This window comes from Salipaludibacillus agaradhaerens, from assembly GCF_002019735.1.
Lineage (GTDB): Bacteria > Bacillota > Bacilli > Bacillales > Salisediminibacteriaceae > Salipaludibacillus > Salipaludibacillus agaradhaerens.
Genome location: NZ_KV917378.1, coordinates 3582383 through 3640053 on the forward strand (window position 1 = coordinate 3582383; position 57671 = coordinate 3640053).

Genomic DNA, 57671 nt, shown 5'->3' on the forward strand with positions numbered 1-57671 from the left:
GAACACTTGGAGATCCAAACGGAAGATCCGTGGGCAATTTTACCAAGTATCCGGCATGCAGGCGCTATCTTTCTCGGGGAGCATAGCTCGGAGCCAGTGGGAGATTACTTTGCTGGACCTAACCACGTTCTTCCCACAAATGGCACTGCACGATTTTCAAGTCCATTAACAGTTGAAGATTTTACGAAAAAATCAAGCATCATTTCCTATAGTAAACAGGCGATTCAGTCACAGGCAGCTAAAATTGCAACCTTTGCTCGACTTGAACATCTGGAAGCTCACGCTCGAGCTGTGGAGAAGAGATTGGAGGATTAAGGAAATATGGAAAAGCGACAAGTAAGTAAAAGGCGAAAAACAAACGAAACAACGATTGAGCTAACATATTCAATTGATGGGAACGGAACAGCTGATTTAATGACAGATATCCCTTTTATGACTCATATGCTCGATTTATTTACAAAGCATGGGTTATTTGATCTCAGCTTAACAGCAAACGGGGATGTGGACATTGATGACCATCATACAACAGAAGATATAGGAATCGTGCTAGGAGAAGCATTGAAAGAAGCATTAGCTGATAAAAAAGGGATTCGTCGCTATGGCAATGCTTTTGTTCCAATGGATGATGCTTTAGCCCAAGTAGTGATTGACTTGAGCAATCGTCCCCACTTTGAATTGCGTGGTGAATTGCCTAAAGCAAAAGTGGGTACGTTCGACACTGAGTTAGTCGAAGAGTTTTTATGGAAACTAGCTTTAGAAGCCCGTATGAATCTCCACGTAATCATTCACTACGGGACGAATACTCATCACATTATTGAAGCCATTTTTAAAGCACTCGGTCGTGCTTTAGATGAAGCAACACAATTAGACCCTCGAGTAAAAGGGATTCCTTCAACAAAAGGAAGTTTATCATGATCGGCATTATTGACTATGGTATGGGGAACTTACACAGTGTCACAAAAGCGCTTGAAAGACTGGGGCATAGGTGCTTTCTTTCTGAAAAGCCTCACGATCTGGAAAAGGCTACACAGCTCATATTACCAGGAGTAGGCTCCTTTAAAGATGGCATGATTGAACTTGAAAAGAGGCAGCTTGATGTGTTTATTAAAGACTGGGCAGGGAAAGGCAATCCCTTGCTCGGTATTTGTTTAGGCATGCAGTTATTATTTGAAAAAAGTGAGGAAAATGGTCTTTCAAATGGCTTGAACTTACTTCCTGGACACGTGACACGTTTTAAAGAAGGTGCTTATAAAATCCCTCATATGGGGTGGAATCGATTAACATTTAATGATCCTACCCATCCAATCCTTCATGATGTCCCAGAAGGACACGTCTATTTCGTCCATTCTTATTTCGTTAATGCAAAAGAACGTGATGTTCTCGTGGCTACAGCTAATTATGGTGGGGAGCAAGTACCAGCAGTCGTGGCGAAGAAATCGGTTTGGGGGACGCAATTTCATCCGGAAAAAAGCAGTGAGGTCGGGATGCGCATGCTGAGAAACTATGTGAATCAAAAAGGGGTGGCAACCTATGAGTAAGTTTACAATTTATCCAGCTATCGATATACGTGGGGGCAAATGTGTCCGCCTTATACAAGGGGATTATGATAAAGAAACGATCTATGGTGACTCTCCTTATGACATGGCAGCACGTTTTGAAAATAAAGGTGCTGACTGGATCCATATGGTTGATCTAGATGGAGCAAAAGAAGGTCACCCAGTTAATCATGCAGAAGTGATAAAAACAGCACGTGAGCTTTCTGCAAATATTCAAATTGGCGGAGGGATTCGACGCCAAGAAGATATAGAGACCTATCTAGAAGCAGGTGTCTCTCGTGTCATTCTGGGAAGTTCGGCTATTTCTGACCCCGAATTTGTTAAAAACATGCTTCATGTATATGGCGGGAAGCGTATTGCAATCGGGATTGATGCAAGGGATGGCTATGTTGCGACGCATGGTTGGCTACAAACATCTCAAGTAAAAGCAGAAGAGCTTGGGAAAGTATTGGCTGGGGAAGGTGCAGAAACGTTTATTATGACGGATATATCTAGAGACGGCATGCTATCAGGGCCAAATGTTGCGGCGATTGCTAGCTTAGGGCAAGCAACAAACAAGCAGGTCATTGCTTCAGGCGGAGTCAGTGATTTAACCGATTTAAAAGAACTTTTAGCTAACAAGGATAGTGGTATAGCAGGTGCCATTATTGGAAAAGCACTCTACACTAACCGTATTCATCTTGAAGTGGCTTTAAATGAGGTGAATCGTTAATGCTTACGAAACGAATCATCCCATGTCTTGATGTGAAAGAGGGAAGGGTCGTAAAAGGCGTCAAGTTTGTCAACTTACGTGACGCTGGAGACCCTGTTGAATTAGCTGCCTTTTATGATGAGCAAGGGGCGGATGAATTAGTATTTCTTGACATTTCAGCATCACATGAAGGCCGGGAAACAATGGTGGATGTAGTTGAAGAGGTGGCAGGAACACTTGCTATTCCATTTACCGTCGGTGGCGGCATTAATACGCTGGAAGATATGAAACGTATTTTAAGAGCAGGAGCGGATAAAGTATCGTTAAACACAGCAGCGGTGACAAGGCCGGAGCTTATTCGTGAAGGCGCAGATTTTTTCGGTTCACAATGCATTGTTGTGGCGATCGATGCGAAATGGGATGATAGACTATCGTCTTGGATTGTCTATACGCACGGTGGACGAAGAAAGACTGAGCGCGACGTTATCACTTGGGCACAAGAAGCTGTCTCTAAAGGTGCAGGAGAACTTTTAGTCACCAGTATGGATGAAGATGGGGAAAAGCAAGGGTTTGATGAGACACTAACGGAAAAAGTAAGTGAGGCAGTATCTGTTCCGGTTATCGCCTCTGGTGGTGCCGGTAACCAACAACATTTTTACGATGTATTTACGAACGGCAAAGCAGATGCAGCTTTAGCAGCCTCTATTTTTCATTACCGAGAGACGTCAGTAGCTGAAGTGAAAAAGTTCTTAAGAGAAAAGGGGCTGGAAATTCGATGAACATTGATCACCTTACGTTTGACGAGAGTGGATTAATTCCTGCTATTGTCCAAGATAATCAAACAAAGCAAGTACTCACTTTGGCTTATATGTCAAAAACATCACTAATGAAAACAGTTGAAACAGGTGAAACGTGGTTTTACAGCCGATCACGTCAAGAATTATGGCATAAAGGTGCCACGTCTGGTAATACACAAACTGTGAATAAAATTTACTATGATTGTGATCAAGACGCTCTTGTTGTTTTAGTAACACCTAAAGGGCCAGCCTGCCATAAAGGAGATGTGAGCTGCTTCTCTGAGCAGCTTTGGTCATTGGACGATGGACATGGGGGCGAGTCCTCTAAAAGGTTCGCCATTATTGAGGAGCTTGAACGGGTTATTGCTGAGAGAGAAGTAACTCGGCCAGAAGGTGCATACACAACATATCTATTCGATGAAGGTGTGGATAAAATTTTAAAAAAAGTTGGAGAAGAAGCGGCTGAAGTCATTATAGCGGCCAAAAATCGTGATAAAGAAGAGCTCACTTGGGAGAGTGCTGATTTCCTTTACCATTGGCTTGTTCTTCTTCAAGAACAAAAGCTTTCCCTTGATGATGTTTTACAGAGGTTAGAAGACCGTCATGGGGGGAACAAAAAGTGATTATTAACCACTCGGGAAACCGTTTCCGAGTGGTTAATCTTGCTCCTGTAAATGCCCATTATCTAAATCGTTATGACATACGACCTTGATTTCGTCGTTAATATTGTTTAAAAGTCAATGAATCTTCATTGTTCGGCTTTCTTTTGAGTAGGATTCGTTGTTACACTACTATAAGCGTGTTATACTGCAAATAGAATAGGCGAAATATGGGGAAATAAGTCAATTTAACGCTCTTTTATGAGTGAAGCGAAAGAATGGGGGCACACATATATGCCAGAAATTGAAACAAGGGCAAAAAAAGGGCGCGTGATCCCTTTTATACAAGATGGCGGTTATTTTTATAAAAAAGGAATTGAAGCTTACCAAAATAAGCAAATCGAAAAAGCTATTATGTACTTTGAACGGGCTATCCGCTTAGATCCGGAAGAGCCTGTTTTTATGTGTCAGCTTGCTATTGTGTTATCAGAACAAGGAAATTACGACCGTTCAAATGAATGGCTTCATAAAATTAAGTTTGACGTCGCTCCTGATATGAGTGAATGCTATTTCTTTATCGCTAACAATCTTGCACATTTAGGGGAATTTGAAGAGGCGAAAGAAAACTTAGAAGAATATTTAAAAATGGATGAGGATGGAGAGTTTGCGGACGATGCTGAATCGCTTCTCGACATGATTGAAAGACAAAAAGATCCGGCACGTGAATTTTCACCTGAGCAGCAAAAGATGCATGGCGGGTTCCACCTGATTGCATTATTAAATCGTGGAGATTTCTCAGAAGCTGAGCAGGAGGCACGGAAGCTAATTGGAGAAGAACCTGATAATTGGAATATGTATGTTTATCTTGCTGAATCCTTAATTTACCAGAATCAATGGGAAGATGCAGAGAATATCTTGCAGAATTTATTGTTAAAAGAAGAACCTAATTTTCTTGCTCAGTGTTTGATGGCGGTGCTACTCCATTTGAAGAGAGAACCAGAGGCAGCAACGTGGGTGAAAAACCTTGTGAACTTGCGGCCTATCGATACGTGGGATTGTCATTATTTAGCGAGGGCATTAAGTATGACAGGGGAGTATAAAATTGCTTTTGCATGGTATGATAAATTACTTGGCGACTATTCTCTACCAAAATTACCTCATATCACGCATCAAATGGCGATCCTTTCCTGGCATTGTGGTGATTTACAGACTGCAAAGCACATTTGGGAAGATATCCGTCAAGAAGACGTTAAGAAGCAAGGATTAATAACGTATTTATTGAGCGAGATTGAGAAAGGCAAAAAACCTTCTCATGATAGAAGACAATTCCTTTACCGCTCATAGAAGTGGTGAGCTAAAAAGTAGCATGAACTGGTTCACAACCGTTTAAACTAGAAAACAAATGACGGACTACTATGTGAGCAACTTCTTGGACTTCTTTTATTAAATTGAATAGTATAAACATGACAAGAAAACAACGAATGATTTACGCTAGGGAGTGAGATTATGAGCGAGGAAAAAATTTATGATGTTATCATCATTGGGGCAGGTCCCGCAGGAATGACAGCAGCAGTCTACACGTCCCGGGCTAATCTGAGCACTGCTATGTTAGAGCGGGGCATGCCGGGCGGCCAAATGGCTAATACTGAAGATGTTGAAAATTATCCAGGATATGATCATATATTAGGACCTGATTTATCTACAAAAATGTTTGAACATGCTAAAAAATTCGGCGCTGAGTATGTATATGGCGATGTGAAAGAAATTATCGACGGGAAAGAATATAAACGAATCGTCACAGGAAACGGAGAATATAAAGCTCGTGCAGTTATTATTACCACAGGTGCTAAATATAAAAAGTTAGGTGTGCCTGGAGAAGAGGAATTAAGCGGTAGAGGGGTGTCTTACTGTGCGGTATGTGACGGTGCCTTCTTTAAGGAGAAAGAACTTGTTGTAATTGGCGGGGGAGACTCAGCAGTTGAAGAGGCCGTTTATTTAACACGATTTGCGAGCAAAGTAACTGTCATTCACCGAAGAGATGAATTAAGAGCTCAGAAAATTCTACAGGAACGGGCATTTGAAAATGAAAAAATTGACTTTATTTGGAGTCATGTTGTAAAAGAAATCAATGGAGAGAACGGCAAGGTTAGCAGTGTGACACTCATTGATAAAACTGATGGATCTGAAAAAGAATTTAAAACGGATGGCGCGTTCATTTACATTGGAATGCTACCTATTAACGAGCCGTTTATTAATTTAGGAATTACAAATGAAGAAGGATATGTAGAAACAAACGAAGATATGGAGACGAAAATACCAGGGGTTTTTGCTGCAGGAGATATTCGTGAGAAGATGCTTAGACAAATTGTAACGGCAACAGGCGACGGCAGTATTGCAGCGCAATCTGCTCAGCATTATGTGGAGAGCCTTCTAGAAGAATTAAAAAAGACTGAACAAGTTTAAGTTGAATGTGGGACGGTCTTCTAAGACGTTAAAATAGGCTGAACGAGACAAGATAGTGACTCTTCGTCTCGTTTTTTGTGTGGTCTAAATAATTGACAAAGTGAATGCTCATGAAAGAAGATTAATAAAACGAACCATCAATCAGTGGGGGTTTTTGTTCTGGTTCCATTTATTGTTAGTTGAGTCAATAAGGATCTGTGATAAATGTTACAACAAAGTAAAAAAAGAACGAATAATTTTTTGGTGAAATTGACACATTTATTGGCGATTAAACCCGACTGAAATGAAAATATATTGGAAAAAAGAACAAAAGACCTGGTACCTGTACCATATGCCTAGGTCCATCTGTTATAGTTGAGGTTACTTTTTTTGGAATGCTACAACCCCAATGAATACAAGCAACTCACGAAATTTCATAAAAAGTAATTGTCACTTAACTCTTCTGTAACAATGCTGAAATAAAGAAAGGTTATTATATAGTTAGTAATTGACCCCCTTTTTATATATTACTTTTTGGCACAGGCAAAAGCCTGTGTCCTTTTTTTGTTTTTAGGAAGGCTATGGATAATGAGAAAACTGAAGTACTGGTTCATTCTTACTTACGCGATCTATCACAGATAAAACGAAGTTAATCGAAGGGCGAAAGTTAATAGATTACCGGCTCTCTCAATGAACGATTTACTTTATAGGTTCGATATTGGTCGTATTATAAGAGTTGTAGTATACTGATAGCGACCTCTGTTTCGTGATGATGATAGAAAATGTGATTAGATTTTCATGCAAAGTTAGAACGTTTTCTTTTTATTAATGATAAAATAAAAGAGAATAAAGAGGTTCTAATGTTATTCATCTGTTCGCATGTTTTTATACAAATAAATATGGCAGTATGACAATAAGCTTAAACACACAATGATAAACGAAACTTCCCTTGCGAGGTGATGGAAGATGCAACGTGTCACAAATAGTATATTGGTAAAAGATGGTGAAGTTTTGTTGTTAAAAAAACCGAGCCGAGGCTGGTGGGTGGCCCCAGGAGGGAAAATGGAGTTAAGAGAATCCATTTTAGAAAGTGCCACAAGAGAATACAAAGAAGAAACAGGAATATTATTACAAGATCCACAGTTAAGAGGGATTTTTACCTTTGTGATCGAAGAAAATGGTGAAGTGGTAAACGAATGGATGATGTTTACTTTTCGATCCAGCGATTTTTCCGGTCATTTACTCCCTGTATCACCAGAAGGTGAGCTAGCTTGGGTCCCTATAGAGGAAATTACTGACTTGCCTATGGCAATGGGCGATTACCTTATTTTTGAACATATACTGACAAAGCAAGGGATGTTGTACGGGACGTTTACGTACAATACAGATATGGAGCTGCTCTCCTACCGTTTGGAGGCAGAAGGAGAAATTGCAAAAACATTCAAGTCATAAGAAGGACAAGGGGGGAAGCCATATGACAGAACAACGGTCAATGAACGAGATAGAATTAGTCATTATAACTGGTATGTCAGGGGCTGGAAAAACGGTTGCAGTACAGAGTTTTGAAGATATGGGTTACTTTTGTGTCGATAATCTGCCACCAGCTTTAATTCCAAAGTTTATTGATTTAGTGGAAGGATCAGGAGGGAAAATGCAAAAGGTCGCTCTCGTCATTGACTTGAGAGGTCGAGAATTTTTTGATGATTTATTTGAGTCAATTAATACTTTATCATCTGATTCAGCCGTCACACCGCAAATTGTTTTCTTAGACTCAAAAGATGCAACTTTAGTGAGGCGTTATAAAGAAACAAGACGATCTCACCCTCTCGCTGAAAGTGGTGGGCCTTTGGAAGGGATAACAGCCGAAAGACGTATTTTAAATGATTTAAAAGGCCAAGCGCAAATCATCATTGATACGAGTGATCTTAAACCTCTTGAATTACGTGAACGCATTATACAACGTTTTTCTTCTGGGACTAAGGAAACTTTCAGTGTTCATCTCCTGTCATTCGGTTATAAACATGGCATCCCAATTGATGCAGATTTGGTTATTGATGTACGTTTTCTCCCAAACCCGCATTATATCGATCACATGCGTCCGAAAACTGGACTTGATAAAGAAGTGTCAGATTATGTATTGAAATGGAATGAAACCCAGCAATTTATTCAAAAATTAGATGACCTACTACAATATATGCTCCCTCACTACAAACGGGAGGGTAAAAGCCAACTCATATTAGCCATTGGGTGTACGGGTGGTAAACACCGCTCTGTGACACTTGCTGAACATTTTAAGAAACGACTCTCTGATTTAGATTTTTATACGTATGTGACACACCGAGATGCTGAAAAAGGTAAACGAGAGACGTGAAGAAAGCGAAAGTAACAGTTCTTGGAGGAGGAACTGGATTATCAGTTCTTCTTCGTGGTTTAAAAACATTTCCAGTTGAAATCTCTGCAATCGTCACAGTTGCGGATGATGGTGGAAGTTCAGGTAGACTACGTAAGGAATTAAATATTCCGCCTCCTGGAGATATACGTAATGTTTTAGTCTCTTTATCAGAAGTAGAACCCCTTGTAGAGGAACTTTTTCAACATCGCTTTGAAGATGGAAATGGTTTATCTGGTCATTCACTAGGCAACTTACTGTTAGCAGGAATGACCTCAATCACCGGTGATTTTGCTCAAGGAGTACAGGAAATCAGTCGTGTATTAAATGTTAAAGGAAATGTCTTACCGGCTTCAAATGAGCATCTCACTTTATTTGCAGAGTATACGGATGGCAGTTTAACTGAAGGAGAATCAAATATTCCTACGATTGGGAAGAAAATTAAACGTGTATTTTTAGAGCCGAAAAATCCCCAGCCTATGCCAGAAGCACTTCAAGCGATCGAGCAATCCGATTTAATTGTTCTTGGGCCGGGCAGCTTATATACAAGTGTGATCCCTAACCTCCTTGTCCCGGGGATGAAAGAAGCTCTTCTTCGCACAAATGCTATGAAAGTTTATATCTGCAATGTCATGACTCAGCCGGGGGAAACAGATGGTTATACGGTGTCAGATCATGTTCAGGCGATTGATGAGCATATTGGAGAACCAATCGTTGATGCGGTATTATTTAATAAACAACCTATACCGTATTCTTATGCAGAACGTTATAAAGAAGAAGGGGCAGCAGAAGTTCCGTTAGATGAGCAGGCATTAAAGGAATTAGATGTGCTTATGATCGGTGATGACCTTTTATATTTTGATAATGACTTATTGAGACATGATGCATTAAAGGTATCACAAAGGTTAGTATCCTTACTGTAAGTGTTCATCATACTATTCATGAGACGAGAAAAAATGTCACAGTTTATTTGGAGGTGAAACTAGTGTCGTTTGCTTCCATGACAAAAAAAGAACTAACGCAAATGGATGTGAAGGATTGCTGTTCAAAAGCGGAATTAGCAGCATTAATTCGAATGAACGGGGCTATATCTATTCGTAATATGCAAATTACATTAGATATTCAAACTGAAAATGCGGCCATTGCAAGACGCATATACACATTACTGAAAAAACATTTTCCTGTTCATGTAGAGTTGCTAGTAAGGAAAAAAATGCGATTGAAAAAAAACAATGTCTATGTCGTTAGAATATCGAAAGAGGCGAGACAAATTCTCGAATCTCTTCACATCGTCGATAATACGTTTACTTTCACACGTGAAATATCAGAGGACCTAGTGAAAAAAGACTGTTGTAAACGATCTTATTTGCGAGGAGCTTTTTTAGCGGGAGGATCAGTGAATCATCCGGAAACATCCTCATATCATTTAGAAATTTTTTCACTATATGAGGAACATAACCGTTCATTATGTGAGCTTATGGATCAGTTCCATATTAGTGCGAAAATGATTGAAAGAAAGAAAGGGTTTATACTGTACTTAAAAGAAGGAGAGAAGATTAGCGAATTTCTTAATGTTATTGGGGCTCATCAAGCATTACTTCGCTTTGAAGACGTGAGAATCATGAAAGATATGCGTAACTCAGTCAACAGATTGGTGAACTGTGAGACCGCTAATTTAAACAAAACAGTTGGTGCAGCATTAAGGCAAGTTGAGAATATACGTTATATTAAGGAAGAAGTAGGACTAGAGGCACTTCCTGAGAAGCTACAAGAAATAGCAAGACTGAGGGTGGAGCATCAGGAAGTAACATTAAAAGAGCTTGGAGAAATGGTTTCTGGAGGGAAAGTTAGTAAATCAGGTGTCAATCACCGCCTTCGGAAAATAGAAGAGTTCGCTAATAAACTTCGCGCAGGGGAAAAAGTGTAGCATCCCCTGTTTTCTTACACATCTATGAAAGCGCTTGAATAGAAAGATATAAAGAAGGAGGAGAAAGGGATGGTTGAACAAACAGTTACAATTAAAAGGAAAGCTGGTCTACAAGCTAGACCGGCAGCATTATTTGTACAGGAAGCAAATAAATTTGCCTCCGATATATTTATTGAGAAGGATGGAAAAAATGTTAACGCTAAAAGCATAATGGGAATTATGAGTCTTGGGGCCGCTGTTAACAAAAAAGTCCATTTAAGAGCAGAAGGCCCGGATGAGCAAATTGCCCTTAACACATTAGTTTCATTTATGGAAAAAGAGGATTAGCTAGTTAAAGATATTTAAAAGGTAAAATTCAGTTTTGTAAAAGAGTGATTTAAGAGGGCAAAAAGCAGTAGTAGGCATGATTATTTTATTTTTCACAGCTAAGTGTCCGTAAAACTCTCCTCTCAAAATAGAGAAGAAAGTTAACTCTATTTAGGTGGGAGCTAACGGACGCTAATTCCTGGTCACTGATTGAAAGCTCGTTTTATCCAAAGAAAAAGAGCGGTAACTACTCTTCCGCTCTTTTTTATCGCATATATTATTTTGTGATATCCGCTTTCTTTTCCATAACATCATCAATTAAACCATATTTTTTAGCAGCAAAGGCATCCATAAAGTTATCGCGATCCGTATCTTTTCGGATCGTTTCAATTGGTTGACCAGTGCGTTCAGATAAGATTTGGTTAAGCTTCTCTTTCATTTCGATGATACGCTTAGCGTGAATTTCAATATCTGAAGCTTGCCCTTGAGCACCGCCTAATGGTTGGTGAATCATCACTTCACTGTTAGGTAGGGCAAATCGCTTACCAGGTTCACCAGCAGCAAGTAAAAAAGCCCCCATAGATGCCGCCATACCGATACAAATCGTTTGAACTTTAGGACCTATGAATTGCATGGTGTCATAAATCGCCATTCCGGCTGTAATTGAGCCACCAGGACTATTAATATAGAGCGAAATATCTTTCTCAGGATCATCGGCAGCAAGAAACAGTAATTGCGCCACGATAGAGTTTGACACAGTGTCATCAATCGGTGTTCCTAACATAATAATTCGGTCTTTCAAGAGACGGGAATAAATATCGTATGCGCGCTCTCCACGATTTGTTTGTTCAATAACCGTTGGGACTAGATTCATAATTAGTTCCTCCTTTTTTTGTTCGTAAAATAAACGTGATTGCAGACAAACTCCATGATAAGAATGTCAATTAAGTAATGTTAAATAAAGCTGAGTGAAAAAGTATCATGCTCCTTAGAAACTTCAGGTAACCATATTATTTTTTCACTTATGTCTTTAGAATCGCGCTAAAATGGCTTGGGGTATGCTGACTAAAGCGAATGGGCCAAACGCAACTTCTAATTATGCTACCATCATAACCTTAATGGTCAATGAAGGTCAAATATTTTACATTACAAATAAATCTCTTTTTACTCCCAGTTTCATCATAACCGTTCTTGTTTAGTTTCAAACAACTATTGTTCTTTTTACAGTTTACTCAACACGGCGACTTACAGATAGCTTTCAGCCATACAATTATATGATAGCGGTTTTATCATGAGACCATATAGTTATTCATATCCGATAGTTGTAGACCTACACATATTTAATGTTTTTCTTAAAAACGATTGACTGATTGTTCCACAATCGAGGGTATATGCTCAACTCGGATGAAATTCTCTGTACATGGCGCATGTCTAGAGGAGTTTGTCTCATTAACATTGGAGGGGCGGCCAAACCAAAAACAAGGAATAAGGCACAGAGGAACATTGTTAAATTATTTAACATAGAAATAGTATAATCCTATTAAAACCTTGTCGCTCAGCCACAAACAAGAGATCGGATCATGTATAATAAGGTGAAGGGGGCTTGATCGGATGAGTATGGATTTTGGATTATATCAACAACAATCAATGAAACTAATTATGACGAATGAACTTCGACAAGCTATAACCATTCTCCAATATTCCGTTTCAGAGCTAAACGCTTACTTACATGAACAACAGCTTGAAAATCCTTTAATGGACTTTACAAACGAACAAGTCGTCGTAGAAACGGGGACACAAGATAGGCTATCAATGTATGATTATCCCTCTTTTCATGAAGGTGAAAATGATTATTCCTTGTTAGATCATATCAGTGATGAGACAGAGGGGTTGCAAGATTATGTGTTAAATCAAATTGGCATGATAAACTTAACTGACCATATGAGGCGTATTGTCACATACCTTTCTTTAAGTTTGGATGAGAACGGTTATTTAGCTCATTCAGCATTGGAACTGGCAGAAGACATGACAGAATGTATCAGTGATGTTCAGCAAGGGATTGCGATCATTCAATCGCTTGAACCATATGGAATAGGGGCTTGTAACTTAAAAGAATGTCTATTAATTCAACTTACTCATATGGAAGTTAAAGATCCGCTTACTGAGGCGGTTATTAAGAACCACTTGGATCTTTTGGCCAAAAATAAATATAAAGATATTGCTAAAAAAGAAAATGTGTCATTGGAAGAAGTACAGTATGTAGCTGATTTTATTCAAACCTTAAATCCGAAGCCAGGGGCACTTTTTCACAAGGAACTAGCCCGTTATGTCGTACCAGATGTCACAGTATCCCTAATAAATGATAGGTTCGTGGTGAAGTTAAATGAAGAAAGCAGGCCCAAGGTACGAATTAATCGTGACTATAAACGCCTGTTAACAAACCAGGAACAGCATGTTCAAACTTATATCAAACAAAAATATGACCAGGTACAGTGGCTCTCTCGCAGTATTGAACAACGTCATCAGACAATATTGAAAGTGATGAAGTGTATCGTTCAGAAACAATACAGTTTTTTTAAGCATGGTCCTGCGTACTTAGAGCCAATGACATTAAAAGACATATCATTAGAAGTTGGGATTCATGAATCTACAGTGTCGAGAGCTACTGTAAAAAAATATGTTCAAACTTCTTGGGGCCTTTATGAATTGAAATATTTCTTTAATGCTGCAGTAGGGAAAAAAACGTTCTCAGCAGCTTCTTCCGAACGTGTGAAAATTTATTTAAAGCGCTTAATTAATGAAGAGAACAAACAAAAGCCATTATCGGATCAAAAAATAGCTGATATTTTAAAAGAAGAGTATTTTATGAATGTATCAAGAAGGACCGTTGCTAAATATAGAGAAGAATTGCATATTCCTTCGTCATCTCAACGCAAACGATTTTCATAAAGGAGCGATTTAGTTGACCATCTATTTTTATACAAAGAGCGACTGCTCATTATGTGATGAAGGGTTTGAGACACTTCGAATATTACAAAACAAACATCACTTTTCAATTGAAAAAAGGGATATTTATACACAGGATGAATGGCTTGAAAAATATCAGATCCGTATTCCTGTTATTGAGACGGAGGATGGAATCGTTTTAGATGAAGGGATCATCTCTATTAATCACTTAGAAGAAAAATTCAATCATCTGTTTTCAATTTGAACCTATTTCATAAATTAAAATACACTTAAAAACGCCTAATATAGTGATCTCCCACTACAGACAAACGCTCACTAGAGGACTTCAGGTAAATGATGCGAGGAAACTGTTCACATCATTTACTTGAAGGTGTCGCTGTACTCTGGGAGTCACAGTGTTTCACTGTAGTCCTTTTTATAACGATCATGTGACAGCAACTATTTAATTTCTTGTTCGTCAATTGGAATATTCATTTTAGTTACAAAATGTTCACAAACAAACTTGTTGCTAACATTCCTTTTCCTTGCTACAATAAACATGTACGTAGTAAAAGTATGGCGTAAATGTATTGTTAGGAAACTTTACGCTTATCTAATCTACACATACTATCGTGGTTGTTTTTAAATGAAAGGGTCTTTTTTTCGCCTGGGTGGGACATAATATGTCTATAAGGGACCTGATGAGTCCCGAAAATTTGAGCGATGAAAAGGAGAATACCGATGAACATGCTGTTAGACTTGCAAAAAAAATTATTGCCTGACTTAGTAGATGTTCTCGGGCAACGATACCGTATATTACGGTTTATCCGCTTAATGCAACCCATTGGGCGGCGCACGCTAGCCAGTAATTTAGAAATGTCAGAAAGAGTTTTGCGGAGCGAAGTCACTTTCCTTAAAGATCAAGGTCTCGTTGAATTTGCTTCAACTGGAATGACATTATCCCATGAAGGGAATAATTTACTTGGTCAGCTGGAAGTGGTTATGAAAGACGTCTTTCACACAAGGACAATGGAAGAAGAGTTAAAAAGTAAATTAAACGTTCAAGAGGTTCATATCGTACCCGGGGATAGCGATGAATATCCATGGGTTCAAAAAGAAATGGGGCGTGCTTGTGTTAACCTCATTAAACAGAACCTTTCGCCGCATAACAATATTATTGCGGTCACAGGTGGCACATCTGTAGCAGCCGTGGCCGAAATGCTTATACCAGACTCAGATCTAAAAGAGACGCTTTTTGTTCCTGCTAGAGGTGGCCTTGGTGAACAGGTTGAAAACCAGGCTAACACGATATGTGCTACAATGGCGAGAAAAGCGATGGGAACGTATAAGTTACTTCACGTTCCTGACCAGCTGAGTAAGGAAGCATATGAATCTCTTGTGAGTGAGCCTTCGGTTCAAGAAATACTTGAGCTCATCCATTCAGCCACATTGGTTATTCATGGCATTGGTGAAGCTGAAACGATGGCAGTCAGACGCAACTCGTCTACTGATGTGTTAAAAAAATTACATGAAAAAAATGCAGTTGCAGAGGCATTTGGTTATTATTTTAATCACACAGGAGACATTATACATAAGGTCCGAACCATTGGCTTGCAGCTTGAGGATTTGGAAAATATTCCAACCATTATTTCAATAGCTGGTGGCGCATCAAAGGCACGAGCGATTGATGCTTATATGAAGCAGCGACCGAGTCAAACACTCGTCACTGATGAAGGGGCAGCAAGAGCCCTGTTAAAAAAATAAGTTTAGATCAGACTATATAAGATAATAGGAAATATGGGTGATTTTATTCAAGGGATTTATCTTTCCCTTTGATATAAATATAAAGCTTTAGTAAAACTAAGGAGGAATTTAATCATGGCAACAAAAGTAGGTATTAACGGTTTTGGACGTATTGGACGTGTCGTATTTAGACAAGCACTTCAAAATCCAGAGGTTGAGGTTGTAGCAGTAAACGACTTGACTGATGCCAACATGCTTGCACATTTACTTCAATATGACTCTGTTCACGGAAAGCTTGATGTGAAAGTAGAAGCTAAAGGGAATAACCTTGTTGTAAATGGTAAAGAGATCAACGTTTCTGCAGAGAGAGATCCTGCAAACCTTAAATGGGCAGAGCGTGGCGTAGACGTAGTTGTTGAATCTACTGGTATCTTCACAAAACGTGAAGCTGCAGCTAAACACCTTGAAGCTGGTGCGAAAAAAGTTATTATTTCTGCTCCTGCATCTGACGAAGATATTACTGTCGTTATGGGTGTTAACGAAGACAAATATGATCCAGCTAACCATCACGTGATTTCTAACGCATCTTGTACTACTAACTGCTTGGCGCCATTTGCTAAAGTCCTTAATGATAAGTTTGAATTAAAGCGTGGTATGATGACAACAGTTCACTCTTACACTAACGACCAACAAATCCTTGATTTACCACATAAGGACTACCGTCGTGCACGTGCAGCAGCTGAGTCTATCATTCCAACAACAACTGGTGCTGCTAAAGCAGTAGCGCTTGTACTTCCTGAATTAAAAGGAAAATTAAATGGTGGGGCAATGCGTGTTCCAACACCTAACGTGTCACTTGTTGACTTAACAGCTGAGCTTGGTAAAGACGTAACTGCTGAAGAAGTTAATGCAGCATTTAAAGAAGCGGCAGAAGGTGACCTTAAAGGAATCCTTGGTTACAGCGAAGAGCCTCTTGTTTCTAGAGACTATAATGGTAACGCGTATGCGTCTACAATTGATGCGCTTTCTACAATGGTTATGGAAGGAAACATGGTTAAAGTTATCTCTTGGTACGACAACGAAACAGGTTACTCTAACCAAGTTGTTAACCTTGTTGAGTATATCGCTAAAAAAGGTCTTTAATTTAACACGATTTATCGATCCTGGCGTTTGCCACTTTAAAGGAGACGGGCACGTGTCCTGTCTCCTTTAACTTATTACCTTGGGATCTTTCTTTTACCTAATGCTTAATAAAAAGGTTTGACAGACACTTGACCCACCCTAAAGGAGGCAACTTCCGATGAATAAAAAGTCAATTAGAGATATAGATGTAAAAGGAAAGCGCGTATTTTGCCGTGTGGACTTTAACGTACCAATGAGTAACGGAGAAGTAACGGATGATACGCGTATTCGTGCTGCACTCCCTACAATTCAGCTCCTTATTGAAAAAGGGGCAAAAGTGATTCTTGCTAGTCACTTAGGTCGTCCTAAAGGCGAAGCAGTTGATGAACTAAGGTTAGACCCTGTAGCAAAGCGCCTAAGTGATTTACTCGGACAAACTGTTATTAAAACAGATACGGTTGTGGGAGAAGAACCACAAAAAGCCGTTTCACAATTAAACGACGGCGATGTTGTATTAATTGAGAATGTCCGTTTTGAAGCAGGCGAAGAGAAAAATGATGGAGATCTTGCGAAACAAATGGCAGAGCTTGCTGATGTTTATGTAAATGATGCATTCGGTGCTGCACACCGTGCCCACGCTTCTACAGAAGGGATTGCAAAGCACCTTCCAGCTGTAGCAGGCCTTTTGATGGAAAAGGAACTAGAGGTACTAGGGAAAGCAATGGCAAATCCAGAGCGTCCATTTACAGCGATCATCGGTGGGGCAAAAGTTAAGGATAAAATCGGTGTGATCGATAACCTTTTAGACAAGGTTGATAACCTAATCATCGGTGGTGGACTTGCCTACACATTCATCAAAGCTCAAGGACACGAAATTGGCGAATCCTTACTAGAAGAAGATAAAATTGATTTAGCGAAGCAGTTCATGGAGAAAGCTGAAAAGAAAGGTGTTAAATTCTATATGCCTATCGATGGTGTTATCGCTGATAAGTTTGGCGAGGATGCCAATACACAAGTCGTTGCAATCGATGCGATACCTTCAGATTGGCAAGCATTAGATATTGGTCCTAAAACACTCGAAACATACCGTGATGTTGTAAAAAGTTCCAAACTCGTCATTTGGAACGGACCTATGGGCGTCTTTGAAATGGAGAAATTCGCTCAAGGTACAAAAGGTGTGGCAGAAGCTTTAGCAGATGCGGATAATACGTATACTGTAATCGGTGGTGGTGACTCTGCAGCAGCTGTTGAAAAATTTGACTACGCAGATAAAATGGACCACATCTCAACAGGTGGCGGTGCTTCCCTAGAGTTCATCGAAGGTAAAGAACTCCCTGGTGTTGTGGCATTAAACGATAAATAACTTTTAGGAGGCATTTTCATGCGTAAACCTATTATTGCAGGAAACTGGAAAATGAACAAAACGAAAGCAGAGGCACTTGAGTTTCTGAATGAAGTGAAAGGACGGGTTCCTTCTAATGATAAAGTTGACTCTGTTATTTGCTCTCCTTTCCTCTTTCTTGATGCACTCGTTCAAGAAGCAAAAGGCACTGATGTAAAAGTTGGCGCTCAAAACATGTATTTTGAAGAAAATGGTGCATTCACTGGTGAAGTGAGCCCTGTAGCATTAAGTGATTTAGGTGTTCAATATGTTGTTATCGGTCACTCTGAGCGTCGTGAGTTGTTCGGCGAAACTGATGAAACTGTTAACCAAAAAGTACATGCAGCTTTTAAACATGGCTTAACACCAATCGTGTGTGTAGGAGAGACACTAGAAGAGCGCGAGTCTAACAAAACAAACGATGTGGTTACTAAACAAGTGAATGCAGGCTTGAAAGGATTGTCTGAAGATCAAGTTAAACAAACTGTCATTGCCTATGAGCCTATTTGGGCAATTGGTACAGGTAAAACAGCTTCATCAGAAGATGCTAACGACACGTGTGGTGTGATTCGTAAAGTTGTAGAAAGCACATTCTCACAAGAAGTAGCCGAAGCTGTTCGCATTCAATATGGAGGCAGCGTAAAACCTGCAAACATTAAAGAGCTTCTTGGCCAATCAGATATTGACGGCGCCCTTGTAGGAGGAGCGAGCCTCGAAGCCGAATCATTTTTACAACTTGTGGAGGCAGGAAATGAGTAAGCAACCTAAAGCATTAATCATTCTCGATGGATTTGCCCTTCGTGAAGAAACAGAAGGAAACGCTGTAGCCTTGGCTAATACGCCAAATTTCGATCGTTTCTGGAACAACTACCCTCATGCGACACTACAAGCAAGTGGTTTAGCAGTGGGGCTTCCAGAAGGTCAGATGGGGAACTCTGAAGTGGGGCACCTTAATATCGGAGCCGGAAGAGTTGTTTATCAAAGTTTAACGAGAGTGAATCTTGCAATTAAAGAAAAAGAATTTTTCCAAAATAAAACATTCCTTGGTGCCATGAAGCATGTTAAAGAAAAAGGGAAAGCCCTTCATTTATATGGTCTGTTGTCTGACGGCGGGATTCATAGTCATATCAACCATTTAATGGCATTGCTAGAAATGGCCAAAGACAAAGGTGTCGAAGAAGTTTACGTCCATGGCTTCCTTGACGGCCGTGATGTAGGACCGCAATCAGCTGATAAGTATATTCAGATTCTTGAAGAGAAAATGAAGGAACTACAGTTAGGGCAGCTAGCTTCTATCCAAGGTCGTTATTATGCCATGGATCGAGACAAGCGTTGGGACCGTGTAGAAAAAAGTTATCGCGCAATGGTATACGGTGATGGCTTGAAATACCGCTCTGCAACCGAAGCATTAAAAGACTCTTACACAAATGACATCCATGATGAATTCGTATTGCCGGCAGTTATGACAGAAGAAGACGGTGAAACACCTGTGGGAACGATTAACGATGAAGATGCGATTATTTTCTTCAACTTCCGTCCAGATCGTGCCATCCAGATGTCACAAGTATTTACGAACCCTGAATTCTCTGACTTTGATAGAGGAGACAGATTTCCTAAAAACTTGCACTATGTGTGCTTGACTCATTTTAGTGAATCAGTTCAAGGTCTCGTCGCTTTTGAGCCGACAAACTTAGATAAAGTCCTTGGTGAAGTGGTTTCTGATGCGGGATTAAAGCAATTACGCATCGCTGAAACTGAAAAATACCCACACGTTACATTTTTCTTTAGTGGCGGGCGGGAAGAAGAATTCCCAGGAGAAGAACGGATTTTGATTAATTCACCTAAAGTGGCTACTTATGACTTAAAGCCTGAAATGAGTGCTTATGAAGTAACTGACGCTCTTCTAAACGAGATACGAGCTGATAAGCATGACATGATTATCTTAAACTTTGCTAACCCGGACATGGTTGGTCATTCAGGGAAAGTGGAGCCAACGATTAAGGCGATTGAAGCAGTGGATGAGTGCTTAGGGAAAATCGTTGATTTAATCGAGGAAAAAGGTGGAAAAACGATTATTACGGCTGATCATGGGAATGCTGATGTGCTGATTACTGAAGAAGGCACACCGATGACTGCACATACAACGAATCCAGTTCCCGTTATCGTAACTGATAAAGGCGTAAAATTACGTGAAGATGGTATTTTAGGAGATCTTGCTCCTACAATGCTTGAATTATTAAATGTGGATCAGCCGGAAGAAATGACTGGTAAATCATTGATTAAAAAATAATAATAGAACTATGATTTAGACAAAATTATTAACTTTGGATAAGTTCCTGTACAATGGTAACCGTAAGGTAAAACAGTATAAGGCTCTCTGAGCAACTTATGGTTTGCGATGATGGGACCATACTGTTCTACACTACATTGCCAATCCGAATCTTATTCTATAGTCCAAACTAAAGGAGTGTATCAATTATGACATTAATTACAGACGTTTATGCAAGACAAGTACTTGATTCTCGTGGGAATCCAACAGTAGAAGTAGAAGTTCACGTTGAAAGTGGCGCTTTCGGTCGTGCTATCGTTCCTAGTGGTGCATCTACTGGTGAATACGAAGCAGTAGAACTACGAGACGGTGGCGACGCTTGGATGGGGAAAGGTGTTTCTAAAGCAGTCGAAAACGTAAACGAAGTAATTGCCCCTGAATTAGTTGGCTTCGATGCTCTTGATCAACTTGGTATTGACCAATTAATGATTGAACTTGATGGTACACCTAACAAAGCCAAATTAGGCGCTAACGCTATTTTAGGTGTTTCTATGGCGACGGCACGTGCAGCAGCTGAAGCTCTTGGATTACCTTTATACGTATACTTAGGTGGCTTTAACGCCAAAACTCTTCCAACACCAATGATGAACATCTTAAATGGTGGAGAGCATGCAGATAACAACGTAGATATTCAAGAATTTATGATTATGCCTGTAGGAGCGGAAAGCTTTACTCAAGCCCTTCAAATGGGTGCGGAAATCTTCCACAACCTTAAAAAAGTCCTTAGCTCAAAAGGCTATAACACAGCAGTAGGTGACGAAGGTGGCTTTGCGCCTGACTTATCTTCTAACGAAGAAGCTTTGTCAACCATCATCGAAGCAATTGAAAAAGCTGGCTACAAGCCTGGTGAACAAATCCAGTTAGCTATGGACGTTGCAGCTTCTGAAATTTACGAAGATGGAAAATACAACTTAAAAGGTGAAGGTGTTGTTAAAACATCTGAAGAAATGGTTGAATTTTATGCTGAGCTTTGTGAAAAATATCCGATTGTTTCCATCGAAGACGGCCTTGATGAAAACGACTGGGAAGGCTTTAAATTACTAACTGAGCGTCTTGGTGATAAAGTTCAGCTTGTAGGTGACGATCTATTCGTAACAAACACTGAAAAGCTTTCTCGAGGAATTAAAGAAGGCATTGGTAACTCCATCTTAATCAAAGTGAACCAAATCGGAACACTTTCTGAAACATTTGAAGCGATTGAAATGGCTAAACGTGCTGGCTACACAAATGTTATCTCTCACCGTTCAGGTGAAACAGAAGACAGCACAATTGCTGATATCGCAGTAGCTACAAACGCCGGTCAAATTAAAACAGGTGCACCATCACGTACGGACCGCGTTGCGAAGTACAACCAACTTCTTCGCATTGAAGATGAACTTCAATATATCGGTCAATATGCTGGAAACTCAGCATTCTATAACTTAAACAAATAATTAAGATGAAACATTGATGAAACCCTCGGCTAAGCCGGGGGTTTCAACGTTTGGTTTGATTTTTGATTAGATTGAGATTAATGAATACCCTGTAAACCTTCATATGACAGCAGCGACAGGCGAATATTTCGAAAGCAGGGGCAAAGTCATCCTACAATGTATTCAAAAAAACTTGCACGTCATAATTGTTGAAAGGTTTTAACTAAAGATTCTGCTGGAATAGCGGAGACGCCTGCGGAAAACGAAGTAAGGCGGAGCTTTGGGAGGATGGGCCAGCTTCTCCACGGACTAGAAAGCCAAAGTGATAACCTTGGGTGAAAGCGACGTCTGAAAATCCATTCTGACTGAGCTTTGCAAAGGAAGAATGAGTTGAAGACGATCCATACGGAACATCAATTGTAGTGGGGATGAGTCATAACATAACGTTTGGAAATAACGATACAACCTGATTTATGAAATTGATTCATATAAGAACTAATATTAAAAAATTGGATTAACTAAGAAGTGCAGTGATAGTTGTCTAAAGTGAAGCTTTGTACTGACTTAGTCTTGCAGAGATACCTATTTCATGGTATATTTTTAGAAGGTTTAGATGTCCATTTGGAGGTGTAAAGTTTGGGAGCTGTTGCATCCGTTTTACTTGTCATCGTATCACTTTTGTTAATTGCTGTTGTATTATTACAATCAGGTAAAAGTGCTGGATTGTCTGGCGCCATCTCTGGTGGTGCAGAACAATTAGTCGGAAAACAAAAAGCACGAGGATTGGAAGCTGTTTTAAACAAAGCAACCGTTGTTCTTGGTGTTCTTTTCTTTTTACTGACGTTAGCCGTTGCATTCTTTGTATAATGACGATAATTTCAGGCAGCAGACATGAGTCTGCTGCTTTTTGCATGTGTAAGTCGTGATGAGAGAGGCCATTTAAAACTATGGGAAAGACATGGTTTCTTTCGATATGGATTGGGGCGGTAAGTTACCTCCAAACACTAAATTGTTTGCCTATTCCTGTTTTTGTATCTCTTCTTAGAATATATGTCACCACAACTCATACAGTGCTTCTTTGAAGGTTAAAGCTTATACCATAAGGGAATAAAAGAAAAAAGAAGGATATTCAAAACGGACTGCGTGACAAAGATACCTGTCATTTCATAAAATTAAAAAAGGGAAGCAACAGGAGTGATAGTCATGATAGGATGTCTTATTGTACACGGGTTTGTAGGAACTCCAGATGAAACAGCAGAAATAGAGCATCACCTAAAGGATAAGAACTGGCTCGTATACTGTCCTGAATTACCAGGTCATGATGGCACAAAGGAAGGATTAAAATCGGTCACGTATAAGCATTGGCTGTATAAAGCAGAGGTTGCTATGAAGGAATTGCTGAACCGCTGTGATAAAGTGTATGTCATCGGCTTTTCCATGGGCGGTGTCATTGCAAGCTACCTCGCTTCTAAATATCCAGTGGAGAGATTAGTCCTTATAAGTTCAGCTATTTACTATTTGAACATTAAGCAACTTATGCAAGATATGAGAGGCTGGTTGATTGAAAGTATCCGCGGGGATTTAGATGATGATGATATCTATCAATTTTATAAAGCGAAAATTCAGCGTTTGCCGATGACAGCTACATTTGAATTTGCCAAAATGGTTAAACGGTTACGACCTCATGTAGATGAAATCACGGCTCCGACACTCGTTATCCAAGGTAAAAATGATGGTCTTGTACCTGAGAAGAGTGCAGAATATATTTATGAACATATTCAATCAAAAGAGAAAGAACTTTTTTATTTTCCAGAGGCAAAGCATTACATTTGGTTTGGTGACGAGAAAGATGAACTTTTAAAGATGATAGATGATTTTTTTCATAAATAAGTTGATATTCTATAATACACTTATACGTTAACTGGATAGCTAATAGACGTTTTTATCAGTGTACGAATGACGATGATTTAACTGATATTCAACCTAATTAGTTATTAGAGTTGGCAATTCGTGAGTTCTCCTTATTCCCAATTCCAAAATATATTGAGATAACGATCATGAAAGGACGTTTGCATAATGATGAAAGTCGCACAACCAAAACCATTTACATTTGAAGCAGGAGAACGTGCGGTGCTTTTATTACATGGCTTTACTGGCAATTCTGCCGATGTAAGAATGCTCGGGCGCTTTTTAGAAAAAAAGGGGTACACATCGCATGCCCCCCATATGAAAGGCCATGGTGTACCACCAGAGGAATTAGTTCAAACTGGGCCTGATGATTGGTGGAAAGATGTTCAAGATGGATACAATCATTTAAAAGAAATGGGGCACAAAGACATCGCTGTTGCCGGTTTGTCATTAGGGGGTGTATTTTCCTTAAAGCTCGGGTACACACTACCTGTGAAGGGCATAATTCCCATGTGTGCCCCAATGCATATTAAAAGTGAAGAAACAATGTATCAAGGTGTGCTCGCATATGCGAGAAAGTATAAAAAATGGGAAGGGAAAGATGATAAACAAATCGAAAAGGAAATGGAAAAATTTAAAGAAACACCGATGACGACATTAAAGGCTTTGCAAAAGCTAAACAAAGAAGTGAGAGATCATATTGATATGATCTATGCTCCAACATTTGTCGTACAAGCTCGTCATGATGACATGATTAATACAGACAGTGCTAACATTATCCACAATGAGATTGAAAGTCATCATAAGCAATTAAAATGGTACGAAGAATCGGGCCATGTTATTACATTAGACAAAGAGCGGGATCAGCTACATGAGGATATTTATGCATTTTTAGAGGAACTGGACTGGAACGACTAATTAGCATCCACCCCTCTCCCGCCAAGAAAGGAGAAAGCCATTATGACAGATACAACAAAAGAAGGAATCCTCCATTATATGAAACATGACGCTGACAAGCCATTATCCATAAAAGAAATGGAAGAAGCGTTTGGATTAGAAGATTCCAGCCATTTTAAAGAATTCGTCAAAACATTAAATGAACTAGAAGAACAAGGTGATATCGTCCGTACACGTACGAATCGTTATGGCCTGCCAGAAAAAATGGATCTTATTCGTGGAGAGGTCATTATGCATCCCAAAGGGTTTGCCTTCGTGAAAACGGATGAGGGGATGGATGATATTTTTATTGCGGGTACTGAAATGAACAACGCCATGAATAAAGACAAAGTCCTCGTGAGATTGCAGAGAAAATCTAATGGGGCACGACCAGAAGGGACCATTATCCGTATTTTACAACGAGGGGTTACACAAACGGTCGGCACGTATGTGGATGATAAACATTACGGGGTTGTCGTTTCTGATGATAAGCGAATCCCGGCTGATATTTTAATCCCGAAAGGCCAGGAACTGGGCGCTGTTGATGGCCATAAGGTTCTTGTGGAAATAACGAAGCACCCTGAAAGCCGTATGAGCGCTGAAGGTCATGTTATTAAAGTTCTGGGCCATAAAAATGATCCAGGTGTCGATATTCTATCAGTCATTCATAAGCACGGACTACCAGGAGAATTCCCACAGGATGCTCTTGACCAGGCGAACGATGTGCCAGATGAGATAGCTGAAGAAGACTTGGCTGGTCGAAGAGATTTGCGAGAAGAAACAATCGTGACGATTGACGGAGCTGATGCTAAAGATTTAGATGATGCTGTTCAGGTAAAAAAATTAGAGAACGGCAACTATTTACTTGGTGTTCATATTGCTGACGTTAGTCATTATGTCAAAGAAGGATCACCGATTGATGTGGAAGCCTACGACCGTGCAACAAGCTGTTATTTGGTTGATAGAGTGATCCCGATGATTCCTCACCGTTTATCCAATGGAATCTGCTCACTTAATCCGCAAGTGGACCGTCTTACTCTATCGTGTGATATGGAAATCTCGGCGAATGGGGAAGTTGTCAACCATGACATCTATCAAAGTGTCATCCGCACAAATGAACGGATGACCTATACAGATGTTAGGAAAATTTTATTAGACGAAGATGATGAGGTAAAACAACGTTATGAATCGCTTATTCCATTTTTTAAAGACATGGAGGAGCTAGCGGAAATTCTTCGAAAGAAACGATTCTCCCGCGGTGCAATCGACTTTGATTTTAAGGAAGCGAAAGTGCTTGTTAATGACGAAGGAACACCAACGGATGTCGTACTCCGCGACCGATCAGTTGCTGAGCGGCTAATTGAAGAATTTATGTTAGCGGCGAACGAAACAGTGGCAGAGCATTTTCATTGGATGAAAACACCGTTTGTCTACCGGATTCATGAAGATCCAGATGAAGATAAATTGAATCAATTCCTCGAATTCATTACCAACTTCGGATATGTGGTGAAAGGAAAAGGGAATGAGATTCATCCGCGCGCCCTTCAGGAACTTCTCCAAGAAGTAAAAGGAGAGCCAGAGGAAGCGGTAATCAGCCAAGTGATGTTGCGCTCCATGAAGCAAGCACGCTATGACCCACAAAATGCAGGACATTTCGGTTTATCGGCAGATTTCTATACCCATTTTACATCACCTATTCGTCGATACCCTGACTTAATTGTTCACCGGCTTATTAGAACCTATCTCATTGAAGGGAAAACAGACGAAGACACGCTGGAAAAATGGAGTGAAAAGCTTCCTGAATTAACGCGTCATTCATCTGAAATGGAACGTCGGGCAGAGGACGCTTCACGAGAAACGGACGAGCTGAAAAAGGTTCAATTCATGGAAGATAAAGTTGGGCAAGAATATGACGGCATTATTAGCGGCGTGACAAACTTTGGTCTATTTGTAGAACTTCCGAATACAATTGAAGGTCTTGTTCATGTCAGCTATCTCACTGACGATTACTACCATTACGATGAAAAACGTTACGCTATGATTGGAGAACGAACCGGCAATGTTTTCCGGATCGGGGATGAAATCGAAGTCCGTGTCACTAACGTCAACGTCGACGAACGCGCAATTGACTTTGAAGTTGTGGGAATGAAACCGCGAAAAGCCCGCAAAAAAGAGGCGCCACGCGTCATTGAAGGCGGTAGTCGCCGTCAAAAGAAAGACGACAAAGACAAGGAATACTCCGGGCGAAAGAAAAAACGTAAGAAAAAAGCTTTTTACGAAAACGCTCCTAAAAACAAACGATTAAAAGGTAAGAAAAAGAAGAAATAACCGAATAAGTGAGAGCCCACCTATTGAGGTGAGCTCTTTTTTTGGGCCGAGCTGTGGAAGTGAGATTGAGAATGTTGCTGAAAAACTGGAGGAAGATGTGTGGAAAAGGGGTGGAGCTGCTGAAAAAATGCAGGTTGATGCGTGAAAAAAGGGGAGAGATGCGTGAAAAGTGAATGCTAATGCTGAAAACTCGGCTATTGTTGCTGAAAAATAAAGATTTCCCTTAAACAAATTGAAGCTATCACCGAAATTTGGTATTATGAATGTCACGAGGGTGTCGGAAAGGATGCAATAACTATGGCAACAGAAGGAAAACTCATCGCACAAAATAAAAAAGCACGCCATGATTTTCATATTGAAGAAACGTATGAAGCAGGTATGGTTCTTACTGGGACAGAAATTAAATCGATTCGTAACAGACGCGTCAACATGAAAGATTCATTTGCACGTGTGGCACAGGGAGAAGCATGGCTTCATAATCTACACATTAGTCCATATGAGCAAGGAAACCGTTATAACCATGATCCAGTACGCACACGTAAACTTTTACTTCACCGCAAACAAATAAACCAATTAATCGGACTTACTCAGCAAAAAGGCTACACACTCGTTCCATTGAAAATTTATATTAAAAACGGTGTGGCAAAAGTATTAATTGGACTCGGAAAAGGGAAGAAAAAGTATGATAAACGCGAAGACCTTAAGCAAAAAGATGCAAAGCGTGAAATCCAGCGAGCTTTTAAGGATAATCAATTAGGAAGATAAGCTGGTGAAGCTTACCATTTGACCGCCAATCTATATATGTTATAATAATAATTACCGTTAAGGAACTGAATAATGACTTATACCCTTAACGTTCTCTTACATGGGGACGTTCTGGATTCGACAGGGGTAGGTCGAGCTTAAGTTGCGAGTCGAGCTGGGTGTCCTCGTATAAAACGCCCATCGCCTATAGTTGGCAAAGAAGATAACAACTTCGCTTTAGCAGCGGCGTAAAAACCCTGCTAGCGGTTCCTCCCTTCATCGCCCATGTGAAGGATCAGGGACTCACTTATAGTGGGATACGCCATGAATCCACCACCTGAGGACGATTGGAAGAGATTAATCAGGTTAGCCTCATAGAAGCCTGTTAGTTGGCTGACGTGATGGCGAATTTCTAATAAACTAACTACGCTCGTAGACGCTTAAGTATCGTTATCTCTGGACGTGGGTTCGATTCCCACCGTCTCCACCAAATGATTATTATGGTGGATATACATATATGTATGAACAGTTATGGAAGTCGTCCTTCTTTTGGGGGGCGGCTTCTTTCTTGCGCACTAGGGTAAAAATATCTGATAAAGGTTCATTTAACCTGATTTATATCACTATTTGGACTCACAGACAGTTTATATAGTATAAGAGGAAACGAAGGCTGTACTTTTATATTTTTAAAATAAAAACACTATTTTAATAGATATTAAGAAAGTTAATATAGAATTATTATTCTAGTACTAGGGGGTAAACAACATGATTAATGAGTTTGAGAGATATAGAATAGATTTTGCGGATTTAAATAATTTCACTATACAATTAAATTCACCTTTTATTCTATCTATCACAAAAGACGAAGTAGACTTTGACTTTTTAATAAGAGTAAAAAAAAGAAATGATAAGGCAATTATTTTTGGTTCGGGTGCTTATGATGCTAGCTCAGAGCTAGAACCGCCTATTTTTCAAAGACATAAATGGATGGAGCATTTCGATGAGACGCTAATATTTTATAATGATCCAACTTTATATTTAGGGGAAATTAACATAGGCTGGGGGTTTGGCACTGGGGACAGACACTATTTAACAGAAATAGCAGAAATATTAGAGATTCTTTTAGAGAAAATTAACCTTAAAAAAGAGAAAACTCTGTTCTATGGAAGCTCTGCTGGTGGTTTTATGTCATTATTACTGGGAGGCTTACTAAAAGGTTCAAAAGTGTTAGTAAATAATCCTCAAACTATAGTTTGGAACTACTATGATCGTCATGTTAATGCTATGTTTGAAACTACGAAACCATCTTTATCACGAAAAGAAATTATCGAAAGTTACTCTGAAAAATTAAATGTACGGGATTTTTATAAAAAAATAAAGTATGTACCAGAAATCACTTATTTACAAAATGTAACCAGTGGAAGAGACTTAACTCACCATCTAAATCCATTTATTTTGGGATTATCTCACCTTAGTGATGATTATTATACAAAAGAAATGAAGATACAGTTATATTCAGATATAAAACGTGGGCATAATCCTATTGGAATTAATGAGACTATATATCGAATTAAAAATACTATTAATAATTAGAAGTCTATTAAGATATTGAATGTTAATTAAACTTAGACTCACGTTTGAGACTTTTATTTTATGGAATATAACAGTCCAATCAGCGAGTCTCTTTATCCTACGGGCGATAACCTCAGATTATCACACTGGCTTTAATTTGGAGTAGAGCCAGTGTGATAATCGAAATCAACCACCAAAACAAATCACATACAAAAATTCTATAATTTTATAATATTTTCTTTAACTTTCCATTTTTGTTACCGATATAAGGAAGGGAGTTCCTTTTTGGTGATAAAATAAATGGGAGGCAAGGACAAATGAAAAAAAGTTTGTTTCTGTTAATGTTCAGTTTATTTTTGATGGCAATCTCAGCAATGTCGGTTTCGGCAAATGTATACGAAGATGAATATGAACCAAATAATTCTTTTGCTGAAGCTTATGATTTAGGACTGTGGAAGTACAAGACGATTTCTGCAACGATTCATAGTGAAAGCGATAGGGATTATTACAAGTTTTATGCCACCAAGGGAGAACAGCTTGCCATTCACCTAAAGAACATCCCAGCAAATACCGATTATGATTTATATTTATTTAAGGATTCTTACGGCTATCCTGCGGTAGGATCTTCTGAAAGAATGGGAAATAAAAACGAGATTATTCGCTTGGATGTTCCGGAGACAGGCAGGTACATTGCTGTCGTCATATCTAAAGATGGTTCATTTGACGGATGGGGATTTTATAGACTTGAATTTATCGATAGAATGAAAAGTGGTACTTATACGGCGAATCTGTCCCCGTCATCCATTTCAAGCCCTGGACAAGGAGTTGTGTCGCCGATTGCCGTCGTTAATCTTGCAAATGTCTCGGCTATTCCTGATGGGGCGATTGTAAGAAGTGTTTCCGCTGAGGGAACGATTTCTCCGAGTCTTGGCCACACCTACAGAGAAGTGCTGAACAAGGAAGAAGGCGTCTGGCATACATCGGTTTCAGGTGGGACATTGTTTCCGGACTTAAAGCATGAACTTGCACTCCCAGTCAAAACGACATGGAATGTCCGTTACTACTCACTTGCTTGGAGCAGTTCAACATGGAGATCACCACAACTAAAGTTCAATTATCAATACGATTCAACATACGGTTGGTAAAAAGATTCAAATATAGACCGATATAAAACAAAATAATGTCATTGCCATGAAAGGAGCTCCCATGAATATTAGAGACAGTGTAAAGTATTCGCTTTATTCAGACCAACTGCTGCAGTTGGTAGCCAAGAATAGTTCGGAAAAAACAAAAGGTTCACAATCGCAGGAGATCAGACAAAAAGACACCCTCTCCATCAGCAAGCAGGCTGCTGAAGCAGCCCAAAATAACGCACCGACAGTACGGTCACAAATGAATGGTGTTCAATTTGAAATTTACAATCTTTATATGGACAGGCAGCGTCTAAACAGCCAGATCGATGAGGTTTTACAAGAGAGTGGCATCTCCCTTTCCAAACACGAAAATCTGACTTTGCATGTTGACGGAAATAACCACATTACAGTTGAAGGCATTCAAGACGAACAAAAAAAAGCACAAATCGAATCTGTCTTAAATGACAGCGATAAACGGTTTGGTGCGCGCCTTTTAAACCACACGGAGCTGATCGGTGAACAAAACGGCACACCGTTAAATAAAGACGCATACGAAAAATGGCATGTGAATGAGTTTTTGAACACAACCACTGGGTTGACCTTGTCAGATGTCACCTTGAATGAATATGGTGAGATCGTAGGAGGAAACGAACGACTTGATCGAGTGATTGAAGCGGCTAAAAATCCGAAAAACGACTTGGAAAAAAGCTTTCAAAACATGCTGAAAAAGCTGAAGAATGTCCTAGAAAAAGGACCTGATACAATAGCAGACAGGTCGGCATCTTTCGGCTATTCTGGTGGAACGCTTATTGACCTTAATGTTTCAAAAGGATTCTCCACAGGACAGATAAACGAGTGGCTGGATGATCCGTTTTTAAAAGAGATCTTGTTAAGTAACTCTTAAAGACCTGGCATTTTGCCGGGTTTTTATTATTAAGTTTATCTTGAACTATCCTCTTATTTTAATAACATACCTTAATTATTGTAAAAAACAAAATATTCCTTTATAGTAATAAGCCACCATGAAATATTGGAGATTTAGAAAGCTTATTTTTATTACATGAGAAATCACACGTACAGTAGACGAACGAGTTGGTGATAAAAACGAAGGAACTACTTACAAAAAATCAATGGAGGATAAAGAGCCGATGACAAAAAAGTTTCTCAATCCAGAAAACATGCCGAAAACAGCAGGATACACCCACGTAGTAGATGCTAGACATTCACGAACCATTTATATTTCAGGGCAAATAGCTTTTGACGAAAATGGGGAAGTTGTCGGTGTTGGAAATTTAGCCGAGCAAACAAGACAAGTATTTGAAAATATTCATATAGCGTTAAAAGCAGCTGGATTAACTTTTGATGACGTCGTAAAATTGACATTCTTTTTAACTGATATATCGCAAATGAAGGCTGTCAGAGAAATCCGAGATCAGTACATTAATACAAAAAATCCACCAGCTAGTTCGGCTGTAGAGGTGAGTAGGCTTATTACGGACGATTTGTTAATTGAGATTGAAGCCATAGCTGTAGCTGACTAATATAAAACATCAAACGTCGGAGAGTTTTTTAAGGGAGAGAAAAGGCGTCCAGCCACAGGCTGAACGCCTTTTCATGTGCTAGGTATTAGTTGTTGTTATTACGGTTATTTCTGTTATTACGATTGTTGCGGTTGTTTACATCTTGGGCATCATTCTCATTTGCAAACTCTTCATTTACATTGTTTACATTGAGGTTGTTATTGTTATTATTGTTGTTATTACGGTTGTTTCTGTTGTTATTATTGTTGTTGTTCGCCATCTGTCTCACCCCCTTATAACCTTATGGTTAGTATGTCAATTAACCAAAAAATTAAACTAATGATTGAAATTTTTTTATGGAATATTTGGGATATGAGGAAGTGAATGATGAATAACGAAAAAAAACAAAAAAATTATCAACAGATGGCGACAAAATATCTCTACATTGATTGACTTAAATTTCTAAAAGAGTGCATATAGCATTAGCAATGATGATGAAAAGAGTAGTCACTTCATGTCATTAAAAGCTAGCAGTGAAAATGTTTGAACATGCTAAGTTATTAGAAGGTGTATCGATGAATGGATAAATAAGGTCTGCTGAATAACCTCACCTTTGAAACCAGAGGTACCGCAAACACACCTTATGCAACTTGCTGCTGCTTTTGGCTAGCACAAATTCAATTGAGGGTGAGTTTTGAAGCATTGTAAACGAGAATAGTAAGAAAAGTGTACTTTCGCTCGTTCCCCTGTGCCATATCTAACATTAAAGATAAAATGGTAAAGCAAAATCCATTAGGTTTTCAACATTAGAGTGAATATGTAAGGCATTGGACTGCCAACCAGGAGATATTTTAAAATACGAAGATGAAGACATAAAATAAACATTGTAAAAAATACACATAAGCTAACGGATGGCGATGCTGAATAAAGGTAATCGCCTTTTTCTTGTTGATCGGGTAGTTTTGTTGAAGAAGAGTTATTTAATGCGATTAATAGAACGAGAGGAACGGATAAAATGATAAAAGAGATGTTGATACCAATAAAAAATTGTAAACTATATGCCAAATTAGTTGGTAAAAATAATGGTAAACCAACTATAATAATGGAATCTGGTTATGGGGATTATTCAAAGGCTTGGGATTCAGTAATAGCAGAAATTTCAATGCTTTCGAATGTTCTAATTTACGATAGAGCAGGACTTGGGAAGAGTGAACCAAGTCCTAACTCAAGAACAAGCAGTGAGATGGTAAAAGAATTAAAAGCCCTTCTTATTAAAGCGAAGATAGAACCGCCGTACATATTAGTCGGTCATTCATTTGGAGGAGTTAATTTACGATTATATGCAACTGAATATCCCAATGAGGTTTGTGGACTTATCTTGGTTGATTCTACGCCTGAAGATTATATAGAAAGGCTTCTCCCTACAATGACTAAAGAATTTCAACAAGCATATAACAAACAATTTGTTTACGAAGGAAATTATGATGAATTTATGGAAAGTTTAAAACAACTAAAAGAATCCAAAAGACAATTAGATGTACCATTAGTTGTTCTATCGGCAGGAAAGAAAGCCCATTACTCAGAGAAATCACAAATGTTATGGAATGAAATGCAGAAAGAGATTTCTAAAACATCATCAAAAGGTCAGTTCTTAATTGCTGAAAATAGTACCCATTATATACAAAATGATAAACCAGAAGTTGTAGTTAATGCAATAAAAGCATTGGTAGACAACATTTAGAATTAGATTGTGAAAGGTTGTGCTTAAGCTAACGGGGAGCGTTTCTTTAATAAGAAATGTTCTTTTTTATCCAGTTAAAAGGAAATGAATGTATATTAAAAGATTCCCAATCAGTAAATTGAAATGAGGGAAGGCTCTTGAAATTAACTGAACGTACTTTAAGAATAATTAAAAACGCGGAAAAAGAAGCTGAAAAGACAACTAAAGTTGTTCATCCAATTCATTTACTTTTAGGTATATTGTTGGTAAGGACAAGTGTGTGTGCTGAGCTAAATAATAACCACCCCGATCTTTGGGATAAATTAAATAGACGAGCAAAAGATATAAATTTTACTAACGAACACGGGATAAGTTATGGACCTTTTACAAGAAAAATTGCTTTATCCACTAAAGAGGTGATGGATAATGCAAATAAGCTAATGAAACGGTACAAACAGATTTATTTAAATGAAGGACATATTGTTGAGGCAATTTTTAGTAGCAATGACTACTCAACAAAGATTATAATTGATGGATTGGATGTTCCTCGTATCCTTGAAATCGTCGCTTTTCCGAGAGATATGATTGTTTCATTGAGGAATTATTCGTTTCCAGATATTCAAACAAACGATATAATTTTTAGAAGAGCAGAGCAAAATGATGTTATTTCTTTAATGAACTTTATAAAAGAAGAATTTGGAAATGAATGGTTAGACTCCCTTGAAAACGGGTTTTTAAAAGACAAGATTCCTATTTTTATTGCTTTAGGTGATAAAGAAATTCTAGGTTTTTCTTGCTTTGATGTTGTTCGACATAAAAAGGGATTGTTTGGTCCAATGGGAACTACTCATTCAAAAAGGGTACAAGGTATAGGATACACCTTGCTTCATATGTGCTTAAGAGAAATGAAAGAAATAGGATATGAATATGCTGTAATTGGAGAAGCGGGACCACTTGAATTTTATGAAAAAGCTTGCAATGCGGTTGTAATTCCTAAACCTATGTAAAATTAAATGTAAAAACAGAGATTGAATGTCACAAAAATTTAAAACTTTTATTATACAAATAGTGGTTGTAAATGATGGAATATGTAGTAAAATGACATTAAATAGAAAAAAGAGTGGGGAAGTGTATATTCAAGGAGAGGATGAAGGAATTTTGATAGAAAAAATAGCATCCGAAAACGTAGCTGAAATGCTCAATGAATGGTATAGCATGATTGTACAGCATAATGTTAAAAAAGCTGTAGAAATTAAAAATGAAATTGAACAGACGTTGCCGTTTATGGAAGAAAATCAAAATTTGGTGATATACTTCACCCTCTTAGACTTCCGACACAAAATGATGATAAGGAACATCCACGATTTGAAGGATGATTTAAATTATTTTGAAGAACAAAATATTAATCAAACAGATACAATAATAGAATATTATTATTATTTTTTTGCGGGACAATACAATTTTTACAATAGAAACTTTATGCAAGCAATTAAAAATTACGAATTAGCTGAAAATAAGCTAAAACTTGTGTCAGACCCAATCGAAGAGGCAGAATTTCATTATCATCTGGGACAAGCATACTATCGAATTGAGCAACATTTTTTATCATTAAATCATGCAAAAAAAGCATTAAAAATTTTCGGAGAATTTGAAAATTACTTGGAGAAAGAATTAAATAGTGAAATGCTTTTAGCTGCTAACTTAGTAGATCTATGCCATTATGATAAAGCTTACTCATACTATTATACGGCTTTAAAGAAAGCGGAGGAAGGGAACTTTAAACTTTCTATTGCATTAGCAAATTTTAATTTAGGTTTATGCTATCAACGGCAAATGACGTATGACCTTTCAATTACACATTTTGAAGAAGCTTTAAAAATTTCGGAATATAGCGAATCAAGTAGAGGAGTAAGAGGTATATATGAATTAGCTTATACGTTATATAAGGCTAAAAGAAATGAAGAAGGCCATCAATTACTTTTATCTGGAATGGAAAGGGCTAAAAGAGAAGAACAGAAAGAGGCTTTAACAAAATTTAAGGTGATTCATGCGTGTTATGAGTTACAGTCGATTCCAATAATTATTTCTTTATTGGATGAACTTGGGAAGTTTCAATTATGGACAGATGTAGTGGAATTATCTTACGAAATTGGAGTTGTTTTTGAAGAAAGGGGGAATTACGAAGGGGCGATGAAATTTTATAAAAAGGCTGTGCAAGCTAAAACGGAAGTACACAAAATGAGTGAGGTGATAATATGAAAAGGTATTTAATGATTTTAAGTTTAATCTCTTGTTTCGTAGCGGGGATTTTAGTTTTTTCTACAAGTGATTACTTAGAGTTCTCTTCTTCTTTATTAAACATTTCACCACAAGGGAAAATCGACTTAATAAGTTAATAAAAGACGATTATTCCAATTTGTGTTTCATTAAAAGTATGATGCTAAATTAATTCAAACCGTTAGTGCAAGTACACACTAACGGTTTTTATATATTATTATAATTAGCAATGAGTAGAAATCAATTTAGTAGGAAGTTAAGATATCAAACAAAAAAAGGATTTTTTGAACACCTTGACATGTTTTAAAATGACAAGCGAATCTCTTTTAGACAAATGCACTACATGTCACTAATACTTAAGAAAGAAGGGGATTAAAAGTCAAAAGTAAATGACGTTAAGGTTTTACATAGAGGGCAATGAGATCAAGAATAACAGAAAGCCCGTTTTTCATGGAATCGCTCAAGATGTGTAATTTACAAATATGGAGAGAGATTTAGTTTAAAGCAAATGTACGAATACTCCTTAAATATGGTATAATTTTCATGTGGTAGTTTAGTAACTCATAGGGGGTTGGCGCACCTTCCGAAAGGAGGTGATGCCTATATGGTGAGTGTGACAGAAGCGTTAACATTAATGATCTCGTTTGGGATGTTAATCGTGGCGTTGTTGACATTCGATCATAAAAAATAAGCCCCCACATGTATGAGTTAACGGCTCTGTGGGAAGGCTTATTTGTCTAACCCTTTGCCAATCCCCTTTGAAGGGAACTGAGCTATTACGGACCGTTAGTGTTAGCCGCACTAGCGGTCTTTTTTATCATACGATTTTCTTAATGTTATTATACCCTAATTAAATAACATTAATCAAGATGGTGACTTTAAGAGGAGATTTTAGGTGCAATAATAAGAAAATGAGTTAGGGTGTCGTCTCAGCTTGTTTCGCTCTAATGTCTGCTAATAATGTGAGGGCCTCTTCTTTAGTATCAGTATCGTTCTCATTGGAATCACCTTGACTTTTTTCAATAGCTTTCTCAGCATCAATCAAAGCTTGATCCGGGTATCCCATGGCTAAAAATGTGCGTGCGCGAAGCAGAAAAATATGAGCGTCTCCTATATAGGTTTGTTGTGTTTCACTTATATCTTTTAGTGCTTCGCGATAATGACCTAAATGATAGTGACAGATAGCTCGCTGATATAAAATAGCTGCTTTGTTCTCGTCTTCAGTAAGGGACACAGCCTTATTGATATAGGTTAGGGCAGTAGTATAAGCGTGTTGTTCGATGTGAAGTATACCTAAGTAGATATAACCAGAAGCATGTTCTGGTGACGTTTCAATTGCTTTAAGATAATCGGCTTGTGCTTTTTCCACTTCTCCAATAGTGTGATAGACATTCCCACGACTAATATAATTTTCCGTGACGGGATGTTTATCTAGTAATTTTGTTAGATAGTTAATCTTTTTTTCATCTGTCATACGATAAAACTTATTATGTCGGGTATTTAGCTTTTTAGCTAGCAGAGGGTCCTGATACACAGCACGAACTAATGTGATATATAAATAATAGAGTATAACACCTTTGATTGCTGATACTATATAGCGAAAAAATGGGCTATAAGAATCAAAAAAGGGCGAGACTGTATCCAGAATGATAATGAGTTGTGGGAATGTCAGGAAAAGCCATGTTAGCCGTTTATCAATGATCCATCCGATAAGGAATACAAGCGCCATGAGATAGTAAATCACTAAATAATTAACCAAATTAAAAATGGATAGAACATGTAATGCTGAGATGGTAGTGAAAATTAAAAATCCCTTTTTAAATGTATGAACATAAAAATAGGTAAAGTAAGCTGTTAAAAAAATAAAGAAACATTTGTAAAAATAAACGATTGTATCGAGGTTTATTAGCATCACAATCAGTCACTTTCTAAATTAAATGAATAAGCCGTTTACTTATATGGTGTAGGTTTCCATCAGTGATTTAAACTGGTCATGCTCAAAATAAGGTTTAAAATAGGGCGTTTCTAAGCATGTCTTTGTGGAATGGCCTAACTGCAGAGCTTTCTCTAAGTACTTAAATAGTAAGTCAGTTTCTTGTAACTCTGCATTAATTTCTGCCAGGGTAGAATAAGGTGTTTCTAGATCTGGATCAAGTGATAAGGCGTATTTGGCTTCTTTAATGGCTTCTTCATAGTTTTTTAAGGACAACAAAATACATCCTCGTAAGTTGTAGAACTCTGGCTCAGTAGGGTCTAATGATATAGCTTTGTTAATATCTTTCATGGCGATATCACATTGGTTTAAATCGTGATATAAAGAAGCTCTATGGAAATAGCCCCAAGCATGGTTTGGCTCACGGTTTAATAAGAAATTTAGATCCTGTAAAGCCTCATTATAATTCTCCACCTTTACATACGCGAAGGATCTATTTAGATAGGTCGATGAGTTACCACCATGATCAATGGCCATCGTATATGCATCTATAGCTTTAGTATAATCATGTAATTCATCATATATGTTTCCTATATTGTGATAAGCTTTCCAATCAGAGCCTAATATATCAAGATATAAATAATAGTATTTAAGGGACTTATCATAGTCAGTTAATGAATTGTGTATGCGTCCAAGTAAAAAATAGGCGTCAACGTATGCAGGATCTTGTTCAATAATTTTTTCACAACACGTGATTCCTTTATTTGTATTTCCTAGCTGGAAATAAATTGAGGCCATATTATAATAGGCGTCTAAATAAGTCTCGTCAATTTCAATTGCGTTATTATAGTCAGCTAAGGCGCTTGTATAATCTTCTAAACTCTCATATAAGGTCCCTCTATTAAAGAAAGGGAGTGGATTATGAGGGGATAGATGAATGATCGTTGTATAATCTTCTATAGCTTGTTTAGTATAATTAAGATTGGAAAAAGCCAGAGCTCTATAGAAATAGAGCTCTTCATTATCTGAAAATAATGAAATAGCCTTAGTAAAATCATCTATGGTCGCTTCATTATCTTCCAAATCTAAATAAATTAATCCACGCTCAAAATAGCCTTCATAATGTGATGGATAATTGTCAATTAAATGTGATAACATGTTTATTTTTTCCTGTTTATTAGGTTCGTTTCTGGCCTCTTCTATGAAGACGTTTAATTGATTTACTCGATTTTTCTTAAATAATTTTTGATATAATTTTTTCATATGACTAGGGTCCTTTTCCAAATTAATGAGTTGTTTACTTATATGGTGTAGGTTTCCATCAGTGATTTGAACTGGTCATGTTCAAAATAAGGTTTAAAATAGGACGTTTCTAAGCATTTCTGAGGAGAATAACCTAACTGCAGAGCTTTTTCTAAGTACTTAAATAGTAAATCAGTTTCTTGTAACTCTGCATTAATTTCTGCTAGGGTAGAATAAGTTATTTCTAGATCTGGATCAAGTGATAAGGCGTATTTGGCTTCTTTAATGGCTTCTTCATAGTTTTTTAAGGACAACAAAATACATCCTCGTAAGTTGTAGAACTCTGGCTCAGTAGGGTCTAATGATATAGCTTTGTTAATATCTTGCATGGCGATATCACATTGGTTTAAATCGTGATATAAAGAAGCTCTATGGTAGTAGGCCCAAGCATGGTTTGGCTCACGATTTAATAGGAAATTTAGATCCTGTAAAGCCTCATTATAATTCTCCACCTTTACATAAGTGAAGGATCTATTTAGGTAGGTTGATGAATTACCGCCCTGATCAATGGCCATCGTATATGCTTCTATAGCTTTAGTATAATCATGTAATTCATCATATATGTTTCCTATATTGTGATAAGCTTTCCAATCAGAGCCTAATATATCAAGATATAAATAATAGTATTTAAGGGACTTATCATAGTCAGTTAATGAATTGTGTATGCGTCCAAGTAAAAAATAGGCGTCAACGTATGCAGGATCTTGTTCAATAATTTTTTCACAACACGTGATTCCTTTATTTGTATTTCCTAGCTGGAAATAAATTGAGGCCATATTATAATAGGCGTCTAAATAAGTCTCGTCAATTTCAATTGCGTTATTATAGTCAGCTAAGGCGCTTGTATAATCTTCTAAACTCTCATATAAGGTCCCTCTATTAAAGAAAGGGAGTGGATTATGAGGGGATAGATGAATGAAAGTCGTAAAATCTTCTATAGCTTGTTTAGTATAATTAAGATTGGAAAAAGCCAGAGCTCTATAGAAATAGAGCTCTTCATTATCTGAAGATAATGAAATAGCCTTAGTAAAATCATCTATGGCCGCTTCATTATCTTCCAAATCTAAATAAATTAATCCACGCTCAAAATAGCCTTCATAATGTGATGGATAATTGTCAATTAAATGTGATAACATGTTTATTTTTTCCTGTTTATTAGGTTCGTTTCTGGCCTCTTCTATGAAGACGTTAAATTGATTTACTCGATTTTTCTTAAATAATTTTTGATATAATTTTTTCATATGATAGCATCCTTTCTAAATTAGTTTTGTCCTTTCCAGTTTTCCTTATAGTACTGCTCTGCGAATTGTAAATTTTCTTTAGCTTTATTTTGCCTGTTCATAAGCTCGACATAACCATCTCCAAAAGCAACTCCGCTAACTGTAAAAATACCGACTAATCCCCCCCATTTTGGTCCTCCCGGTATTTTAGAGTGGGCGGAAAGACCAGTGAAAGGATCAACTGGAGGATTTGTAGCTTGTTGTTGAATATAACGTTCATGTGCCCCACTATGGTTAATTCCTTTTTTAGGAACATTTGGAGGTACGCCTGGTATTTTTTTGCGTTCTTTTCCATTGACCAAAGTATTTTTTAACCTTTTATTGTGAGTGGCTACCTCCCCTTTGGTTGGTGCATTTTTTCCTATATATGCTTCCACGCTTGCTAAATCATCTGCAGACAATCCACCTACGTTATTATTCGAATCAGCAATTATTCTTTCTTTTAACTCAGGGGTTGTCAGTTCTTCCCATTCAGTTAATTGGGGATTTCCTGTTAAGGCTCGTGGGACATATACATTATCCCAATTCCCTGCGAAGCCTGAGGCTACTGTTCCTCCAAATCCTATAACTCCCGCGGCACCCGCAAGTCCTGCACCAGCAGCTATTCCAGCCCCAGTCCCAGCTGTAGTACCACCTAAACTGTGCCAAATACCAGGGTTAAGTGCAGGGGCAGCAATGACTGTGTTCATGGAAGTATTGTTGGAGCTTATGTCAAGGTCCTGAGTAGGGTCATAACAAGTAATGGACTCATCTCTGTTTTCTGTACAGTAACCCCTTGTTGAATTTTCTGGTTTTTGACCAGAAGTATCAGTGTAAGTCATTGGTTGATTCACTACATAAGGATAAGGATTTGTAGTATTTGGATGTAACATGTGACCTTCCCAAGAATCCTCAGAAATAAACCTTCCAGTATTGGGCATGTAATAGCGGGCTTGAGCATAATAAAGCCCCGTTTCTTTATCATAAGGAAGTCCTGTATAAGAATAATGGTGAGCTCCATCTAAAATAGTATCACTATCTTTCAATATAGGAGATCCAAAGGTATCATATTTCATATGTTTAGATTCTTCTGTTTTTAGACGTACACTTGATACAATGCTTCCTTGTTCGTTATGTTTAAAGGAGTAAGTATCTAATGATTCTTGTGTGTTGGTATTAGAAGCATTACCATTTTTTAATGTTGATGTTAAAATATCTTCTTTAATTAGATTGATTCCATATGTGTAACGGTGAACCTTGTTATCGCCAGTTGTTTTTGTTAGTACATGATTAGCGGGGGATAAGATATCTTGAATAAAACGTTCTTCTAAAAGAATATCTGGATTGGTTACCTCTTTATTACGTAAAAGCTGATGTGTCTCCTTTGTTGGTGAGTTTGAGATTGTCTTTTGAATTCGCTGTCCTAACCCATTATATGTGAATTTTGATTCCACATCCATGTTAGTCCATGCCTCTACGAGTTGATTAGTAGCATCAAATGTATGTTTCTGAGTTAAATGATCCCCTTGAAAGATTTCTAATAAGTTTCCTCGATTATCATACGAGTAGTAATTCTTATCTAGTGTCATAATATCCATGCGTTGTTTCATGCGATTTAATCTATCGTAGTTAAACACATAGCCGGATTGAGTGGTTTGATTATTTTGAGTAAGCTCAGCTAATCTATTTCCAGTCATATCATAGAAAAAACGAGTATGTTGACCAGATACTCCTTTAACCTCAGTAATTTGGTTTAAAGCATCGTAGCTATATTCAATCTTGTCTGACGGCTTTTCATCTCTCGAAAATATTATAGCCTTTTTTCTATTCCCAACTGGATCGTATTCATAAATGTGTTTTTCGGTCACCATATCTTGGGAGTTTAAATAGGACAATTCTGTGACTCGAGATAATGGGTCATATTTAAAAGTTGTTAGACTTCCATCATGTAGGCTAACGGATGCAAGGTCGCCATTTTCATCATAACTATAATTTGTGGCACATTTTAATGAGTCTGTTACTTTTACTAACTGCCCGAGGGAATTATACTCATTGCCAACTTCATAGCCATCAGGATACGTTGTAAATGCTCGTTGTCCTTGAGCTGTCCACTTATAATGAATACTTTCATTGTTGGGTGTTTTGACAGTAATCAGTTGCCCTAGAGAATTATATTCAAAATGTGTAGTCCCTGACCAATCTTCAATCTCTGAAATTTGCCCTGTTTTAGTATAATTATATGCAATTGATCTTCCGTCACCATACTTCACAAGATTTAGACGTTGCCCTTTACTATAATGATAGCTAGTCGCGAAATTGTCACGATCTATGACATTAATAAGATTTCCTAATCCATCATAAGAATACGTTGTAGAATAACCTGTACTGTCTGTTTTTTTGGCTAAATAGCCGCGAGGGTTATATTCGTACCTTACAATTTGTTCTACTAACTCAGAATGATCATCGATTGCAAAATTAGCATTCTGAGGTACGTATTTTTTTATTTGGTGCGAGATAGATTCAGAAATACCATTAAGTCTTGAAACTTTAGTAAGATTTTTTGTAGCGTCATAGTCATACTTAGTAATGTTGCCTAAAGGATCTTTAACTTCCTTTAATAAATTAAGAGCATCGTACATATATTCCGTTTCGTATCCGTTTTCGTTAATGACTTTAGAAAGAAGCCCTTTAGGTGTGTACGTGAAACTTTTTTCTGCTTGATTAGGATAAATAATTGTACATAAGCGTTCCATTGGATCATATACAAATGTAGTTTGTTGTCCTAAAGGATCTTTTGCCGATATCACTTGTCCAGTTTCATCATAGGAGCGTTCGATTGTGTGGCCAAGTGGATTAGTTATTTTTATAGGTTGTCCTAATGCATTATATTCGTAAAACCAAAATGAACCATCAGATAAAGTTATTTTTTCAAGTAAATTGTTCGCATTATACTTGAAAGATGTTTTCTGACCAGCTGAATCAATTTTCTTAATTAACTGACCTGCAAGATTGTAGGTGTAATTAGTTTCTAGTTTTTCTGAATGTATTTCCTTTGTTATCCTATTTTGTGAATCGTATTCTAAACGTACATTCTCTCCAAACGAATTTTTAATAGCTGTGACCCTGTTTAAGGCATCATAAGAAAAGTGGGTTTCGCCACCTTCAGGGTTTGTTACTTTGGTGATATTGTCTGCTGCATCATAACAATACGTTGTTATAAAACTGTCTTGATCTGTGACTGTTTCTAGTCTTCCAAGCGAATCATAGGAAAAGGATATTTCATTATTTTTAGCATCAATTTGTTTGATAACTTGACCAAGTAAATCATATTCAAAAGAGTCTACATGTCCTTTAGCGTTTGTGATTTTAATGAGTTTGTCAAAATTATCGTATTCATAATATGTGTCATGTCCTTCTTGATCCGTTTTAGATGTTAAATTTCCATGATTATCGTAGTCTAATTGAACTTTACTTCCATCTGGATACACTAACTTTGTAAGTTGATGGTTCGAGTTATATTCATAATCAAAAGAATGTCCTTTTGCATTTAACAATGTCTTAATACGGTTTAAAGAGTCATATTTATATGTAGTAACTTGATTGAAATTATTTATTCTACTTGCCAAATTGCCATTAGCATCACGTGATTGTTTAATATAAGTACCATTAGGTAGATTCCACCCTTCTAAAAAGCCATCCTTGCTGTATGTGAAATTAGACGTATGGTTAAGTGGATCCTTTTCTTGAATAACATTGCCATATTCATCATATTCAAATGTATGGGATGCACCATCAGGATAAATTATTTTGCTCATTCGATGATTGTTATAGGCCATTAAGGTTGTCTGATTGAGTGAATCCTTCACTTCAATGCAATTACCAGCAGTATCATAGAAAAATTCTGTAGAGTGTCCCCTCCGGTCAATAAATTTACTTATTTGATCCCTTTCAGTGTAGCTATACGATTCCTGCTCTCCTGTAGGGAGTATTTTTTTGACTAATTGATAGCGATTATTATGAATAAAGGTAGTTTCATATCCTAATGCATTAGTGACAACAGTTGTGAAGCCATCACTCAAATAAGTGAGGCTAGTAACACCTCCGTTTGGAGCAGTCTGCTCAATTACTCGACCTTGATAATCGTATAGGTTTTTAACCCTTCCTTTGTTGTTAGGACTTATAATTTCTGTTAGAAGGTTATTATCATTATATTGATAATGAATGGAATTCCCTTCTGGATCAGTATAACTAATAAGATTTTCTCCGTGGTAGTTATAACTGACATTTCGACCAGTATGATCTTCTATGCTGGATATGAGTTCTAGATTATTATAGGTAAAACTCAGGGAACCAATATCACTTTTTGCTCTTGTGAGTAACCCACTTGTATTATATTCAAAAGTGGTTTGCGCTCCTTTAGCATCTATTAAAAAGCTCAACCTACCAGCTTTATTGAAAAAATATGTTTCTCTGCTAGGTAATATGAGAGTATAGCCATCATAATGCGTAGTCAGAGAATTAAAGGAACCTACAGTCGACTGATAGGAGTCATTTCCTTGATTTTCAAATAATTCTCTGTGCCCATCTTCAAATGTGACTTCTATATCATAATTATTTAAGAGCTTTAAATTCACCCCAAAGTTGAAAATCCATTTTTTCCCGAACGTATTCTTCTGATCATCTTGTGAGTTGTAGAATCGTGTTAAGTGTAGACCACTTTGCCCTGGTATAATTATGTCTTTATGTTGATAAATAAAGTTGCCTGAGGCTATATTAATAGGATCTTCAGTATAAGATGTTTTTTTATTGCGTCCTAAACCATACATAACTTTAATAATGGCAGGGGCAACTTTTTTCACAAATGTAGAGTCGCTAAGTTCCCTAAATTTGGAGAAGGTGTTCCCTAATGAATTCACAATATTTTCATAATGAGGGAGTAGTTCGCTGTTAATTAATTCTTGATTCATGACGTTGTAAATTTGTGACAAGTTTTTATATTTACCATTTTGTATTTGCTTTGAGAAGGATAAATGAGAATGATCAGGCTTTAAAATTGATTGAAATTGCTTTGTAATAGGTACACCTGCTAATATTACAGACTTTGGAAAAAAAGAAACTATAATGGGATTGTAAGCAAGCATTAAGGCTTTTTGTATGATATGTTTTATATAATTGATGTCTTTTGTGTACTTAAGTGATAGTTCTTTTAATTGTTGAGCAATGTTATATATGCCTGTTATAGACATAAAAGCAAGTTCTTTATCCAGTTGTCCAGCACGATAATTAGCAATTGTTAGCTTCCCACTCTTAAAGAGGTCCTCTATTTGAGTTACAAATGTTTTCAATGTTGCAACATCTCGTTCCACTACAGTAAGTGCTCTAGTTTGTGTATGGTCAAACTGTAATAATTGGTCGACTGTGTCGCCCACTTGCTGTTTCGCATGACTAATTGATTGCATGACTCGTTGATCATCGAGTTTAGGTAAAGAAATGATATCTTGAATACTTTCTATAATAAGGTTTGCTTCGTCTGTTAAAGCCATTGTTACATTTTTTAGTTTGTCTAATCCATTGTTGACGTCATGTTCTAAAAAATCCTGTGTTATATAGCCATCAGCGTTTGGTTCCAAAGTTTGGATAGCAGCTTGCATTTGTTTCAAAGCATTTTCATACTGGGTATTAAAGTTGTGAAAATGTTTTAAAAAAGGTAGGTGGCAGTCTTCGTAGAAAGCTTTAATAGCTTCACCACCTTTTCCTTTTAATGAGTCCTGAAGTGATATAATACCGTGTATTTCTTTTTCCACTCGATGAAAATCTTGCTTTTGACACCTAAGTTTACTAATAGTTTTTTCTATGCCATTATGTAATGTACTAACATTTAATCTTTTCATTAGTGTTATTTATCCTCCTACTTTATTGAGTTGCTTAGCTTTTTATCTACGTTTTTCATTGATTGTATCAACTCTTTTGATCCTGATGCATTAATTATCAGTAGATTCTGATAAGATTGAACAAGTTGATTTACTTGTAAATTTACATTATTTAATTTATCTACTGAATCTAATAAATTATCAACGCCAACCTTATCAAGTGTAGTTGTGCTTATTGATTGACTTGTTTCTTGGAATGTGTCGAGCGATTGCTGAACTTCTTCATAAACAATTTTAATTTCTTTTCCCATAATAGAATCTTCTCCTTAAATATAAAATAAAAAAGAGTTAAATATATTGCATATCTTTCCATAATAACTGAACACAACAAAGAGAATAAATAGGGAAATATGCTGGTCTTTTACAAAAAAAGAAATGTTTTTATATGTTTCGTAGGTTTAATGACCTAGGTGTTTTGGGCGTTCAATTAAGGTAATTAAATCGCTTACGACGTTAGCTGAAAATTTTAATGAACAAAAAGAGGGTTTGTTAAAGGTTGGCTTGATTTAAAATCTCTATATTGAGATTATTAATTTAGTCATGGCAGTCACAACGCTAGAGGCTGTTAGTGAGTTTCTGAGTACGTCAGTTTCTTTTAAAAGGAAAGGGAAAGGGTAAATGGTTTGTAAATACGAGATCTAGTAACTTTCAAATGTTAATAAAATAAGAATTAAATCTGCTAGGAGGCACCAATGACTTATCAATCTGCGTTAAAGACTTATATTGAAGCAACAAACTCACATCAATTTGAAAAGGTTGCTCACGTCTTACATCCTGAGGCATTGTATTGGTTTACGGATGAAACGTGTGCGACACATGATGCTATACAACATTATTTTGAACAAGCGTGGGAGAAAGTAAAGGATGAGGTATATGAAGCGGTAGACGTGACGTGGCTCACCGCAACAGATACAACAGCGGTATGTACGTATACATATAAGTATAAAGGGTATGTGGAAGGGCGTTTTGTCACTGGAAGTGGTCGGGCAACAAATGTGTTTGTTGTAGATGAAAACGGAGCTTGGAAATTAATTCATGAGCACTTAAGCTCTTTACCATAATCTAATGATCTATCAATTAAGGAGAGAAAAATGAGAATTGCATTAATTAGGCATGGGGAATCACATCATCGTGATGATAGCCCCGTAACGAAGGCGCAATTGAGCTGGTGGATCAATATTTACAATCAAAGTGGTGTTAGGGAAACAGAAATATTTCCGACTGATACAATCAAGGCAATGACCATGTCCTCTTTCATCGTCACGAGTGATTTAAAAAGAGCAATCGATTCCGCAGCCCTCTTGAAGCCTGATAGTAATAGAAGGAGTGATTCGCTTTTTCGAGAAGCTGAATTGCCAGTGCCTTATTTTATCCCAAGTTGGTTAAAAATGCGTCCTGCTCTATGGCTTGTTCTCCTTCGGTGTCTGTGGCTTGTAGGGGTGACAAAAGGGTGTGAATCATTAAGGGAAGCTGAAACAAGAGCTGAAAAAGCAGCTGCCAAACTCATATCTTATGCTGAAAAAGAGGGCTCTGTCGTGCTCGTAGGTCATGGCGTTTTCAATAGGTTAATAGCCAAACAGTTACGGAAAAAAGGCTGGCGTGGTAATAAGAAAACTAAAACCACTCATTGGAGCTGTACAATGTATGATAACGAGCTTAATGGTGATAGTGTAGGTCCGTGACAGTAAACTGTGTGGTCTAAGGGGATTACTTAGCAATGCTTTTCGGAGGTAGTTAATGACAGATGATTTATACCTGTGATGAAGCTAGGGAACAGACTGTTAGAAACGAATGATGTACGAGTATTTTTGATACACAACCGTATTGACCAGTTCATCTCATCGTTACTTCTAAATAGCCAATCTTTGATTACTTGTACTAGAAGTGAGGGACAATGGAGGCCTTTTTAGCTCACAGATAATGATAGAGATTATTAAGATCGAACATTAACATGGGCATGTTTCCGGCGTGGGACCATTAAGGTCGTAAAGGTAATTAGGGAAGCGGAACGAATAAATTTCAATACACCTGACTATAGGAGGGCAACAAGATGAAGCGAATCGCTATTGATATGGACGAGGTTATGGCTGATTTTATGCCAAAACATTTAAAGTTATTTAATGATGATCATGGAGAGAGTATCACGATCGACGATTTACAAGGTAAAAAGCTCCGTGAGCTACGTTCTGATCACGTAGAACAGTTGGCAAATTATTTAAGAGACCCATCTTTCTTTCGTGATCTTGACGTCATGCCGGGTAGTCAAGAAGTCATACGTGACTTATATGAACATTATGAGATTTTTATTACGACAGCAGCGATGGAATTTCCCACATCTTTCACCGCTAAATATGAATGGTTAAAAGACCATTTTAGTTTCTTAAATGACTTGAATTTTGTTTTTTGTGGGGATAAGAGTATTATTCATGCGGATTATCTGATCGATGATAACGTAAGGCACTTTAAACGTTTTAGCGGTCAAGGGATTTTGTATACTGCTCATCATAATATACATGAAACAGGTTATCCACGGGTCGATAACTGGCAGGACGTGAGAGCGTATTTTTTAGGAAGTTAGTTGATTTGAGGATGATAAGGAAACGAGGCTGTGAGCATAGCCATGCTTACAGCCTCGTTTATTAGCCCTCAACGAAAGCAGGGAGAGGATCAGGGAGGGTGGTCCAATCTATCATCATTTCGTCATCCGTTAACAAACACTGATTCAGAGATTCAGTGACATCCGTCTGATTCATATCGATGCCAATGAGGACAAGCTCTGTCTGCCTGTCACCAAATTGATCATCCCACTTGGTGCGAAGTTCTGGTTCCTCTATTAATAGCTGCTGCTGTTCTTCTTCGTCGAGAGCGGCTATCCACTTTCCTGCACCTTGCAGCGTGACAATTGAGCCGGATTGAGAAACAAGGGCAGCGGTGGAATTCCGAGTTGCAATCCACAGGAAGCCTTTTGCACGCACGACTTCTTCCGGCCATTCTTCCATCCACTGACGTAATCGTACTGGATGAAATGGTCTCTTTTTACGGAATACAAATGAGGAAATACCGTATTCTTCTGTTTCAGGTATATGTTCTTCGTTCAACTCTTTTATCCAGCCCGCTGATTGACTGATCTTTTCTAAATCAAATTTAGCCGTATTTAAAATACTAGTTAATTCAATATTGGAAAAAGTAGCAGGCAGGATGTCCGCATCTGCATTTAGCTTTCTAAGAAATCCTAGAAGTTTATGTTTATCTTCTTCATCTAGCAAGTCTACTTTATTTAACACAATCACATTAGCGAATTCAATTTGGTCAATAAGAAGGTCGGAAATTTCTCTCGTATCTGACTCATCTGTTCCTTCTTTTCTGTCCAATAAAGACTCTCCTGAATGGTAATCGTCCCAAAAACGTTTGCCATCGACCACTGTTACCATCGTATCAAGCTGACAGCGGTTAGTTAAATCAATTCCAAGTTCCTCATCTTTATAAGTAAATGTTTGCGCTACAGGAACGGGTTCACTGATGCCGGACGATTCAATGACAATATAATCGATGTTTCCTTCTTCAACTAAGCGCTCCACCTCTTTCATTAAATCATCACGCAGTGTACAGCAAATACACCCATTTTGCATTTCTACTAATTTTTCTTCCGTCCGAGAAAATCCGTTATTTTTCACAAGTGCTGCATCAATATTAATTTCACTCATATCGTTAACGATAACAGCGACTTTTAACCCGTCACGGTTCGTTAGAATATGGTTTAATAGTGTCGTTTTTCCCGAACCGAGATATCCGCTTAGGACAGTGATAGGAACCTTTTTCATTTGTCCCCTCCTTAAATCGAAATAATTACGATTTAAAGTGTGACGCTTTGTATGAAGTTTGTAAAGAAACAACTCGGTCGCTCAGTAGCGGCATTAGTTTATTTATTGCTATGGCTCCAAAGTTAAGTTAGAAACATTTCGCACTACAAAACTCCCTGTTTAAATGTAATTACGCACATAGATGTTGTCTTTTCACAATGGACAGTAGTGATTTATTATCCTCATAAGTCGTTTAGAATTCTCTGTTGAGACACTTTCAGATAATCTTGCTCCAGCAATGACTGGAGCCCATTGAAAAACCTCAGACCTTAAAATTCCGCTCTTTTCACAATAAAATCGCAAGTACATATCAGCTAATACAGATGAAACTTGGGAATATAAAAGATAGGTCCGATATACATCAGCACGGATATCTCCTGCACTCGAATCTACCCAATCTATAACTACCACTTGATTATCTGTTTTAATCAAATTATATAAATGAAAATCTCCATGACAGAGCCTATTTTCGTAAGTAAATGATTCCAATTTATTTAACAAAACTGACTTTTGTTTTCTACCTAATTTATTCACAGTCTCAATTTGACGGTTTAATTTAACATACATTGGTTCGATTGCTTTCGGATTAGGGTTAATACTATGAATTTTCATCTGAATATCGACAGAAATATTCAAGTAATATTCTGTTTGCTCTTTATCTTTAAACAATAAATCTCCTAATGTTTGTCCCTTAACATATTCCATTATAATTGCTTGTTTTCCATTTATCTTAGTAACACCTAAAATCTCAGGAACAGGAAGTCCAGATGAATAGAAATATTTATGCTTATTTGCTTCATTTATAGATTCCGTATCAGGCAAAAAATCGTTAAAAACTTTTACTATTTTGTTGTCGAAATAATAAATTTTTGCAGTGTTTCCTGTTGCTATTGGATTACCTAAATCCATTGAGTTCTCTCCCTACATTTTAAATTAATACTGTATAGTTTCATTATTTGGTAGCCCTTATAGGCTTATCAACAAAACTCATCACCTTAACAAGCAAAATCTAAATCCCCCAATACTGTATTTTGGTATTTTTGCAGCTTAATCGAAAATGATCTTCTTGATACAGATAAGTAAAGGTTTGATGTTATCTCCCTTTCCCCCCTCTGTACCTGTCCACTTTATATACATTATTAGGACACTCATTTTTATATTATATACTGATACTAGAAGGAACGGTTAACCAATAAGGAGAGGGTGAAAAAATGAGGTTACTTGAAAAAAGGAACACGTATTTATCCTTACTAAAAACAGCTGTTAAAAAGCCGTCGCTTTCATATTTAACCGAACTATGCCATGCCCATTTAACGACATTCCCATTTGAGAATATGAGTAAAGTGATTCAGTTTAAGAAAAATGGCAACTCCCCACCTGGGTTACCGGCATTGACTGAATTTTTACGAAGTAACCAAATGCACCACACTGGCGGTACGTGCTATACACTTAATTCTCAATTCGCTAAGCTTTTACAGGTTTTGGGTTTTCAGTGTTACCTTATTAAACTAGGGAATGATCACATGGCCATAATTGTTACGATAGATGGAGATAACTATTATGTAGATTGTGGCGCAGCGGCTCCCTTTTTTGAACCAGTTGCTTTTGAAAAAAATAAGGAAAATGTGTCTGCATTTGGGGGGGAAGAGGTTCGACTTGAAGCGGATAAAACTGTTCCTGATTTGTATCATTATGTGAGGAAACGAGACGGTATTATAAACCACGAACCATGGGGTTTTTATGCGAATCAACCATATAGCCTAGACGATTTTTATGAACCGATGAGGCGATCGTTTGGAGAGAGCGCTCCGTTTATGACGATTTTAAGGTGTCAATTATGGCAAACCGCTAAAGAGCGGAATGTATCATTATTAAATAATACTTTTGTGATCCGTTATGTTGATGGTACTATCCATACTGAGAAACTTAATACTGTGGAAGAGATTGAACAAATCATTGATAAGGAATTTGGATTACCGAAACTTCCTGTCAAAGAGGCGGTGGCATGTCTTGAAGAACGAGACATTGATATTTTTGCCGAGAAAAAATGAAAGTTAGTTTTAGTTTGAGAAGTTTGGTTCAATCCTTTTAAATGAGCGATGAGTTTCAATCATGGTAGCCATTTGTTTTTCTGCTTCGTAAGACGTTTTAATTCATAGCCTAAAAGAGTAATGAGGCTTGTCTTCTACCTTGACAATAATGAACCCCCAGTGGTACTATGAAGTGGTCAATTCATACTAAAAAGGTATGTTTAATACGTTATTTACAGTGGAGGATGAAACTAATGAAGAAAATGAGTTTTGCAGGGCTTGCTATGACGTCTTTATTGGTGATGACAGCGTGTCAAGCAGTGAATGAAGATAATAATAATGAAACAGGAAATAATGACGGGAATAAGACGAATGAATCTGCGGCTGATGAAGAGTCATCTTGGGCAGAAGTAGAGGAAAGCGGTACGTTAGTTGTTGGGACATCAGGAACATATGCCCCTATTACCTTTATGGATGAAAATAATGAGTTAACTGGTTTTGAAGTGGAGCTCGCTCGTGAAGTGGCTGAGCTTCTCGACTTAGAAATTGAATTCAGTACAATGGATTTTGACGGCATTTTACCGGCGCTAAGAAATGGACAGATTGACGTTGCGGCTCATGACTTTGCTATTACAGAAGAGAGATTAGAAACATTTGATTTTGTCACACCACATAAGTATTCTTATGGCTCTATTATCGTGAGAGATGAGGATGTGGACGCATTTGATTCTGCTTATGACTTGGAAGGTGTAGATGTGGCGCTCGGATCATTAACGAGTAATTACGCGATTTTTGCTGATAATATCGGTGCTAACGGTACAGCTTACGATGGCGGAACAGAGGCGATTCTTCGCGATGTGATTAATGGCAATCAAGACGCATATTTAAATGATTATCTCGTACTTCAACGAACATTAGACGAGTTTGGTGATGATCGTCTAGCTGTAGCATCTGATGTTAAATATCATGCTACTGAGAGTGCCATGGCAGTATTAAAAGGCAATACGTCTCTTAAAGAACAACTTGATGATGCTGTACAAGAGCTGATTGATAATGGGACGGTCGCTAACTTGGCAGAAGAGTTTTTAGGAGAAGATGTGTCACAGCCGGTTGATGAATCGGAAGTCGTAAGTTTAGATGGTGAGTAAAGTGTGAGAGAAATACAAGGAATATTTCCTTGTATTTCTTTTTTCACGTCACCATTTCTCTGAAAGGGCACTTTTCTGAAAGCATCTAGGGGGAGATCACATGATTGAATGGTTTACACAAATACAATGGGAATACTTATATAATCCACAATTAGCCTACGATTCTAGAGGATTATTACTTGAAGGGCTAAGAGTCACGATGATCATTGCGTTATTCAGTATGTTTTTTGCACTTATTCTGGGTGTCGTACTTGGGGTCATGCGTATGTCTAAATTTTGGTTTTTACGCCTTCCCGCAAAGCTGTATATTTCCTTTATGCGGGGAACACCTTTATTAGTTTTTATTTTTATTCTCTATTATGGCATTCCAGTGCTTGGTATCGAATTCAAAAGTGCGATAGTAGCAGGGATTGTAGGTATAAGTTTAAATTTTGCAGCTTATATGGCTGAAGTCGTGCGTTCGGCCATCATGTCAGTTCCTCGTGGGCAATGGGAAGCGGCAGCGTCACTCCAAATGAATTACATCCAGACATTGCGTCGAATTATTATTCCACAAGCGACGAGAATTGCGTTGCCACCTATTTTTAATATTTTTATGGATGTAATAAAAGGGACGTCCTTAGCTTCCGTTATTACTGTTCAAGAATTACTTTATAGTTCGAGACTCGTAGCTGGCCGTACGTATGATAGTATGACTATGTATATTACGGCAGCCCTTATATATTGGGTGGTTTGTATTATTATAGGCTTCTTCCAAGAATATTTAGAAAAACGCTATAATCGCTATTTAAACAGTCGATGAGAGGGGGAAAAGGCATGATTACAGTTAGCAAATTAAATAAAAAATTTGATCAAACAACAGTCTTGGAGTCGATTGATTTTTCAGTAAATAAGGGGGAAGTGGTCTGCTTGGTCGGGCCTTCAGGTTCAGGCAAAACAACTCTTTTACGATGTTTGAACCTATTGGAAATCCCGAATGGCGGTACGATTACGATTGGAGATAAAACAGTTAACTTTGACCAAGCTCCTCCTTCAAAGAAAGAGATAGCTCAATTAAGACGTTACTCTGGAATGGTTTTTCAAGGGTTTCATCTCTTTCCACATAAAACTGTGATTGAGAATATCATTGAAGCCCCGTTAGTCGTAAAAAAAGCTAACAGAAAAACGCTTATTGATAAAGGTAAATCATTATTGGAGAAAGTAGGAATGCTGGAGCATATTGCGAAATACCCTGATGCGTTGTCAGGTGGCCAACAGCAAAGGGTCGCCATTGCAAGAGCTTTGATGATGGAGCCGGAGGTTATGTTATTTGATGAACCGACCTCTGCATTAGACCCTCAGTTAGTGAAAGAGGTCCTTCGTGTCATTGAAAGCTTGGCTAAAGAAGGCCAGACAATGGTGATTGTGACACATGAAATGAATTTTGCTAGAAGGGTAGCTGATAAAGCATTATTTATGGACGATGGCATCATTGTTGAAGATGGACCTGCAGAAGAGGTTCTTTCTCAGCCGGAAAAGGAAAGAACAAAACAATTCCTACAGCTCCTTGATGATGACTAAAGATTGACATATGTTTTAGAATGATACGCTTCTATGAATGTAATGTTCTTTTTCAATCGTGTTCACTTGAAATTTTCTATATAAGCCCCACAAGCTCGCCATTTGGTGAGCTTGTATTATTTTAAGCCAATCGTTTTACCGACTAAGCAATAAATTTTTAACTAAAGGATTTTCTATTGATCATTTATTTGGCATAATTGTGACACAGATAAGGATTTACATAGACTTTATGATATAAATGGTGAATAGTGATCGGGGGCAATGATATGAAAACACAACGATTTAAACTGCGTACAATCATTATTTTTTTAGTGATTACAGTCGTTATTATTTCATTATTAGTTACAGACTTACTTGTCAGCCGTACAATTAATGACAACATCATGAGTGAGCAAGAAGAACAAGGTCTTACTGTTGCTCGTATTGCAGCTAGAGCAGAGGCAGTCGTAACAGGTCTTATAGAAGATGACCCTTCTATCGTCCAAGCGTATACGACCGAAATACAGGAAGCTTCTGAAGTCATGTTTGTCGTGGTAATGGACATGGATGGCATTCGCTATTCTCATCCAGATCCAGAGTTGATTGGCAAACCCTTTCAAGGAGATGATGAAACGAAGGCATTGGCTGGCCAAGAGTATAGTTCTATCTCTCAAGGAACTTTATCTGCCTCATTACGATCTTTTACACCAGTATATAATGAAGTTGATCAGCAAATAGGGGCAGTAGCTGTTGGTATTTCATTAGAAAACGTTGAAAGTACACTACAGAAGAGTCATCGAAATATTATTTTAGGTTCATTAGTCGGAATATTTGTTGGTATTATTGGGGCATATGTCATCGCCAATTATATTAGAAAGATATTATATGGGCTAGAGCCATCCACGATTGCTAAAACATTTGAAGAACGAAATACGATGCTTCAGTCTGTCCATGAAGGTATTATTGCAGTGGATCGAAACGCAAAGATAACGCTTATTAATGAATCGGGCCAGTCGTTATTTAAGAAAGCTGGCTTAGAACCTAATCCAGTTGGCATGGACGTCCAAGCCTATTTACCAGCAACCGGATTGAAGCGTGTTTTAGAAACAGGCAGAGCTGAGTTAGATGCAGAATTACATATAAATGGGGCAACGTTTCTCGTTAATCGTGTTCCTTTAATGGTGGATCAAACAATTATTGGTGCCATTTCTACGTTCAGAGACAAAACAGAACTAAACGCACTTGCAGAACAACTCACCGGTGTGAAATTATATAGTGAAGCGTTACGTGCTCAATCTCATGAAATGATGAATAAATGGCATGTCATTTTAGGTTTGATGCGAACAGAGTCTTATGAAGAGCTAAAGGAATACATTTTACAAGTAGTCAACCTTCGCTATGAGCGAACAGAAAAATTAACTAAGAATATTAAAGATCCTGTGTTAGTCGGATTTCTTATTGGTAAGTTAAGCTATGCTAAAGAAAAAAATGTCCAGTTGTCAATTGAATGCCTAACAGAGATACCATCACCCATCACTGAAGAAACAAACCATCACCTCATTACCATTATAGGTAACTTAATTGATAATGCTATAGAAGCGTTAGAAGACAAAACAGAGAAAAATATTGTCGTATCGCTCTTTTATGAGAATAGGTGGCTAAAAATAAATGTAACTGATTCAGGAACCGGTATAAAGCAGTCGCAATTTCGTTTCTTATTCAATAAGGGATACTCAACAAAAGGTAGTGATCGGGGCTACGGTCTTCATTTAGTTAAATCAGTAGTTGATAATCTTGAGGGTACAATAGCTATTGAGTCGTTTGCTGGAAATGGCACTGAATTTATTATTTCGATTCCATATGAGACGGAGGTCGATGAAACGTTATGATTAACGTTCTTATTTTAGATGATGATCCAATGGTGGCTCACTTCAATGAATTATATTTGAAAGAGATAGAAGGCTTTAATCTAATGGCTGTGGCGCACTCTTATGAAGAAGCGATAGCAAAGTTAGAAACGGTCACAATTGATTTAATTCTATTAGATATTTATATGGCAGGAAAAAGTGGGCTGGAGTTGCTCAAAAAGATTAGAGAAAAAGATAAATGGTCAGTGGATGTTATATTAATAACTGCTGCGTCTGATGTAGAATCTATTCAGACCGCTCTTAGACATGGTGCGGTAGATTATATTATAAAGCCGTTTGACTTTGAACGGTTTCAGCAGGCGCTTTTGAGGTATAAAGATAAGCAGCAAATAATTGAGGGACAAGGTCATTTAAATCAAAAGGCCTTGGATGAACAGTTATTTGGAATAACAGACCAAATAAAAAATGAGCTACCAAAAGGTTTGTCTTCGTCTACATTAACGATTATTTTAGAAGTGATTGATTCGATAGGAGAAACATCCTTTTCAACAGAGGAGGTAGCTGAAAAAAGCGAGATTTCAAGAGTATCTGTCCGCAAGTATTTAAAATTCATGGCGGAAATAGGGGTCTTAGGGGAAAAAATGACCTATGGGCCAGTAGGAAGACCGACACATTTGTATGTATATAAAAAAGAAAAGAAAAAGAGTCTATCGAAATTTTTATAAAAACAACGGTAAGCTGCTTTAAGGTTATCGAGAAACCCACCATTTTCAAAAAAGCGTGGGTTTCTTTTCTTTTTTATAAAGACATTTATTTTTTTAACAAGCTTGTTCCCTCTTACTTTTTCCTTAATGTTTCCATACATGCCTTGTAAGAAAAAGACGACCTTTCTGCAAAAATGATAGTCTAGTGTGATTGAAGAACGGAAGGTGGCGACTCCAGTCGAACAGCAACAGCTGAAGCGTTGTTCGCGGAAAGCGTCCAACTGAAGTGATAAAATCACCCGTTATATACTTAGCTTTTT

At 37.7% G+C, this 57671-nt stretch carries 53 protein-coding genes and 1 other RNA gene (1 of these 54 cut by a window edge); 45 read left to right on the forward strand and 9 right to left on the reverse strand.

The genetic code is table 11. The features are described from left to right. The 13 genes from hisD to BK581_RS16460 form a co-directional block, all read left to right on the forward strand. Positions 1–315: the final stretch of a histidinol dehydrogenase gene (hisD, locus tag BK581_RS16400; RefSeq protein WP_078579179.1), read on the forward strand. 954 nt of this gene lie to the left of the window's left edge; 315 of the gene's 1269 nt are visible here — the last part of the coding sequence; its start codon lies beyond the left edge, outside the window; the stop codon is at positions 313–315. Between the two features lie 6 nt (positions 316–321). Further along, the gene (gene hisB, locus BK581_RS16405) at positions 322–915 is read left to right on the forward strand and encodes an imidazoleglycerol-phosphate dehydratase HisB (protein ID WP_078579180.1); all 594 of its coding nucleotides are present in this window, start codon (positions 322–324) and stop codon (positions 913–915) included. After that, positions 912–1538, forward strand: a complete 627-nt coding sequence (hisH, locus tag BK581_RS16410; protein WP_078579181.1) for an imidazole glycerol phosphate synthase subunit HisH — start codon at positions 912–914, stop codon at positions 1536–1538. The genes hisB and hisH overlap by 4 nt, the downstream gene beginning before the upstream one ends. After that, the gene (gene hisA / locus BK581_RS16415; protein ID WP_078579182.1) at positions 1531–2268 is read left to right on the forward strand and encodes a 1-(5-phosphoribosyl)-5-[(5-phosphoribosylamino)methylideneamino]imidazole-4-carboxamide isomerase; all 738 of its coding nucleotides are present in this window, start codon (positions 1531–1533) and stop codon (positions 2266–2268) included. The genes hisH and hisA overlap by 8 nt, the downstream gene beginning before the upstream one ends. Then, the gene (gene hisF, locus BK581_RS16420) at positions 2268–3026 is read left to right on the forward strand and encodes an imidazole glycerol phosphate synthase subunit HisF (RefSeq protein WP_078579183.1); all 759 of its coding nucleotides are present in this window, start codon (positions 2268–2270) and stop codon (positions 3024–3026) included. The genes hisA and hisF overlap by 1 nt, the downstream gene beginning before the upstream one ends. After that, complete coding sequence (gene hisIE, locus BK581_RS16425; RefSeq protein ID WP_078579184.1) at positions 3023–3667, forward strand: bifunctional phosphoribosyl-AMP cyclohydrolase/phosphoribosyl-ATP diphosphatase HisIE; 645 nt, start codon at positions 3023–3025, stop codon at positions 3665–3667. The genes hisF and hisIE overlap by 4 nt, the downstream gene beginning before the upstream one ends. Before the next feature lie 270 nt (positions 3668–3937). Beyond that, a complete protein-coding gene (locus BK581_RS16430; RefSeq protein WP_169837761.1) occupies positions 3938–4987 on the forward strand; it encodes a tetratricopeptide repeat protein in 1050 nt (349 codons plus the stop codon). A gap of 162 nt (positions 4988–5149) precedes the next feature. After that, on the forward strand, positions 5150–6106 hold the full coding sequence (gene trxB / locus BK581_RS16435; RefSeq protein ID WP_078579186.1) for a thioredoxin-disulfide reductase: 957 nt from the start codon (positions 5150–5152) through the stop codon (positions 6104–6106). 945 nt (positions 6107–7051) lie between these two features. Continuing rightward, complete coding sequence (locus BK581_RS16440; protein ID WP_078579187.1) at positions 7052–7537, forward strand: NUDIX hydrolase; 486 nt, start codon at positions 7052–7054, stop codon at positions 7535–7537. Positions 7538–7559: 22 nt separating this feature from the next. Beyond that, positions 7560–8456: an RNase adapter RapZ gene (gene rapZ / locus BK581_RS16445; RefSeq protein WP_245829113.1), complete on the forward strand. Its 897-nt coding sequence runs from the start codon at positions 7560–7562 to the stop codon at positions 8454–8456. Beyond that, positions 8453–9397 carry a gluconeogenesis factor YvcK family protein gene (locus tag BK581_RS16450; RefSeq protein ID WP_078579188.1) on the forward strand — a complete coding sequence of 315 codons (945 nt, stop codon included), beginning with the start codon at positions 8453–8455 and terminating at the stop codon, positions 9395–9397. Before rapZ ends, BK581_RS16450 begins: the two co-directional genes overlap by 4 nt. Positions 9398–9459: 62 nt before the next feature. Beyond that, complete coding sequence (gene whiA / locus BK581_RS16455) at positions 9460–10401, forward strand: DNA-binding protein WhiA (RefSeq protein WP_078579189.1); 942 nt, start codon at positions 9460–9462, stop codon at positions 10399–10401. Between the two features lie 69 nt (positions 10402–10470). Beyond that, positions 10471–10728 carry an HPr family phosphocarrier protein gene (locus tag BK581_RS16460; RefSeq protein WP_078579190.1) on the forward strand — a complete coding sequence of 86 codons (258 nt, stop codon included), beginning with the start codon at positions 10471–10473 and terminating at the stop codon, positions 10726–10728. 256 nt (positions 10729–10984) lie between these two features. On the opposite strand, the gene clpP is transcribed toward BK581_RS16460, so the two are convergent. Beyond that, positions 10985–11581, reverse strand: coding sequence for an ATP-dependent Clp endopeptidase proteolytic subunit ClpP (gene clpP, locus BK581_RS16465; RefSeq protein WP_078579191.1), 597 nt, complete (start codon positions 11579–11581; stop codon positions 10985–10987). A gap of 737 nt (positions 11582–12318) precedes the next feature. Here clpP and rpoN point away from each other — a divergent pair. The 18 genes from rpoN to BK581_RS16555 all read left to right on the forward strand — a co-directional run bounded on the left by rpoN (position 12319) and on the right by BK581_RS16555 (position 31802). Beyond that, a complete protein-coding gene (gene rpoN / locus BK581_RS16470) occupies positions 12319–13656 on the forward strand; it encodes an RNA polymerase factor sigma-54 (protein WP_078579192.1) in 1338 nt (445 codons plus the stop codon). A 13-nt stretch (positions 13657–13669) separates the two neighbouring features. Next, the gene (locus tag BK581_RS16475) at positions 13670–13918 is read left to right on the forward strand and encodes a glutaredoxin family protein (protein WP_078579193.1); all 249 of its coding nucleotides are present in this window, start codon (positions 13670–13672) and stop codon (positions 13916–13918) included. Positions 13919–14394: 476 nt separating this feature from the next. After that, entirely contained in the window at positions 14395–15417 is a 1023-nt protein-coding gene (locus BK581_RS16480) for a sugar-binding transcriptional regulator (RefSeq protein ID WP_078579194.1), read from the forward strand. A 114-nt stretch (positions 15418–15531) separates the two neighbouring features. Then, complete coding sequence (gene gap, locus BK581_RS16485) at positions 15532–16539, forward strand: type I glyceraldehyde-3-phosphate dehydrogenase (protein ID WP_078579195.1); 1008 nt, start codon at positions 15532–15534, stop codon at positions 16537–16539. Between the two features lie 157 nt (positions 16540–16696). Then, entirely contained in the window at positions 16697–17881 is a 1185-nt protein-coding gene (locus BK581_RS16490) for a phosphoglycerate kinase (RefSeq protein WP_078579196.1), read from the forward strand. Positions 17882–17899: 18 nt separating this feature from the next. Further along, complete coding sequence (gene tpiA, locus BK581_RS16495; RefSeq protein ID WP_078579197.1) at positions 17900–18658, forward strand: triose-phosphate isomerase; 759 nt, start codon at positions 17900–17902, stop codon at positions 18656–18658. Further along, complete coding sequence (gene gpmI / locus BK581_RS16500; RefSeq protein ID WP_078579198.1) at positions 18651–20189, forward strand: 2,3-bisphosphoglycerate-independent phosphoglycerate mutase; 1539 nt, start codon at positions 18651–18653, stop codon at positions 20187–20189. The genes tpiA and gpmI overlap by 8 nt, the downstream gene beginning before the upstream one ends. 188 nt (positions 20190–20377) lie before the next feature. Further along, positions 20378–21661, forward strand: a complete 1284-nt coding sequence (gene eno / locus BK581_RS16505; RefSeq protein WP_078579199.1) for a phosphopyruvate hydratase — start codon at positions 20378–20380, stop codon at positions 21659–21661. A 615-nt stretch (positions 21662–22276) separates the two neighbouring features. Next, positions 22277–22507, forward strand: coding sequence for a preprotein translocase subunit SecG (gene secG / locus BK581_RS16510; protein ID WP_078579200.1), 231 nt, complete (start codon positions 22277–22279; stop codon positions 22505–22507). A 336-nt stretch (positions 22508–22843) separates the two neighbouring features. Continuing rightward, positions 22844–23530: an alpha/beta hydrolase gene (locus BK581_RS16515; protein ID WP_078579201.1), complete on the forward strand. Its 687-nt coding sequence runs from the start codon at positions 22844–22846 to the stop codon at positions 23528–23530. 189 nt (positions 23531–23719) lie between these two features. Beyond that, the gene (locus tag BK581_RS16520; protein WP_078579992.1) at positions 23720–24466 is read left to right on the forward strand and encodes an alpha/beta hydrolase; all 747 of its coding nucleotides are present in this window, start codon (positions 23720–23722) and stop codon (positions 24464–24466) included. A gap of 42 nt (positions 24467–24508) precedes the next feature. Next, positions 24509–26812, forward strand: a complete 2304-nt coding sequence (gene rnr / locus BK581_RS16525) for a ribonuclease R (RefSeq protein WP_078579202.1) — start codon at positions 24509–24511, stop codon at positions 26810–26812. Positions 26813–27109: 297 nt separating this feature from the next. After that, positions 27110–27577 (forward strand): SsrA-binding protein SmpB, encoded by a 468-nt coding sequence (gene smpB, locus BK581_RS16530; RefSeq protein WP_078579203.1) that lies wholly within the window; start codon positions 27110–27112, stop codon positions 27575–27577. 102 nt (positions 27578–27679) lie between these two features. Continuing rightward, positions 27680–28046: a transfer-messenger RNA gene (gene ssrA, locus BK581_RS16535) on the forward strand. A gap of 275 nt (positions 28047–28321) precedes the next feature. Beyond that, positions 28322–29149, forward strand: a complete 828-nt coding sequence (locus BK581_RS16540; RefSeq protein WP_078579204.1) for a glycosyl transferase family 2 — start codon at positions 28322–28324, stop codon at positions 29147–29149. A 338-nt stretch (positions 29150–29487) separates the two neighbouring features. Continuing rightward, the gene (locus BK581_RS16545; RefSeq protein ID WP_245829116.1) at positions 29488–30273 is read left to right on the forward strand and encodes a PPC domain-containing protein; all 786 of its coding nucleotides are present in this window, start codon (positions 29488–29490) and stop codon (positions 30271–30273) included. 61 nt (positions 30274–30334) lie between these two features. After that, a complete protein-coding gene (locus BK581_RS16550; protein WP_078579206.1) occupies positions 30335–31165 on the forward strand; it encodes a DUF4885 family protein in 831 nt (276 codons plus the stop codon). A 244-nt stretch (positions 31166–31409) separates the two neighbouring features. Further along, positions 31410–31802, forward strand: a complete 393-nt coding sequence (locus tag BK581_RS16555; RefSeq protein ID WP_078579207.1) for a RidA family protein — start codon at positions 31410–31412, stop codon at positions 31800–31802. Between the two features lie 85 nt (positions 31803–31887). Here BK581_RS16555 and BK581_RS20185 read toward each other — a convergent pair whose 3' ends face one another. Next, positions 31888–32061 carry a hypothetical protein gene (locus BK581_RS20185; protein ID WP_169837763.1) on the reverse strand — a complete coding sequence of 58 codons (174 nt, stop codon included), beginning with the start codon at positions 32059–32061 and terminating at the stop codon, positions 31888–31890. A gap of 535 nt (positions 32062–32596) precedes the next feature. Here BK581_RS20185 and BK581_RS20605 point away from each other — a divergent pair. The 5 genes from BK581_RS20605 to BK581_RS20380 all read left to right on the forward strand — a co-directional run bounded on the left by BK581_RS20605 (position 32597) and on the right by BK581_RS20380 (position 36469). Continuing rightward, on the forward strand, positions 32597–32662 hold the full coding sequence (locus tag BK581_RS20605; RefSeq protein WP_407690353.1) for a helix-turn-helix domain-containing protein: 66 nt from the start codon (positions 32597–32599) through the stop codon (positions 32660–32662). 134 nt (positions 32663–32796) lie between these two features. Next, positions 32797–33522, forward strand: coding sequence for an alpha/beta fold hydrolase (locus BK581_RS16565; protein ID WP_078579208.1), 726 nt, complete (start codon positions 32797–32799; stop codon positions 33520–33522). 137 nt (positions 33523–33659) lie between these two features. Beyond that, on the forward strand, positions 33660–34508 hold the full coding sequence (locus BK581_RS16570) for a GNAT family N-acetyltransferase (RefSeq protein ID WP_078579209.1): 849 nt from the start codon (positions 33660–33662) through the stop codon (positions 34506–34508). A 25-nt stretch (positions 34509–34533) separates the two neighbouring features. Beyond that, on the forward strand, positions 34534–35760 hold the full coding sequence (locus BK581_RS16575; protein WP_078579210.1) for a Rap family tetratricopeptide repeat protein: 1227 nt from the start codon (positions 34534–34536) through the stop codon (positions 35758–35760). A gap of 589 nt (positions 35761–36349) precedes the next feature. Next, positions 36350–36469: a putative holin-like toxin gene (locus BK581_RS20380; protein WP_245829118.1), complete on the forward strand. Its 120-nt coding sequence runs from the start codon at positions 36350–36352 to the stop codon at positions 36467–36469. Positions 36470–36694: 225 nt separating this feature from the next. Here BK581_RS20380 and BK581_RS16580 read toward each other — a convergent pair whose 3' ends face one another. The 5 genes from BK581_RS16580 to BK581_RS16600 are packed head-to-tail and all read right to left on the reverse strand — an operon-like array spanning position 36695 to position 46453. Continuing rightward, entirely contained in the window at positions 36695–37690 is a 996-nt protein-coding gene (locus BK581_RS16580; RefSeq protein WP_078579211.1) for a tetratricopeptide repeat protein, read from the reverse strand. A 42-nt stretch (positions 37691–37732) separates the two neighbouring features. Continuing rightward, positions 37733–38974, reverse strand: coding sequence for a tetratricopeptide repeat protein (locus BK581_RS16585; protein ID WP_078579212.1), 1242 nt, complete (start codon positions 38972–38974; stop codon positions 37733–37735). Positions 38975–39012: 38 nt separating this feature from the next. Then, complete coding sequence (locus BK581_RS16590; protein WP_078579213.1) at positions 39013–40254, reverse strand: tetratricopeptide repeat protein; 1242 nt, start codon at positions 40252–40254, stop codon at positions 39013–39015. A gap of 20 nt (positions 40255–40274) precedes the next feature. Further along, positions 40275–46163 (reverse strand): T7SS effector LXG polymorphic toxin, encoded by a 5889-nt coding sequence (locus BK581_RS16595; RefSeq protein ID WP_078579214.1) that lies wholly within the window; start codon positions 46161–46163, stop codon positions 40275–40277. Between the two features lie 17 nt (positions 46164–46180). Next, complete coding sequence (locus BK581_RS16600; RefSeq protein WP_078579215.1) at positions 46181–46453, reverse strand: DUF5344 family protein; 273 nt, start codon at positions 46451–46453, stop codon at positions 46181–46183. Between the two features lie 441 nt (positions 46454–46894). Between BK581_RS16600 and BK581_RS16605 the strand changes: the two genes are divergently transcribed. The 3 genes from BK581_RS16605 (at position 46895) to BK581_RS16615 (ending at position 48780) form a co-directional block, all read left to right on the forward strand. Continuing rightward, positions 46895–47263, forward strand: coding sequence for a YybH family protein (locus tag BK581_RS16605; protein ID WP_078579216.1), 369 nt, complete (start codon positions 46895–46897; stop codon positions 47261–47263). A 30-nt stretch (positions 47264–47293) separates the two neighbouring features. Further along, on the forward strand, positions 47294–47884 hold the full coding sequence (locus BK581_RS16610; RefSeq protein WP_078579217.1) for a histidine phosphatase family protein: 591 nt from the start codon (positions 47294–47296) through the stop codon (positions 47882–47884). 368 nt (positions 47885–48252) lie between these two features. Continuing rightward, positions 48253–48780, forward strand: a complete 528-nt coding sequence (locus BK581_RS16615) for a 5' nucleotidase, NT5C type (protein ID WP_078579218.1) — start codon at positions 48253–48255, stop codon at positions 48778–48780. 61 nt (positions 48781–48841) lie between these two features. Here BK581_RS16615 and BK581_RS16620 read toward each other — a convergent pair whose 3' ends face one another. After that, entirely contained in the window at positions 48842–50023 is a 1182-nt protein-coding gene (locus BK581_RS16620) for a GTP-binding protein (protein WP_078579219.1), read from the reverse strand. A gap of 192 nt (positions 50024–50215) precedes the next feature. Further along, a complete protein-coding gene (locus BK581_RS16625) occupies positions 50216–50971 on the reverse strand; it encodes an aminoglycoside phosphotransferase family protein (RefSeq protein WP_078579220.1) in 756 nt (251 codons plus the stop codon). Positions 50972–51273: 302 nt separating this feature from the next. Between BK581_RS16625 and BK581_RS16630 the strand changes: the two genes are divergently transcribed. From BK581_RS16630 to BK581_RS16655, 6 genes are all read left to right on the forward strand, one after another. After that, positions 51274–52113, forward strand: a complete 840-nt coding sequence (locus BK581_RS16630) for an arylamine N-acetyltransferase (protein ID WP_078579221.1) — start codon at positions 51274–51276, stop codon at positions 52111–52113. A gap of 233 nt (positions 52114–52346) precedes the next feature. Next, positions 52347–53240, forward strand: coding sequence for a transporter substrate-binding domain-containing protein (locus BK581_RS16635; protein WP_078579222.1), 894 nt, complete (start codon positions 52347–52349; stop codon positions 53238–53240). A 100-nt stretch (positions 53241–53340) separates the two neighbouring features. Further along, the gene (locus BK581_RS16640; RefSeq protein WP_078579223.1) at positions 53341–54042 is read left to right on the forward strand and encodes an amino acid ABC transporter permease; all 702 of its coding nucleotides are present in this window, start codon (positions 53341–53343) and stop codon (positions 54040–54042) included. 14 nt (positions 54043–54056) lie between these two features. Beyond that, positions 54057–54800, forward strand: a complete 744-nt coding sequence (locus BK581_RS16645; RefSeq protein WP_078579224.1) for an amino acid ABC transporter ATP-binding protein — start codon at positions 54057–54059, stop codon at positions 54798–54800. Positions 54801–55066: 266 nt separating this feature from the next. Continuing rightward, entirely contained in the window at positions 55067–56668 is a 1602-nt protein-coding gene (dcuS, locus tag BK581_RS16650) for a DcuS/MalK family sensor histidine kinase (RefSeq protein WP_078579225.1), read from the forward strand. Then, positions 56665–57372: a response regulator gene (locus tag BK581_RS16655; protein WP_078579226.1), complete on the forward strand. Its 708-nt coding sequence runs from the start codon at positions 56665–56667 to the stop codon at positions 57370–57372. The genes dcuS and BK581_RS16655 overlap by 4 nt, the downstream gene beginning before the upstream one ends. Positions 57373–57671: the final 299 nt, after the last annotated feature.

What these genes read in the sequence shown, in the direction of transcription:
- BK581_RS16610 (WP_078579217.1), top strand. Translation starts at nt 47,294, where the DNA reads ATGAGAATTGCATTAATTAGGCATGGGGAATCACATCATCGTGATGAT.
- BK581_RS16520 (WP_078579992.1), top strand. Translation starts at nt 23,720, where the DNA reads ATGAAAGTCGCACAACCAAAACCATTTACATTTGAAGCAGGAGAACGT.
- hisB (WP_078579180.1), top strand. Translation starts at nt 322, where the DNA reads ATGGAAAAGCGACAAGTAAGTAAAAGGCGAAAAACAAACGAAACAACG.
- BK581_RS16615 (WP_078579218.1), top strand. Translation starts at nt 48,253, where the DNA reads ATGAAGCGAATCGCTATTGATATGGACGAGGTTATGGCTGATTTTATG.
- BK581_RS16585 (WP_078579212.1), bottom strand. Translation starts at nt 38,974, where the DNA reads ATGAAAAAATTATATCAAAAATTATTTAAGAAAAATCGAGTAAATCAA.
- BK581_RS16600 (WP_078579215.1), bottom strand. Translation starts at nt 46,453, where the DNA reads ATGGGAAAAGAAATTAAAATTGTTTATGAAGAAGTTCAGCAATCGCTC.
- gpmI (WP_078579198.1), top strand. Translation starts at nt 18,651, where the DNA reads ATGAGTAAGCAACCTAAAGCATTAATCATTCTCGATGGATTTGCCCTT.
- BK581_RS16620 (WP_078579219.1), bottom strand. Translation starts at nt 50,023, where the DNA reads ATGAAAAAGGTTCCTATCACTGTCCTAAGCGGATATCTCGGTTCGGGA.
- BK581_RS16605 (WP_078579216.1), top strand. Translation starts at nt 46,895, where the DNA reads ATGACTTATCAATCTGCGTTAAAGACTTATATTGAAGCAACAAACTCA.
- eno (WP_078579199.1), top strand. Translation starts at nt 20,378, where the DNA reads ATGACATTAATTACAGACGTTTATGCAAGACAAGTACTTGATTCTCGT.
- BK581_RS16630 (WP_078579221.1), top strand. Translation starts at nt 51,274, where the DNA reads ATGAGGTTACTTGAAAAAAGGAACACGTATTTATCCTTACTAAAAACA.
- BK581_RS16635 (WP_078579222.1), top strand. Translation starts at nt 52,347, where the DNA reads ATGAAGAAAATGAGTTTTGCAGGGCTTGCTATGACGTCTTTATTGGTG.
- BK581_RS16580 (WP_078579211.1), bottom strand. Translation starts at nt 37,690, where the DNA reads ATGCTAATAAACCTCGATACAATCGTTTATTTTTACAAATGTTTCTTT.
- trxB (WP_078579186.1), top strand. Translation starts at nt 5,150, where the DNA reads ATGAGCGAGGAAAAAATTTATGATGTTATCATCATTGGGGCAGGTCCC.
- rnr (WP_078579202.1), top strand. Translation starts at nt 24,509, where the DNA reads ATGACAGATACAACAAAAGAAGGAATCCTCCATTATATGAAACATGAC.
- rapZ (WP_245829113.1), top strand. Translation starts at nt 7,560, where the DNA reads ATGACAGAACAACGGTCAATGAACGAGATAGAATTAGTCATTATAACT.
- BK581_RS16550 (WP_078579206.1), top strand. Translation starts at nt 30,335, where the DNA reads ATGAATATTAGAGACAGTGTAAAGTATTCGCTTTATTCAGACCAACTG.
- clpP (WP_078579191.1), bottom strand. Translation starts at nt 11,581, where the DNA reads ATGAATCTAGTCCCAACGGTTATTGAACAAACAAATCGTGGAGAGCGC.
- BK581_RS16555 (WP_078579207.1), top strand. Translation starts at nt 31,410, where the DNA reads ATGACAAAAAAGTTTCTCAATCCAGAAAACATGCCGAAAACAGCAGGA.
- BK581_RS16460 (WP_078579190.1), top strand. Translation starts at nt 10,471, where the DNA reads ATGGTTGAACAAACAGTTACAATTAAAAGGAAAGCTGGTCTACAAGCT.
- BK581_RS16655 (WP_078579226.1), top strand. Translation starts at nt 56,665, where the DNA reads ATGATTAACGTTCTTATTTTAGATGATGATCCAATGGTGGCTCACTTC.
- BK581_RS16625 (WP_078579220.1), bottom strand. Translation starts at nt 50,971, where the DNA reads ATGGATTTAGGTAATCCAATAGCAACAGGAAACACTGCAAAAATTTAT.
- hisF (WP_078579183.1), top strand. Translation starts at nt 2,268, where the DNA reads ATGCTTACGAAACGAATCATCCCATGTCTTGATGTGAAAGAGGGAAGG.
- tpiA (WP_078579197.1), top strand. Translation starts at nt 17,900, where the DNA reads ATGCGTAAACCTATTATTGCAGGAAACTGGAAAATGAACAAAACGAAA.
- smpB (WP_078579203.1), top strand. Translation starts at nt 27,110, where the DNA reads ATGGCAACAGAAGGAAAACTCATCGCACAAAATAAAAAAGCACGCCAT.
- BK581_RS16430 (WP_169837761.1), top strand. Translation starts at nt 3,938, where the DNA reads ATGCCAGAAATTGAAACAAGGGCAAAAAAAGGGCGCGTGATCCCTTTT.
- hisH (WP_078579181.1), top strand. Translation starts at nt 912, where the DNA reads ATGATCGGCATTATTGACTATGGTATGGGGAACTTACACAGTGTCACA.
- rpoN (WP_078579192.1), top strand. Translation starts at nt 12,319, where the DNA reads ATGAGTATGGATTTTGGATTATATCAACAACAATCAATGAAACTAATT.
- BK581_RS16440 (WP_078579187.1), top strand. Translation starts at nt 7,052, where the DNA reads ATGCAACGTGTCACAAATAGTATATTGGTAAAAGATGGTGAAGTTTTG.
- BK581_RS16640 (WP_078579223.1), top strand. Translation starts at nt 53,341, where the DNA reads ATGATTGAATGGTTTACACAAATACAATGGGAATACTTATATAATCCA.
- BK581_RS16545 (WP_245829116.1), top strand. Translation starts at nt 29,488, where the DNA reads ATGGCAATCTCAGCAATGTCGGTTTCGGCAAATGTATACGAAGATGAA.
- BK581_RS16565 (WP_078579208.1), top strand. Translation starts at nt 32,797, where the DNA reads ATGATAAAAGAGATGTTGATACCAATAAAAAATTGTAAACTATATGCC.
- hisA (WP_078579182.1), top strand. Translation starts at nt 1,531, where the DNA reads ATGAGTAAGTTTACAATTTATCCAGCTATCGATATACGTGGGGGCAAA.
- dcuS (WP_078579225.1), top strand. Translation starts at nt 55,067, where the DNA reads ATGAAAACACAACGATTTAAACTGCGTACAATCATTATTTTTTTAGTG.
- BK581_RS16645 (WP_078579224.1), top strand. Translation starts at nt 54,057, where the DNA reads ATGATTACAGTTAGCAAATTAAATAAAAAATTTGATCAAACAACAGTC.
- BK581_RS16575 (WP_078579210.1), top strand. Translation starts at nt 34,534, where the DNA reads ATGTCACAAAAATTTAAAACTTTTATTATACAAATAGTGGTTGTAAAT.
- BK581_RS16490 (WP_078579196.1), top strand. Translation starts at nt 16,697, where the DNA reads ATGAATAAAAAGTCAATTAGAGATATAGATGTAAAAGGAAAGCGCGTA.
- BK581_RS16595 (WP_078579214.1), bottom strand. Translation starts at nt 46,163, where the DNA reads ATGAAAAGATTAAATGTTAGTACATTACATAATGGCATAGAAAAAACT.
- gap (WP_078579195.1), top strand. Translation starts at nt 15,532, where the DNA reads ATGGCAACAAAAGTAGGTATTAACGGTTTTGGACGTATTGGACGTGTC.
- hisIE (WP_078579184.1), top strand. Translation starts at nt 3,023, where the DNA reads ATGAACATTGATCACCTTACGTTTGACGAGAGTGGATTAATTCCTGCT.
- BK581_RS20185 (WP_169837763.1), bottom strand. Translation starts at nt 32,061, where the DNA reads ATGGCGAACAACAACAATAATAACAACAGAAACAACCGTAATAACAAC.
- BK581_RS16590 (WP_078579213.1), bottom strand. Translation starts at nt 40,254, where the DNA reads ATGAAAAAATTATATCAAAAATTATTTAAGAAAAATCGAGTAAATCAA.
- BK581_RS16540 (WP_078579204.1), top strand. Translation starts at nt 28,322, where the DNA reads ATGATTAATGAGTTTGAGAGATATAGAATAGATTTTGCGGATTTAAAT.
- BK581_RS16515 (WP_078579201.1), top strand. Translation starts at nt 22,844, where the DNA reads ATGATAGGATGTCTTATTGTACACGGGTTTGTAGGAACTCCAGATGAA.
- BK581_RS16480 (WP_078579194.1), top strand. Translation starts at nt 14,395, where the DNA reads ATGAACATGCTGTTAGACTTGCAAAAAAAATTATTGCCTGACTTAGTA.